Genomic DNA, 56,365 nt, shown 5'->3' on the forward strand with positions numbered 1-56,365 from the left:
CCCGCGGCGGGGCTCGTGCCTTTGGGGGGGGGGGGGGGGGCGGCACCTGGGGGGGGGGGGGCGGCTTAGGCTCCCCCCCCCACCACCCCCACCCCCCACCACCTTGACCCGACCACTCACTTCGCGCCACGGTCAACCCGGCGTTTCGTCCTCCGAACGCGGTCGGTGCCCACGCGAGGATCGCGTTTAGCGGGCTAAACGCGACGCGGTGGGACGGGACCAAGGTCCTGACCGGGTGCGACGTAGGTCCCGTTGGGGACGCCCCGGCGCTTTCACCTCGACCACACTGCCTACGCTCCTTTGCGTGAACGGTGTGACCGAGCTGGCCCTCTCCGGGCCGCTGCTGCTCGCGGCGGGTGTCGCGCTGCTGGCCGGGGCGATCTCCTTCGCGTCACCGTGCGTCGTCCCGCTGGTGCCGGGGTATCTCGCGTACCTGGCGGCGCTGGTCGGTGCGGACGCCCCCGCGGTCAGCGCTGACGAAGAGCGCAAGAAGGGCCGCTACGCCGTCGTCGGCGCGGCGGCGCTGTTCGTGCTCGGGTTCACCGTCGTCTTCGTGGTGACACTGGGGACGCTGGTGTGGATCGCCGCCGTCGTCCAGATCAACATGGATCTCCTCCAGCGTCTCGGCGGCGTACTGACGATCGCGATGGCGCTGGTCTTCCTCGGCTGGATCCCCGGGCTGCGCCGCGAGTTCCGTTCGCACCACGTGCCGCGCGGCGGTCTGTGGGGCGCGCCGGTGCTCGGCGCGGTGTTCGGGCTCGGCTGGACGCCGTGCATCGGGCCGACGCTGTCCGCGGTCATCTCCATGGCCAGCGCCACCGGCGGGGCGGCGGCGCGCGGGTACGTGCTGATCCTGGTCTACTGCCTCGGCCTCGGCCTGCCGTTCCTCCTCATCGCGTTCGGTGCCCGCTGGGCCGTCCGCGCCACCGACTGGCTGCGCCGCCACGGTCGCCAGGTGCAGGTCTTCGGCGGCGCAGTGCTGCTGATCGTCGGCGTCCTGCTGGTGACCGGACTGTGGGGCGACATGACCGGCTGGATGCGGAACACCCTCGTCACCGACCTCAGGCTGCCCTTGTGACCACCACCGAAGCACCGCCCAAGAAGGAATACCGTCAGACGCCGCTGAAGCGCGCCCTCGCCTTCCTCCGCAACACGTGGCGTGGTCTGACGTCGATGCGCACCGCGTTGGTGCTGCTGTTCCTGCTCGCGCTCGCCGCGATGCCCGGCGCGCTCCTGCCGCAGCGGAACCTCAACGTCGCCAAGACCGACGAGTACATCGCCGCGCACGGCTGGTGGGGCGAACTGCTCGACAAGACGCAGTTCTTCGAGGTCTACGGCAGCGTCTGGTTTTCGGCGATCTACATCCTGCTGATGGTCTCGCTCATCGGCTGTCTCGCGCCGCGCAGCCTCGAATACGCGAAGGCGATGCGCGCGAAGCCGGTGCTCACGCCGCGCAAACTCTCGCGGATGCCGCATCACCTGTCCACCACGACCGACCGGACCCCCGAGACGGTCATGAAGGACACTCACGCACTGCTCAAGGGCTGGCGCCGCGTAGAGCGCGAAGAGGCCGACGGCGGCCGAAGCATCTCCGCCGAGCGCGGATATCTCCGCGAGACCGGCAACCTCGTCTTCCACTTCGGCATGCTCGGCCTGATCATCTTCTTCGCGCTCGGCAAGCTCTTCGGCTACGAAGGCCAGGTCATCGTCCAGGCCGACAACAGCCCGTGGTGCAACTCCGGCATCCTCGGCTACGACACCTTCAACGCCGGCTTGCGCGTCGACGGCACCGACCTCAACGCCTTCTGCATCCGGCTGAAGGACTTCGAAGCGCGCTACACCGAGGCCGGGCAGGCGAACTACTACCACTCCAACATGGAGTACCAGTCCGGCGAAGACCTGAAGACCGGCGCTTGGAAGCCGTACGGACTCGAGGTCAACTCGCCGCTGCGCACCGCCGGCGACCGCGTCTACCTGCTGAACTTCGGCTACTCCCCGAAGTTCACGGTCACCTTCCCGGACGGCACGGTGCGCTCCAACATCACGCCGTGGCGTCCCGCCGACGAGCCGACGAAGCTCTCCGAAGGCGCCACGAAGATCGACCAGCCCGGCATCACCGACCCGGTCGAACGCCGCACCCGGCAGCTCGCGATCACCGGCCTGCTCGCCCCGACCGCGTTCATGCACGGCAACGTGCTGACGTCGTCGCGGCCCGAGGCGAACAAACCGGCCGTCGCCGTCGACATCTATCGCGGCGACCTCGGCCTCGACGCAGGCCGCGGGCAGTCGATCTTCCAGATCGACCAGTCGCTCGTCGAGGACGGCAGGCTCAAGAAACTCACCCGGCAGAATTTGAACCAGGGCCAGGAAACCGTGCTGGACGACGGCACGAAGGTCCGCTTCGACGGAGTACAGGAATGGGTGGCGATCCAGGTCTCGCACGATCCCGTGCAGGGCTGGGTGCTGGTCTGCGCGATCGCGATGCTGATCGGGCTGGCGGGATCCTTGCTGGTCAAACGGCGCCGCGTATGGGTCCGGGTGACACCGGCGCGCGAAGGTGAGACGGGTACCGTGATCGAGGTCGCCGGGCTGGCGCGCACCGATCAGGCGGGCTACGGCGAAGAGTTCCAGCGGATCAGCGCCAAGCTGGTCCAGGGGCAGAGAGGCAACTAGAGGTCATGCCGATCAACGAGACGCTGTCCCAGTACAGCGACTACTCCTACACCACCGCGGCGGCGATCTACGTCCTCGCGTTGATGTTCGCCCTCGTCGAGCAGGGGTTCGGGGCGAAGGGCCGCCTGGCGGCGGAACGCAGCATCCAGCGTTCCCGCGAACTGGTCGGCGCGGGCGGTCCGCCGTCGACGCCGCCGGCTTACGGGACACCCGTCGAGCCCCCTCGTGAGATCGGCCGCCCCGAGCGCATCGGCCGCATGGGTGCCGCGCTGCTGGTGCTGGCCGCACTGCTCCACCTGTCCGCGATCGTGTTGCGCGGGCTCGCCGTGCACCGCGCGCCGTGGGGCAACCTCTACGAATACGGCATGGCCACGACCTTCATCGCCGTCGTGACCTGGCTCGTCATCATCCGGAAGTTCCCGGTCCGCCACCTCACCGGCTTCCTGCTGCTGCCGGTCGTGATCCTGATGTTCGTCAACGGCACCATGCTGTACACGACGGCCGCGCCGGTGCAGCCCGCGCTTCAGTCGTACTGGCTGGTCATCCACGTTTCCGCGGCGATCATCGGCTCGGGGGTGTTCCTGGTGCCGGGTGTCGCCAGCGTCCTCTACCTCTTCCGCGCCGCGCACGACGACAACCCGGCCAAGTTCGCCAAGTTCGGCTCGAAGCTGCCCGCCGCAGACGTACTCGACCGCATCGCCTACCGCACCACCATCTTCGCCTTCCCGATCTTCACCTTCGGCGTGCTCTGCGGCGCGGTGTGGGCCGAGGCGGCGTGGGGCCGGTTCTGGGGCTGGGACCCCAAGGAGACCGTCGCTTTCGTGGCGTGGGTCGTCTACGCGGCGTACCTCCACTCCCGTGCCACCGCGGGCTGGCGCGGGAAGCGGGCCGCGATCATCAACATCGTCGGATTCTCCGCGACGATCTTCAACATGTTCTTCGTGAACTTGGTGACGTCGGGCCTGCACTCCTACGCCGGGGGCTGACCGACACCGCTGCACGCGAGCCGACTACCGTCGATACTTGAGGTAGTGGGGGAAGACGTGCGCGGAGGAGGAATTCAGCGGTGACCGGACCCAGCGAAGAATCGGCTCCTGGCCACCCCGAACCCACCGAGAGCGTCCAGCCCTCGGAGTTGTTCTCCGAGGACAGGACGGACTCGGCGCCGCATCCGAACGCGGGCGGCTTCGAAGCCGAGCCGACGCAGGTCGTCCAGCCGCAGTACCCGCAGCAGGCGCCACAGGCTCAGTACGCGCAGCCCGCCCAGCAACCGCTGCCGCAGCCTTCGCACGGGCAGTACCAGCAGCCGTACGACCAGAACCTGCCCCCGTTGCAGCCGCAGCAAGCCCAGCAGCCTCAACCAGCCCAGTACCCGCCGCAGCAGCAGTACGCGCCCCAGCAGCCTGTCCAGCAGCCCGCCGTCCCGGGGCTGCCGCAGCCGCAGGGCAGGCACGCGCTCCCGGACGAACTCGCCACCGCGAGCCTGGTCAAGCCGCAGAAGCGCAAGCCGCAATCGGGCTGGCGCAAAGCGGTCTACGTCGGCACCGGCAAGCTCATCAACCCGGGGGAGAGTCCGGCCGACACGCGCAAGCGCGAGCTGATCGCGCAGATCAACCAGCCGCTGCGCGGGTGCTACAAGATCGCGATGCTGAGCCTCAAGGGCGGCGTCGGCAAGACCACCACGACGACCACGCTGGGCTCGACGTTCGCGTCGCTGCGCGGTGACCGCGTCGTCGCCGTCGACGCCAACCCGGACCGCGGGACGCTGTCGCAGAAGATCCCGATCGAGACCACCGCGACCGTACGGCATCTGCTGCGGGACGCGGACAAGATCACCAGGTACAGCGACGTCCGCTCGTACACCTCGCAGGGCGGAAGCCGGCTGGAGATCCTCGCCAGCGAGCAGGACCCGGCGGTTTCGGAAGCGTTCTCCGAGGACGACTACCGGCGCACGGTCAACCTGCTGGAGCACTTCTACAACATCGTGCTCACCGACTGCGGGACCGGGTTGATGCACTCGGCGATGAAGGGCGTCCTGGACGTCGCGGACGCGCTGGTGGTGGTCTCGTCAGGCTCCGTGGACGGCGCGCGCAGTGCTTCGGCGACGCTCGACTGGCTTGAGGCGCACGGCTACGGCGACCTGGTCAAACGGTCTGTCGCGGTGATCAACTCGGTGCGCCCGAAGGGTGGCTCCGTCGATCTCGACAAGCTCTCCGCGCACTTCGGCGCACGCGTCCGGTCGGTCTGCCGGATCCCGTTCGACCCGCATCTGGAAGAGGGCGCCGAGATCGAACTGGACCGGCTCCACGCCGACACCCGGCTGGCGCTGCTGGAACTGGCCGCCACCGTCGCCGACGGTTTCGGAGGCCAGCAGTACCGCCAGGTCCAGCCCTGAGTCTTACTCTTTGTCCTCGTCTTTACTCTTGCGCTGTTGCTCACCGAGCTTGCGCAGGAAGTCCGGGTCGTCGTCCGGGGCCAGCGTCGGCCGCGACGAGGGCACCCCGACGCGCTCGATCCCGAACGCGCGCCATAAGACAACGGCGACGGTGAGCGCTCCGATGGCCGCGAGCAGATAGATCATGCTCGGTCCCTTTCCGCGTGGAGGACGTTGCTCAGTCCCACGAGGCTAGCCTCTTTACCGCGTACGGGGGGACCTACGGATACCCCAATGTGACGAAGGGCCATTCGAGCCCTTCGTCACCGGAGTCCTTTATGCGAAAAACGCGAGGTCAGACCTTGCGGGCGGGTTCGCTGGCGTCGGTGGTCAGCTCGGCGAGGAGCTCGTTCACTTCGGCCTCACGGAACCGGCGGTGCCCGCCGGGAGTGCGGATCGAGCCGATCCGGCCCGCGGTCGCCCAGCGGGTCACGGTCTTGGGGTCGACCCGGAACAGGGCCGCCACTTCGCCGGGGGTGAGCAACCTTCCGCCCATCGTCGCGGTCATTTTCCGCCTCCTTCACGGTTCCAGTGCTAAACCGGAGGCGGGCCCAATGCCCGTCGTGCCGGGGTAGCCAACACGGCAATCGTTGCATCTCACCCGTCAGGTACTCGAACGGTTGTCCAATAGTAAAGAGCCCTTAAAGGGCAAAACCGACAAGCGAGACATGCGCTCCGCGACCCGCCGGTCTTGTCACAGAGGTACGAAAAACCCGCCCTTGTCATGCGAATCGGCGCATGGCCCCTAAGGTGTAGCGGTGGACCAGGTGGATCGGAAGATCATCGCGGCATTGCGGGAGAACGGGCGGGCTACCTACGCCGACCTCGGCCGATCGGTCGGCCTCTCGGCCTCATCGGTGCACGAGCGGGTCGGCAAACTCGAAGCCGCCGGGGTGATCACCGGCTACCACGCCATGGTCGATCCCAGCACCGTCGGACTCGGGGTGACGGCGCTCGTCGGCATCCACCCCACCGACACCGCGACCGAAGACGACGTCGCGGCCGCGCTCGGGGCTTTGGACGAGGTCGAAAGCTGCTACGCCGTCGCAGGTGACGAGGCGTTCGTCGTCAAGGTGCGGGTGGCGACCGTCGACGACCTGGAGCGGACGCTGGGCAGGCTGCGGCGGATCCCCGGCGTCGGCCGGACGAACACCACCGTCGTGCTTTCCACCCGCTTCGAGGGACGGCCCAACAACGCGGGTCTGGAGGACGGCCGCAACGGCGACGCGTAGCCTGCGTTGATGTGAGCGACACTCCAGAAACCGCCGATCACCTCGCCCGTGACCTGACGCTGTACGTGCTGGCCAGGTTCCTCCTGGTCGGGGTCATCGGTGGCGGGTTGCTGCTGGTCAACGTCCCGCTGCTGGTCGCGTTGCTGATCGGCCTGGTCGTGGGGCTGCCACTGGGGCTGCTGCTGTTCCGCCCGCTGAACGCGCGCGTGACCGCCGGGCTCGCGCGCCGCAACGAAAAGCGCGCTCGCGCCCGTGCCGAACTGCGCTCCCAGTTGCGTGGCGACCGGGTGGACGGGACAGCGTGAGCCGGCTCCACAGCCGCAGCTGGGTCCGCGAGGCCGTCCGCATCATCGAGGCCGACGCGAACCGCAGCGCGGATACGCACCTGCACGTCTTCCCGCTGCCCGCGGAGTGGGGGATCGACCTCTACCTGAAGGACGAGTCCGTCCACCCGACCGGCTCGCTCAAACACCGGCTGGCGCGCTCGCTGTTCCTGTACGGCCTGGTGAACGGCCAGATCGGGCAGGACACCGTGCTCGTCGAGGCCTCCAGTGGCTCGACGGCGGTTTCGGAGGCGTACTTCGCGCGGATGCTCGGGCTGCGGTTCATCACCGTCGTGCCGCGCAGCACCTCGCCGGAGAAGATCGCGCTCATCGAGTTCTACGGCGGCGAGTGCCACTACGTCGACAAGGCGCCCGCGATGTACCCGGAGGCCGAGCGCCTCGCCGCCGAGTGCAACGGCCACTACCTCGACCAGTTCACCTACGCCGAGCGTGCGACGGATTGGCGCGGGAACAACAACATCGCCGAGTCGGTCTACGCGCAGATGCAGTCCGAGCGGCACCCCGTACCGACGTGGATCGTGGTCGGCGCCGGAACCGGCGGCACGAGCGCGACCTTCGGCCGCTACGTGCGCTACAAGCGGCACACCACGAAGATCGCCGTCGTCGACCCGGAGAACTCGTCGTTCTACGGGGCTTGGGAGACCGGCGCGCTCGACTACGGCACTGGCATGCCGTCGCGGATCGAGGGTATCGGGCGGCCGCGGTGCGAGCCGTCCTTCGTGCCCGGCGTGATCGACGAGATGTTCCAGGTGCCGGACGCCGGTTCGCTGGCGGCCATCCGGTTGCTGCGGGAGCACACCGGGCACTGGGCGGGCGGCTCGACCGGGACGAACCTCTACGGTGCGTTCACCCTCATCTCGCGGATGCTCGCCGAGGGTCAGGCGGGCAGCGTCGTCACGCTGCTGTGCGATGGCGGCGAGCGGTACGCCAACACGTACTACAACGACGAGTGGCTGGCCCAGAAGAACCTCGACATCGCGCCTTATCTGGAGAAGTGCCGGGAGTTCCTGGTGAGCGGGAAGTTCGCTCCGGAGAGCTGAGGGGCTTTACCTCAGGTTGGCCGGATCACCAAAAGAGCGAGGGACCTTTGCTATCGCCTGGGCCACATTTAGCGGCCACTTGGGTGCTGAATCACTACGGGTAGTGGCTCCAGGCGCGAAACTCAAGGGATGAACGGTCCGTTCATCGCGCTCATGCCGCCTGGCCCACGTGAGCGTATGACCGGCCAATCGCGGCCGCACTGTGTGGATTCAGGGTCATCCAACGTCCCGAAATCCACGCAGTCCCGCATCAAAGGTCCGGTGGCGGCTCAGAGCGACAGCGCGATGGCCGTCAGGATCGCCCAGCCCAGCATGGCGAACCCGGTGTCCCGCAGCGCCGGGATCAGTGCGCGACCCTGTTCGCCACCGCCGACGGCCTTGACCGACTTCAGCAGCAAGGGCGCGGTCGCCCACCCCAGCAGCGCCCACGGCGTCACGAAGGCGAGCAGCACGCTGACGACGTACGGCACCGCGACCAGCACCAGGTAGAGCCGCCGCGTGCCCTTGTCGCCGAGCCGGGTGGCGAGCGTGCGCTTGCCGGACTCGATGTCGGTCGGGATGTCGCGGAGGTTGTTGGCGGTCAGCACGCCGGTCGAGAACGAACCGACGGCGACCGCGCAGCCGAACGCCGTCCAGCTGATCTGTCCGGCTTGGACGTACACCGTGCCCAGCACGCCGGCCAGCCCGAAGAAGACGAAGACGGCGATCTCGCCGAAACCGTAGTAGCCGTAAGGCTTCTTGCCGCCGGTGTAGAACCAGGCGCCGAGGATGCAGACAGCGCCCATCGCCAGCAGCCACCACAGCCCGCTGATCGCGACGAGCACGAGGCCGAGAACCCCGGCGAGCCCGAGGGCCACGAGAGCGGCGGCGAGGACCGCCTTCGGCTTCGCGGCGCCGGAGCCGACCAGCCGCAGCGGGCCGACGCGGTTCTCGTCGGTGCCGCGGATGCCGTCGGAGTAGTCGTTCGCGTAGTTGACGCCGACGATCAGGGCCAGCGAGACCAGGAGCGCGAGAACCGAGCGGGGCCAGGAGAAGCCGTCGAGCGCGACGGCCGCGCCGACTCCGGCGACCACCGGCGCCACCGCGTTGGGCAGCGTCCGGGGGCGCGCCCCTTCGATCCATTCACCAGCAGTCGCCATGCCGCCATTCTGGCCCTGGCCACTACCGGTCGGTACGTGGGGCTACTCGCATTTCGTCCTCTGCCTGCGGCATCGAGTCACCGCGAGCAGAGGACGAAACGCGCTACTTCACGTCGAGGACGTCTTCGAGCGTCCAGGTGAGCGTGCCGCTGTTCGGAACGGCGATTTCCGGTTCGTCCGCCAGCGCGGGTCCGGCCAAAGCGACCAGACCCATCGTGACGGCGGTGCAGGCCAATACTGTGCGTGTCCAGCGCGTCATGCTTAGACGTAAACCCGCGGGTAATGACTCTGTCAACAAAGTCCCAGTAATCGGTGGGAAATTCACGACCTTAGTAGGAGATCCCGTACCGCCGCCCTATCGACCTTTCCGGGGCCCCGCAACGGTAGTTCTTCGGTGAACTCGACCCGCTTCGGCGCGGCCGCCGCACCGGCTTCTTCGCGGCACGCCGCGCGCAAGGAATCGACGTCGCAACCAGCGCCGACGACGAGCGCGACGACCGCTTCACCCCACTCGGGATCGGGTACGCCGACCACGCACGCGTCGCGGACTCCGGGCTGTGCGGTCAAAACCCGTTCCACGGCCGCGGCGGCCACCTTCACCCCGCCGGTGTTGATCATGTCGTCGATCCGGCCCAGGATTTCCCACCGGCCATCGGGCCCGAGCCGTCCGCGGTCGGAGGTGCGGAACCGGCCCCCGTCGAACGCTTCGGCGGTCAGTTCCGGTCGAAGGCGGTAACCGTGCGCGAGGACGTCCCCGGCGACGCAGACCCGCTCGTCGTCGAGTTCGATCCGCACGCCGTCGAGCGGCACGCCGTCGTACACGCAGCCGCTCGCCGTCTCGCTCATGCCGTACGCGGGCACGATCTTCACGCCCGCTTCGGCCGCGCGCTCCCGCAGGTCCGCGGTGGTCGCCGCGGCGCCGATCACGATCGCGTCGAACGCGCGGGCCGCGGCCAGCCCAGGCCCGCCGTCGTCGAGCAGCCGCCCGAGCTGGGTCGGGACGAGCGCGGTGTAGCGCGGCCCGTCCAGCGCGAGGAGCGGCGCGGCGGCCTCGGCGAAGTCGTCGGGCCGGAAACCGGAGGCGTGCAGCACGGCGGGCGTCGTCCCGGCCAGCAGCGAGCGGACCAGCACCTGCAGCCCGCCGATGTACTGCGCCGGAGTGGCGAGCAGCCAGTGCCCCGGCCCGCCGAGCCGCGTGTGGGTCGCGTTGGCCGACGCGACCAGCGCGGCGGCCGAGAGCAGGACGCCCTTGGGCTCGCCGGTGGACCCCGAGGTGGCGATGATCACCGCTGTCCCGGGCTCGGCCGGGCGCGTCGGTTCCATCGCGTCCCGCAGGGTCTCCGAGGCGTACGGGAGGACGGCGGGGCCGCCGCCGAGCGCCTCGGCCAGTGCCGTGGTCAGCTCGGCGATCGACTCCGGACTCCCGTCCACCCCTACCGCACGCATCCCGCCAGCCTACGTCCGCCGCCGGAGCGCAGTTAGCGGGCTAAACGCGATCTGCCTGGTCAGTAGTAGTACGGGAAGGCCGACCAGTCGGGAGAGCGCTTCTCCAGGAACGCGTCGCGGCCTTCGACGGCTTCGTCCTGCATGTAGGCCAGCCGGGTGGTCTCGCCGGCGAAGAGCTGCTGGCCGACCAGGCCGTCGTCGGTGAGGTTGAACGCGTACTTCAGCATCCGCTGCGCCGTCGGCGACTTGCCGTTGATCGTCCACGCCCAGTCCAGCGCCTCGGTTTCGAGGTCGGCGTGCGGGACGGCGGCGTTGACCGCGCCCATCGCCTGCATCTGCTCGGCCGTGTACTCCCGGCCGAGGAAGAAGATCTCCCGCGCGAACTTCTGCCCGACCTGTTTGGCGAGGTACGCCGAGCCGTAGCCGCCGTCGAACGAGCCGACGTCGGCGTCGGTCTGCTTGAACCGCGCGTGCTCGGCCGAGGCGAGCGTGAGGTCGCACACCACGTGCAGCGAGTGCCCGCCACCGGCGGCCCAGCCAGGGACCACCGCGATGACCACCTTCGGCATGAACCTGATCAGCCGCTGGACCTCGAGAATGTGCAGCCGTCCGGCCCGCGCCGGATCGATCGTGTCAGAGGTCTCCCCATCCGCGTACTGATACCCGGAGCGTCCGCGAATACGCTGGTCACCACCGGAGCAGAACGCCCAGCCACCGTCTTTCGGCGACGGGCCGTTGCCGGTGAGCAGGACGCACCCGACGTCCGAGCTCATCCGCGCGTGGTCGAGCGCGCGGTACAGCTCGTCGACGGTGTGCGGGCGGAAGGCGTTGCGGACCTCGGGACGGTCGAACGCGACACGCACGACGCGTTTGCCCGATCGGCTCTCAGCGGAGCGGTGATAGGTGATGTCGGTGAAGTCGAAACCTTCGACCTCGGTCCACAAGGCGGGGTCGAACAGCTCGGAAACCTGGGCGTCATCCACGTTTGGGAGAATAGGACGTGTGGCCGTGAGTCGTAGTGTCAAACCCGAGGTCTGCCGGTGAATCCATCCACCGCGCAGGCCAGGGTCATCGTCGACGAGCTCGTCCGCAACACCGTCTCGCACGTCGTCCTCTGTCCTGGCTCACGCAACGCCCCGCTGTCGATCGCGCTTTACGACGCGGCGGCGGCCGGGCGCCTCCAGCTGCACGTCCGCATCGACGAACGCGGCGCCGCCTTCCTCGCCCTCGGTATCGCCGCGCGCACCGGCCGCCCCGTCGCCGTGCTGTGCACCTCGGGCACCGCGGCCGCGAACTTCCACCCCGCCGTGCTGGAGGCCGATCGCGCCGGTGTCCCGCTGATCGTGCTGACCGCCGACCGCCCGCCCGAGCTGCGGGCCGCCGGCGCGAGCCAGGTCATCGACCAGCACCAGCTCTACGGCAACGCCATCCGCTACTTCGACGAGCTGGCCGTCGCCGAACGCCGCGCCGGGCAGAACTCGTACTGGCGCAGCCAGATCTGCCGCGCCTGGAACGCCGCGTACGGCGAATGGCGCTGCGGGCCGGTACACCTGAACATCCCGTTCCGTGAGCCGCTCGTGCCGGACATCGACGATGACGGTGAGTGGTTCGAGTCACTCGAAGGGCGTCCCGACGGCGCCCGTTGGACCGAACTTCCCGACTTCGGCGCGCTTCCCTCCTTCGTGGTCCCCTCGGCCCGTACCGGTCTGGTCATCGCTTGCGACACCGGCGTGCAGGCCGCCAGCGAGTGGGCCGAACTGCACGGTTGGCCGGTCGTCTCCGAAACCGGCGGGATCGGGCTGGCGGGCGCGACGGCGATCTCGTCCGGCGCCTGGCTGCTCGGCGTCGAGGAGTTCATCTCGCGGCACAAGCCGGAGCAGGTGCTGTGCATCGGCCGTCCGACGGTGTTCCGGCAGGTCCAGCGGGTCCTGTCCGATCCCGACGTCGAGGTGTTGCTGGTCCGGCCCGATTCGGACTGGCCCGCGCCCGCGCACAACGTCCGGCAGGTCGGCCAGTGGTTCGACGAGCCGACCAAACCCGCCGACCCGGAGTGGCTCGCCAGCTGGCAGCGCGCGGACAAGGCGGCGTCGGCGGCGGTGGCCGAAGCGCTGGCCGCCGAACCGTGGCCGAGCGGGCTGCGCCTGGCCACCGAACTGGTCGACGCGGTCCCGGAGGGGTCGCTGCTGGTCGTCGGCTCGTCCAACCCGACCCGCGACGTCGCGCTCGCCGGACGCCTGCGGCCCGACGTCCTCGTGCACCGCAACCGCGGTGTCGCCGGGATCGACGGCATGGTGTCGACCGCCATCGGCGCCGCCACCGTCCACAGGGGACATTCGTACGCCCTGCTCGGGGACCTGACCTTCCTGCACGACGCGAGCGGCCTGCTGACCGGGCCCGCCGAGCAACGCCCCGACCTGACGATCGTGGTGCTCAACGACGACGGCGGCGGCATCTTCTCGCTGCTGGAGCAGGGCGCGCCGGAGCACAACGCGAGCTTCGAACGTGTCTTCGGCACGCCGCACGGCGCCGATCTGGGCGCGCTGTGCGCGGGCTACCGCGTCCCGCACGTCGTCGCGGAGACGCTCACCGAGTTCCGCGCCGCGCTGAAGCCCGCGCCCGGTCTGCGAGTGGTGGAGGTCCGGGTGGACCGAACGCGCCATCGCGAGCTGCACGCGCGCCTCCGTACGGCGGTGTCCTCCGCCGTGCGTGCTGTCTAGCCGTTTCCAGAGGCTGGGAACCCCTCCTTCGGACGTGTCTGGCCGCTGATCGTCTGGCTACGTTCGAGCGCGCTGACAAATCCTGGGAGGGATCCTCAATGCGCTTGAAGACTCGCGCCGGCTTCGCCGGATTGACCGCGGGCGTCGTCACGGTGCTGCTCGTGGGCACCGCGGCCGCCGCGCCCGCCCCCGGCTCGATCGGCGTCGGTGACCCGTACTACCCGCACGCCGGAAACGGCGGCTACGACGTCGGGCACTACGACCTCCGGCTGAGCTACCAGCCGTCGACCGACCTGCTGTCCGGGGCCACGACGATCCTGCTCACCGCGACACAGGACCTCTCGCGGTTCAACCTTGACTTCGGCCTGAAGGTGTCGAGCGTCCGGGTCGACAACAGGCCCGCGAAGTTCGCGACATCGACCGACGGCACCGGTGAGCTCACCGTCACCCCGGCCACCCCGCTGAAGAAGGGCCAGGCGGCGACCGTCGTCGTGGCCTACGCGGATACGCCGTCGAAGGTGAAGATCGACGGTTTCACCGCATGGAAGAAGACCCCGGACGGCGCGCTGGCCGTCGACGAACCGCAGAGCGCGGCCTGGTGGTTCCCGTCCAACGACCATCCGACGGACCTGGCCACCTACGACGTCTCGGTCGAGGTCCCGAACGACGTCGCGGCGCTGTCCAACGGCACGCTCGTGCGCAAGACCGCGCAGCGGCCGGGCTGGACCCGCTGGAACTGGCGCAGCACCAAACCGCAGGCGACGTATCTCACGTCGCTGGAGGTCGGCAAGTTCGAGGTGAACGAGCAGACCACGCCGAACGGCCAGCCCTTCGTCACCGCTTACGGCGCCGACCTCGGCGAATCGCTCGGCGCGGCCAAGGCGAGCATCGAGCGGACACCGGAGATCACCGAGTTCCTCGCCTCGAAGTTCGGGCCTTACCCGTTCGAGGCACAGGGCGGCGTCGCCACCACCGGCATCACCTTCGCGCTGGAGAACCAGACGCGGCCGGTGTACGGCGCGCGGGCGTTCCGGTCCGGCTCGAACACCTCGGTCGTCGCGCACGAGCAGGCGCACCAGTGGTTCGGCGACAGCGTCACGCTCGGCAAGTGGAGCGACATCTGGCTCAACGAGGGCTTCGCCTCCTACGCGGAGTTCCTGTGGTCGGAGGAGACCGGCGAGGGAACGGCCGACGAACTCGCCCAGTACATCTACGACTCGGCACCCGCCGACGACCCCTTCTGGCAGGTCCTGCCCGCCGATCCGGGCGTGGAGAACCAGTTCGACGCGGCCGTCTACGACCGCGGCGCGCTCGCGGTGCACGCGTTGCGCAAGGCTGTGGGCGACGACACGTTCTTCCGCATCCTGCAGACCTGGCAGCAGGTGAAGAAGCACAAGTCCGCGGTGATCCCGGAGTTCATCGCGCTGGCGGAGAAGATCTCGGGCAAGCCGCTGTACGACCTGTTCCAGACCTGGCTCTACACCAAGGGCAAGCCCGCGGCGGGGCCGAACGGCGCGCCCGCCCTCCGGGCCGCTGTGGCGCCGGTCGCACCGAAGTCCTACCCGCGGATCAGGGCGACGCACGAATTCCTCGCCGAGCGACACGCCCACTGACGGGTAGCGCTACGCTCGCGGCGTGACGGCCAAAACGGAGCGGGTGAGGCGCATCGGGTGGTACGCCGCCCTCGGTGTCGCCTCACTCGTCACCGTGCTCTGCTGCTCGCTGCTGTTCGCCGCCATCCGCAACGACAACGCGATCGAAGCGCAACTCGGCCAGGCGACCGCGCAGGTCGAGAAGGTGACGTTCGACCGCACGATCATCAACTACGCCACCCCGGACGGCATCGTGCACAGCCCGGCCAACGGCGTCCTCTACCCGGCAGGGCTCGCCGCCGAGCAGCTCGTGAACATCGAGTACGACGTCGGTGACCCGGAACTCGCGCGGGTGGCAGGCCGGTCGGCGGTCAACACACTGCTGCCGCTGGGCAGCATGGTCTTCTTCACCTGGCTGATCGCGGGGCCGCTGCTGTGGTGGATCCGGCGGCAGAACACCCGGTCACGCGCCGAGTCCTCCGTCTGATCACGCGAGATCTCCGTCCAGTCACGCGTGATCGCCGTTTCCGCACGGGTGGTTCGTGTGACCGAGCGGGTGACTCGCGTGACCAGGCGGCGAACACACGTGATCAGGCGGCGAACACGCGTGATCGAACGGCGAACTCAGCCCACGGACTCCCGCCACCACCCCAAGACCTCGTCCGCCACTCCCGGCGCCGCGACCAGCAGCCCGTCGGCGGGCAGCGGTACCCCTTCCCCGTGCCGGTCCAGCACCACGGCCCCCGACTCGATGGCCAGCGCGACCGAACCGGCGACGTCCCATTCGCGGTAGCTGTGCAGCACCGCGGCGGCCGCGTGTCCCAGCGCGACCTGCGCGATGGCCAGCGCCGCCGAACCCAGCACCCGGACGCCGGCGTGCGCGGTGGCGGCGCGTTCGATGAACCGGCCCATGCCCGGCCAGAGGCCCTTGCGGGTCAGTTCCGTGCAGACGATCGCTCCGGCGGTCCCGTAGCGGTCGGTCAGCCGGATCGGCTTGCCGTTCGCGCGGGCGCCGCGGCCTCGGGCGGCGGCGTAGATCTGGGCGCGGTACGGGTCGGCGACCACGCCGACCACCGGCCCCGAAGCGTCGATCAGGGCGAGGCTGTAGGCGCACCAGGGGACACCGGCGACGTAGTTCGCGGTGCCGTCGACCGGGTCGACCACCCAGCGGTATTCGGCGACGTCGGCACCGTGGTCGGCGCCGAATTCACCGCCGACGACGGGGATGCCGGGGAATTCCGCGGTCAGCACGCGGCGGGTGTGGCGTTCGAGGATGCGGTCGGTGTCGGTGACCCAGTCGAAGGGCGAGTCCTTCAGATCGGGCTGGGTGCCGCGGCCGGCGGTCGCGGTGATCACGTCGGTCGCGTCGTTGGCCAGCCGCCCGGCCACTTCGAGGGCCCTCGACAGCAACCCGGGCTCGACGGGCTGCGGCGGCCTTGACGACAGGAGGGTCATGCCTGACTAGTGTGGCCGAGCCTGGTTTCCGGAACACGACCACGAGATGACATGTCGTCTGTTCCGTTTTTGTTGGCATGGGCGTCACAACCGGATGCGACAGTGTGCCTCGTGCGAGTCGCGATAGTCACCGAAAGTTTCCTGCCCCAGGTGAACGGCGTGACCAACTCCGTGCTCCGCGTCGTGGAACACCTCCGCGACCGCGCGCACGACGTGCTGATCATCGCCCCCGGGCCGGGTCCCGTGGAGTATCTCGGCGCCCCGGTCGTGCGCATTCCCGCCCTCGACTTCCCCGGCGTGAACTCCCTCCCGGTCGGCGTGCCGACCCGGACGGTGCTCACCGCCCTCGCCGATTTCCGGCCGGACGTGGTGCACCTCGCCTCGCCGTTCGTGGTCGGCGCCCGCGGTCTCGCCGCGGCCAGACGGCTGCGGGTGCCGTGCGTCGCGGTGTATCAGACCGACATCGCCGGTTTCGCCGCCGCGTACGGCTTCGGCATCGCCGCCCGCGCGGCCTGGCGCTGGGTGCGCCGTCTGCACTCGCGGGCCGACCGCACGCTCGCGCCGTCGTCGGATTCGGTGGAGCAGCTGAGACTGCACGGGATCCCACGGGTGCACCACTGGGCGCGGGGCGTCGACATCGAGCGGTTCTCGCCGGCGCACGCCGATCCGGCGTTGCGCGCCGAGCTGGCGCCGAACGGGGAACTGCTGGTCGGTTTCGTCGGCAGGCTCGCGCCCGAGAAGGAGGTCGAGCGGCTGACCGCGCTCGCCGGTGTCGACGGGATCCGGGTGGTCGTCGTCGGGGACGGGCCGGAACTGCCGATGCTGCGCGAGCGGATTCCGGGCGCCGCTTTCCTCGGCGCCCGATACGGCGAAGAGCTTTCCGCCGCGTACGCGAGCCTTGACGTCTTTGTCCACACAGGACCGCACGAGACGTTCTGCCAGGCCGTCCAGGAGGCGATGGCGTCCGGGCTGCCGGTGCTCGCGCCGGACGCGGGCGGGCCGAAGGATCTGGTCCTGCCGGGCCGCACCGGCTATCTGCTGCCCGCCGACCGGGCCGGATTCGCGACGGCGCTGGTGGACAAGGTGAACGACCTGCGTGACGACGCACTGCGCGCCAGGTTGGGGGAGAAGGCGCGCAAGGTGGTGCTGGGCCGGACCTGGCCCGCCGTCTGCCGGGAACTGGTCGGCCACTACGAGGCCGTCCAGGGCAAGATCGCCCGCGCGGCCTGACATGCACATCATCCAGCTGGCCAACTTCTACGGGCCACGCTCGGGTGGGCTGCGGACGGCGTTGCATCACCTCGGCGCGGGCTACGTGGCCAGCGGGCATCAGGTGACCCTCGTGGTGCCCGGACGGCGCTACGCGGACGAAATGCTGCCCTCGGGAGTACGCCGGTTTTCCCTGCCCGCGCCCCGGATCCCCGGCACGGGCGGGTATCGCGCGGTCGATCCGCACCGGGTGCGCGCGGTGCTGAACCGGCTGGAGCCGGACAGGCTGGAGGTGTCCGACAGGCTCACGTTGCGCGGTATGGGGGTCTGGGCGCGGCGCAACGGTGTGCCCAGCATGGTGATCTCGCACGAGCGGCTCGACAGGCTGCTGGAGCAGTTCCTGATGCCGGAACCCGTCGCGCGGCGCGTCGCGGACGTCGCGAACCGGCGGATGGCGCGGCGGTACGACACGGTCGTCTGCACGACGGCGTTCGCCCGCGCGGAATTCGATCGGATCGCCGCGCCGAACGTCCGCCGTGTCCCGCTCGGCGTCGACCTCGCGACGTTCACCCCGGCCAGGCGGGACGACGGCTGGCGGTACGCGCTGTCCGGCACCGCGGACACCCTGTTGGTCCACTGTGGACGCTTGTCGCCGGAGAAGCACGTCGAGCGCAGTGTGGACACCGTCGCCGAGCTGACCGAGTCGGGACATCGTGTGCGGCTCGTGATCGCGGGCGACGGGCCACGGCGGCGGGCACTGGAACGGCGGGCTCGCGGGCTTCCGGTGACGTTCCTCGGCTTCCTGACCGGACGCGGTGCGGTCGCGCGCCTGCTGGCCAGCGCCGACGTCTCACTCGCCCCGGGGCCGCACGAGACCTTCGGGCTGGCCGCGCTGGAGGCGCTCGCTTCGGGAACGCCCGTGGTGGTCTCGGCTTCGTCGGCGCTACGGGAGATCGTGGGGCCCGGTTGCGGCGAAGCCGTCGACGATCACGCCGCCGCGTTCGCGGGCGCCGTCACCGAGCTTTTGACGTGGCCGGAGCCCACCCGGCGCGCCGCGGCGCGGGCACGGGCGGAGGAATTCGCCTGGCCGCGCTCGGTACAGGGAATGCTCTCCGCGCTCACCTGATCACCGGTCCTGGAATTTGTATCTCTTTTGTACAACCGGCATTCATCGTCCCCACACGCCATCGAGCGAGAGGACGGCACGTTGAGGTTCGAAGTACTGGGGACGTTCACCCTCTCTTCCGGTTCGCGGTCGGTTCCGCTGGGCGGCCGGATGAGAAGAACGCTGCTGGGCGTGCTGCTGGTCCGGGCGAACACCTTCGTGCCGGTCGACGTGCTCACCGAGGCCCTGTGGGAGAGCCGGTGGGAGCCGAGGGCGGTGCCGAAGCTGCACTGGCACGTCCACAAGCTCCGGCAGGCCCTCCCCGAAGACGACCGGATCTGCTTCGACAACGGTGGCTACCGGCTGGAGGTCCATCCCGGCGAACTCGACGTCGAGACCTTCGAGACGCTGGGCGGCCAGGCGCTGAAGGCCACGGATCCCGCGCAGCGCGCCTCGGTGATCCGGCAGGCGCTCACCCACTGGCACGGCGCGCCCTACGACGGCCTCGACGTCCCGCTGCTTTCGGACGAGACCATGCGTCTCTCGGAGTACCGTCTGGTCCTGCTCGAAGAGCTCTACCAGGCGGAACTCGACCTCGGGCGGCACGCGAGCGCGGCCGTCGAGCTGGCCGGGCTGGTGCGGCGGCATCCGCTGCGTCAGCGTGCCCAATACCTCCTGATGGACGCTCTCTGGCGAGCCGGGCGCACGTCCGACGCGCTGGCTGCGTACCGGCGGGCGCGCCGGGTCTCGATCGATCAGCTCGGCCTCGAACCGGGGCCGGAACTGCGGTTGCTGGAGCGGAGGATCCTCGCCGGTGAAGCCGCGGGGGCCGGTGCGCACCGTGCCCCGGCGTTGCTGGACCGGGCGAGGTGAACCTACGGGGCGCCGCTTTGCTCCTGCTTGGCCGACGGCGCCCCTCAGGGTTCGCGAAGTAGTGTTCGGGTATGTCCCGAGCGAGTCTTGACAAGGATCCGCACGAAGTCGCCGCCATGTTCGACGACGTCGCGGACGGCTACGACCGCGCGAATTCGTTCATGACCTTCGGCTTCGACCGCCGCTGGCGCACCACCACCGCACGGGTGCTGGACGCCGAACGCGGCGAGAAGGTGCTGGACCTCGCGGCGGGCACCGGCGTGTCCACCGTCGAGTACGCGCGCAACGGGGCCTGGTGCCTGGCCGCGGACTTCTCGGTCGGCATGCTCAAGGCTGGCAAGCACCGCGGCGTCCCGATGGTGGCCGCCGACGCGTTGAAGCTGCCGTTCGCGGACGAGAGCTTCGACGCGGTGACCATCTCGCTCGCGCTGCGGAACTTCGTCGACACCAAGGCCGCGCTCACCGAGATCGCGCGGGTGGTGAAACCAGGCGGCCGACTGGTGATCTGCGAGGTGTCGACGCCCACATTCCCGCCGATCCGGTTCCTGCACCGCAAGTTCATCCTGCGGCTGCTCACCTGGGTCGGCAGCCGGACCTCGACGAACCCCGAGGCCTACTCCTACCTGGCCGAATCCATGCTGGCGTGGCCGGATCAGCGGACGCTGGGCGAGATCATCGCGAGCGCCGGGTGGACCGAGGTGGAGTGGCTGAACCTCACGTTCGGCGTCGTCGCCATCCACCGTGCGAAGAAGCCCGCCTAAACTCGCGGACATGACCCGTCGCAACGCAGACCACGACGCCGAAGTCATCGTCGTCGGTGCCGGACCGGCCGGCTCCACCGCCGCCACGTACCTCGCCCGCGCGGGCGTCGACGTGCTGCTGCTGGAGAAGACCGAGTTCCCGCGCGAGAAGGTGTGCGGCGACGGGCTGACCCCTCGCGGCGTCAAGCAGCTCATCGACCTCGGGATCGACACCAGCGAGGACGCGGGCTGGGTGCACAGCCGCGGTCTGCGGATCCTCACCGGCGAGCTGACGCTGGAACTCGACTGGCCCGATCTGACGAGCTACCCGCCCTACGGCGTTTCGCGGACCCGTCAGGACTTCGACGACCTGCTCGCGAAGACCGCGGTCAAGGCGGGCGCGCGGCTGTACGAGCGCACGACCGTCACCGGCGCCATCACCAGCCCGACCGGTCGCGTGATCGGCGTCGAAGCGAAGGTCGGCCCCGAGAAGACCCCGGTGAGCTACCGCGCTCCGCTGGTTCTGGCCTGCGACGGTGTCTCGGCGCGGCTGGCGCTGAGCGTCGGCATCCAGAAGAACGAGAAGCGCCCGATGGGCGTCGCGGTGCGCCAGTACTACAAGAGCCCGCGCCACGACGACCCGTTCATCGAGGGGCACCTGGAGCTTTGGGACCGCAGCGACCCGCGCGACCCGAAGCTGCTCCCCGGTTACGGCTGGGCGTTCCCGCTCGGCGACGGCACGGTGAACGTCGGCCTCGGCATGCTGTCGACGTCGGCCGCGTTCCGCAGCACCGACTACCGCGCGCTGCTGCGCCAGTGGCTCGACGGGACGCCCGAGGAATGGGGCTACCGCGAGGAAAACGCCATCGGCAAGGTCGGCGGCGCCGGTCTCCCGATGGGCTTCAACCGCACCCCGCACTACCGCGACGGCCTGCTGCTGCTCGGCGACGCGGGCGGCATGGTCAGCCCGTTCAACGGCGAGGGCATCTCGGCCGCGATGGAGTCCGCGCAGCTGGCGTCGGAGTTCGTCGTGCAGGCCTTGGCGCGGCGTGAGGGACCGTCGCGTGAGCGGGCCCTGGAGGGCTACCCGCGCGCCGTCGGTGAGCTGATGGGCGGCTACTACCGGCTCGGCAACGTGTTCGCGAAGCTGATCGGGAAGCCGAAGGTCATGCACGCCGCGACGAAGTACGGGCTGCGGATCAACTCGATCCTTCCGCTGGTCTACAAGGGACTTTCGGGCTGCTACGACGCCAAGGGCGGGGACGGCGTCGACCGCCTCATCGCCGCGCTGGCCCGCGCCACGCCCTCCCCGCGCTGACCCTTTCGTACCTCGCGTGAAGGCCCCCTTCCCTCGGCTCAGCCGAGGGAAGGGGGCCTTCACGCGCAGGTGGCACCACACGTCTGGACCAGTCACGGGTACGCCGGGAAGTGGTATCGGTCACAGGACAAATGTGGTCAAACGGACTCCCGGACTCGATCTTGGGAACGACGTCGCAGGTCACCGGTACCGCACGCCGGAAGTAACCGTACTGGCCGTGCGGTCAAGTTAGGGCAGCCTTATAGCACGGGGCCTAGGGACAAGAATGTGAGTCGCGTCCTACACTCGCCCCATGCTTTGTGAATCGCTTCACATCCTCGACGGGAGGCTTGTGAACTATTTCACAAGCAAAGGGGTCGTCATGCACGGCCCGTAAGGGTTGCCTAACCCTCGGCGGTGTGACCCAGGTCCCTTAGGGTGCCGACGAGGGAAGCGGTGAACCCCGACTCGAAAACCGCAGCGGCGCGGAAAGGATGGCGAAAACCCCGTGCTGATGTTGCCCGTGCTGGCCCAGGCCGGTACCCCGACGGTCCCCAATCTCGACATGTACCTCCCCCTGGTGCTCCTGTTCGTCCTCGCTCTCGGCTTCGCGGTGCTCTCGGTGCTGCTCGGCCCGCTCGTCGGTCCGAGCCGCGCCAACAAGGCGAAGCTCGCGGCCTACGAATGCGGTATCGAACCGTCGCCGCAGCCGGTCGTCGGCGGCGGCCGGATGCCGGTCGCGTACTACATCACCGCGATGCTGTTCATCCTGTTCGACATCGAGATGGTCTTCCTCTACCCGTTCGCGGTCTCCGCGGACGCGCTGGGCATGTTCGGCCTGGTGGAGATCGTGCTGTTCATCGCGACGGTCGGTTTCGCGTACGCCTACGTATGGCGTCGCGGCGGCCTGGATTGGAACTAGAGAAGCATGGGCCTCGAAGAAAAACTCCCCAACGGCATCCTGCTCGCCAGCCTTGAAGGCCTGGTCAACTGGGCGCGCAAGAACTCGATGTGGCCCGCCACCTTCGGTCTCGCCTGCTGCGCGATCGAGATGATGACCGTCGGCGGTTCCCGCTACGACATCGCCCGGTTCGGCATGGAGCGCTTCAGCGCGACGCCGCGTCAGGCCGATCTGATGATCGTCGCCGGCCGCGTCACGCAGAAGATGGCGCCGGTGCTGCGCCAGATCTACGACCAGATGGCGGAGCCCAAGTGGGTCCTGGCGATGGGTGTCTGCGCCTCGTCCGGCGGGATGTTCAACAACTACGCCGTGGTGCAGGGCGTCGACCACATCGTCCCGGTCGACATGTACCTCCCCGGCTGCCCGCCGCGGCCCGAGATGCTGCTCGACGCGATCCTGAAGCTGCACGCCAAGATCCAGGACGAGCCGATCAACGCGCGCCGGGCCGCGATCCGCGCCGCCAGTGGTGAGCGCACCGAGCTGATCGCCTCCTCGATCAAGTACGCGAAGAAGTGAGCGACGTGCCCGAAGAAAACTCCCCTGAAACCCCGGAAACCGGCGGCGAGCAGTCCAGCGCCGAACGGCCCGAAGGCGGCCTCGAACCGCAGGGCGCCCGCCCGGCCGAACCGGTCGTCACCGGTAAAGAGCGCCAGGGCATGTTCGGCGTGCACGGCACCGGTGACACCTCCGGCTACGGCGGCGTCCGCCTCCCCGCGTACAGCCCGCCCCCGGCCGAGCGCCCGTACGGCGGCTGGTTCGACGAATTCGCCGACGAGTTCTACGCGGCCTTGGCGGACAACAAGATTCCGGCGAACGCGGTCCTTCAGACCACGGTCGACCGCGGCGAGATCACCTTCTACGTCGCCCGCGAGCACCTCGTCGAGATCGCCAAGGTCCTCCGTGACGACACCGGTCTCCGCTTCGAACTGCTCAGCTCCGTTTCCGGCGTGGACTACGGCGTCGACGTTCCGCAGCGGCTGCACTCGGTCTACCACTTCACGTCGATGACCTACCGCCGCCGCATCCGGCTCGAGGTCACCCTCGACATCGAGGACCCGCACGTCCCGTCGCTGGTCGGGGTCTACCCGACGGCTGACTGGCAGGAGCGGGAGGCCTACGACATGTTCGGCATCGTCTACGACGGCCACCCCGCGCTGACCCGCATCCTCATGCCGGACGACTGGGACGGCCACCCCCAGCGCAAGGACTACCCGCTCGGCGGGATCCCCGTCGAATACAAGGGCGCGGAGATCCCGCCGCCGGACCAGCGGAGGTCGTACTCGTGAGCACCGAACACCTCTCCGACGTCACCACTGGCACGGACACTTCGCCCGAAGGCAGCAACAGCGTCCCCGAAGCCGACTCCCGCGAGACCACCGAAGGCCGCGTCTACACCGTCTCCGGCGGTGACTGGGAAGACCTCATCGAGGACTCCCGCCACGACGAGCGCATGGTCATCAACATGGGCCCGCAGCACCCGTCGACGCACGGCGTGCTCCGGCTCGTGCTGGAGATGGAGGGCGAGACCGTCACCCAGCTCCGTTCGGTCATCGGCTACCTGCACACCGGGATCGAGAAGAACTGCGAGTACCGCACGTGGACCCAGGGCGTCACCTTCGTGACGCGCATGGACTACCTCGCGCCGCTCTCCACCGAACTCGCGTACTGCCTCGGCGTCGAAAAGCTGCTCGGCATCCAGGCCCCGCGCCGCGCCGAACTGCTGCGCGTGATGCTGCTGGAGATCAACCGCATCGGTTCGCACCTGGTCTACATCGCCACCGGCGGGATGGAACTCGGTGCTACCACGGCGATGACGCTCGGTTTCCGTGAGCGCGAAGAGGTGCTGCACCTGCTGGAGCACCTCACCGGCCTGCGGATGAACCACGCGTTCATCCGGCCCGGCGGGCTCGCGCAGGACATGCCGGACGACTACCAAGAGGTGGTCAGCGCGTTCGTCAAGACGATGGACGAGCGGCTTCCCTTGTACGACAAGCTCTTCACCGGTCAGCCGATCTGGCGCAACCGGCTCAAGGGCGTCGGCTACCTGCCGGTGGACGCCTGCCTCGCGCTCGGGGTCACCGGCCCGGTGCTGCGCAGCGCCGGTCTTCCCTGGGACCTGCGCAAGACCGAGCCGTACTCCCGCTACGACGAGTTCGAGTTCGACATCCCGACCTCGACCGACGCGGACTGCTGGGCGCGCTACCTGATCCGCGTCGAGGAGATGCACCAGAGCCTGCGGATCATCAAGCAGTGCCTGAAGAAGCTCGAGCCGGGCCCGGTCATGGTCGAGGACAAGAAGGTCGCCTGGCCGGCGCAGCTCTCGATCGGCAGCGACGGCATGGGCAACTCGCTCGAACACGTCCGCAAGATCATGGGCCAGTCGATGGAATCGCTGATCCACCACTTCAAGCTGGTCACCGAGGGCTTCAAGGTCCCGCCGGGCCAGGTGTACACGACGGTGGAATCGCCGCGTGGCGAACTCGGCGCGCATCTCGTGTCCGACGGCGGCACCAGGCCGCTGCGGGTCCACGTGCGCGAACCGAGTTTCGTGAACCTGCAGTCGATGCCCGCGATGGCCGAAGGCGGCCTGGTGGCGGACGTCATCGCCGCCATCGCCTCGATCGACCCCGTCATGGGGGGAGTGGACCGCTGATGACCCAGCCCGGAACGACACCGACGCCCGAGCCCGGCACCAGCCTGGCCGAGCAGACCCATATCGCCGCCGGCGGTGACGTCGACGTGATCGCGATCGCGCCGGATCCCGCCGAGGCGGAAGGGATCCTGGAGAACACGAAGCTCGAAGACATCTTCGACGCCGACACCTACGCCAAGGCACAGAACCTGATCGCGCGGTACCCGCAGTCGCGGTCGGCGCTGCTGCCGATGCTGCACCTGGTGCAGTCGGTGCAGGGGTACGTGAGCCAGGAGGGCATCGCCTTCTGCGCTTCGCAGCTGGACCTGTCCGACGCCGAGGTCAGCGCGGTCGCGACGTTCTACACCATGTACAAACGCCGTCCGTGCGGCGAGCATTTGGTCAGTGTGTGTACGAATACGCTCTGCGCGGCCATGGGCGGCGACGCGATCTACAAGAAGCTCCAGACGCACCTCGGTTCCGAGGAAATGCCGTTGGGGCACAACGAGACCGCGGGCACGCCGAACGAGCCCGGCTCGATCACGCTGGAGCACGCCGAATGTCTCGCGGCCTGTGACCTCGCCCCGGTCATCCAGGTCAACTACGAGTACTTCGACAACCAGACCGAGGACAAGGCCGTCGCGCTGGTCGACGCGTTGCAGGCGGGCAAGAAGCCGGCCCCGACGCGCGGCGCGCCGCTGACGAACTTCAAGGGCGCCGAACTGCAGCTCGCCGGGTTCTTCCCGGAGGACGCGCAGCAGTACCGCACGGACGTCGACGGTCCTTCGCAGGCCGTCGAGACCCTGCGTGGCGCTCAGGTCGCGCAGGACCGCGGCTGGACCGCGCCCGCGATGAAGGACGTTCCGCTCCCTGAAGTGGAGAAGAAGTAATGGCTGACCCGATCACCCCGGTCCTCACGAAGCGCTGGCTTTCGCCCAACTCCTGGACGATCCAGTCCTACGAAGCCCTTGAGGGCTACACCGCGATCCGCAAGGCGCTCAAGGCCACTCCCGAGCAGATCGTCCAGCTGGTCAAGGACTCCGGTCTGCGCGGCCGGGGCGGCGCGGGCTTCCCGGCCGGCATCAAGTGGTCCTTCATGCCGCCGAACGAGGACAAGCCGCACTACCTCGTCATCAACGCCGACGAGGGCGAGCCGGGTACCTGCAAGGACATCCCGCTGATGATGGCGGACCCGCACTCGCTGATCGAGGGCTGCATCATCGCCTCGTACGCGATGCGTTCGCACCACTGCTTCATCTACGTCCGCGGCGAGGCGCTGCACTGCATCCGCCGTCTCAACGCGGCCGTGCGCGAGGCGTACGACGCGGGCTACCTCGGCAAGAACATCCTCGACTCCGGATTCGACCTCGACATCACCGTGCACGCGGGCGCCGGGGCGTACATCTGCGGTGAGGAGACGGCGCTGCTGGACTCGCTGGAAGGCCGTCGCGGCCAGCCGCGGCTCAAGCCGCCGTTCCCGGCGGCCGCGGGTCTCTACGCCGCGCCGACCACGGTGAACAACGTCGAGACCATCGCCAGCGCGCCGTACATCATCAACGGCGGCTCGGACTGGTTCCGCCAGATGGGCCGCGAGAAGTCGCCCGGCCCGAAGATCTACTCGATCTCCGGCCACGTCGAGAAGCCCGGCCAGTACGAATGCCCGCTCGGCACCACGCTGCGCGAGCTGCTGGACATGGCGGGCGGCATGAAGGACGGCATCCCGCTGAAGTTCTGGACCCCGGGTGGGTCCTCCACGCCGATGTTCACCGCGGAGCACCTCGATGTTCCGCTGGACTTCGAGGGCGCGGCGGAAGCCGGGTCGATGCTGGGCACGACGGCCGTGCAGGTCTTCAACGAGACCGTTTCCGTGCCGTGGGCCGTGATGAAGTGGACGCAGTTCTACGAGCACGAGTCCTGCGGCAAGTGCACGCCGTGCCGTGAGGGCACCTACTGGCTGGCGCAGATCCTGGAGCGCATGGTCGAGGGCAAGGGCACCGAGGAGGACATCGACACCCTGCTCGACGTCTGCGACAACATCCTCGGCCGCTCGTTCTGCGCGCTCGGCGACGGCGCCGTTTCGCCGATCCAGAGCGGGATCAAGTACTTCCGCGAGGAATTCCTCGCGTTGTGTGAAAAGAACAAGGCTCCAAAGGACGAGCGTGAGCTGGCGGGAGTGAGCGCGTGACGGCTTCAAAGCGGCTGAAGGGGACTTTCCCCGCATCTCATGCGGCGAAAGCGTCCTTCACCTCATCTCACGCGGGGAAAGTCCCCTTCAGCTCTCCCGGAGGGCAGGCATGACGATCGCACCCGACAAGCCCGGGACCGAGGTCGAAGAGACCCCGGTCCCCGAGGGCCATGTCAAGCTGGTCATCGACGGTGAAACGGTCATCGCGCCCAAGGGCGAGCTGCTGATCCGCACCGCCGAACGTCTCGGCACGGTCATCCCGCGCTTCTGCGACCACCCGCTGCTCGACCCGGCGGGCGCCTGCCGCCAGTGCCTGGTCGAGGTCGAAATGGGCGGCCGTCCGATGCCGAAGCCGCAGGCCTCGTGCACGATGACGGTCGCCGACGGCATGGTCGTGAAGACCCAGCTGACCTCGGCCGTCGCGGACAAGGCCCAGCAGGGTGTGATGGAGCTGCTGCTCATCAACCACCCGCTGGACTGCCCGATCTGCGACAAGGGCGGCGAATGCCCGCTGCAGAACCAGGCGCTCGCGCACGGCCGCGCGGACTCCCGCTTCGTCGACACGAAGCGGACGTTCCCGAAGCCGCTGCCGATCTCTTCGCAGGTGCTGCTGGACCGCGAGCGCTGCGTGCTCTGCCAGCGCTGCACCCGGTTCTCCCGCGAGATCGCCGGTGACCCGTTCATCGAGCTGCTCGAACGCGGCGCCCACCAGCAGATCGGCACCGCCGAGACCGCGGACGTCCTGGACCTGGCTTCCCGGACCACCTCCGGCCAGCCGTTCCAGTCGTACTTCTCCGGCAACGTCATCCAGATCTGCCCGGTCGGCGCGCTGACGTCGGCCGCGTACCGGTTCCGTTCGCGGCCGTTCGACCTGGTGTCCGCGCCGAGTGTGTGCGAGCACTGCTCGTCCGGCTGCGCCGAGCGGACCGACTTCCGCCGCGGCAAGGTCATGCGGAAGCTCGCGGGCGACGACCCCGAGGTCAACGAAGAGTGGATCTGCGACAAGGGCCGCTTCGCGTTCCGTTACGCCACGGCCGAGGACCGCATCCGCCGTCCGCTGGTCCGCAACGCCGACGGCGTACTGGAAGAGGCCTCCTGGACCGACGCGCTGCGCGCGGCCGCGGCCGGGCTGGCCAAGGCGCGTGACGGCAAGGGCGCCGCGGTACTGACCGGTGGCCGTCTGACCGTCGAGGACGCCTACGCGTACTCGAAGTTCGCGCGGATCGCCTTGGGCACCAACGACATCGACTTCCGCGCCCGCCCGCACTCTGCGGAGGAACTGAGCTTCCTCGCGTCACACGTGGTCGGGACGACGCCGGAAAGCGGCGTCACGTTCGGCGAGATCGAGCGGGCGCGCACGGTGTTGTGCGTCGCTTTCGAGCCCGAGGACGAGGCGCCGATCGTGTTCCTGCGGCTGCGCAAGGCGGCCCGCAAGAACCGCACGCGCGTCGTCCACTTGGGACAGTGGACCACCTCGTCGGTCCGCAAGACCTTCGGGGAACTGCTGGCCTGTGCGCCGGGTGCCGAGGCCGCCGCGATCGACGGCATCGCGCAGCACGCGCAGGACGTCGACCAGGCGCTTTCGGCCGAGGGATCCGTGATCCTCGTCGGCGAGCGCGCCGCCGAGGTCCCGGGTCTGTTCTCGGCCCTGCACCGGCTGGTGGAGCGCACCGGCGCCCGGCTCGCGTGGATCCCGCGTCGTGCGGGTGAGCGCGGTGCCCTGGCGGCGGGCGCGGCGCCGACGCTGCTGCCCGGTGGCCGCCCGGTCACCGACGCCGCTGCTCGCGCCGAAATCGAAAAGGCTTGGGGCGTCACGCTTCCCGCCGGTGAAGGACGCGACACCACCGCGATCCTCAAGGCCGCTTCCGGTCAGGACCTCGACGGTCTGCTGGTCGGCGGGGTCGACCCGGACGACCTGCCGGACCCGGATCTGGCCCGCCGCGCGCTGGAGAACGCGAAGTTCGTGGTGAGCCTGGAACTGCGGCACAGCTCGGTCACCGAGCACGCGGACGTCGTCCTCCCGATCGCCCCGGCGGTCGAGAAGGCGGGCAGCTACCTGAACTGGGAAGGCCGCCGTCGCGAGTTCGCCGTCACCCTCGAAGGCACCGGCGCCCTGCCGGACTGCCGGGTGCTCGACACCCTCGCCGTCGAGATGGACGCGGACATCTTCACCCAGACCCCGGCCGCCGCTGCCGCCGATCTGGCGAAGCTGCCTGCTAGGAAAGGCTCTTTCCTTGCAGAATTTGCAAGTAAAGGACCTTTCATTGCACGCGCCGAGCCCAAGGACGGCCAAGCCCTCCTCTCCACCTGGCGTCAGCTGATCGACAACGGATCGCTGCAGGACGACGAGCCGCACCTCAAGGGCACGCAGCGCGAGGTCGTCGCCAAGCTCTCGGCGAAGACCGCCGAAGGCCTGGGCAAGACCGTGAAGGTCTCCACCGAACGCGGTTCCATCACGCTGCCGGTCGAGATCGCGGACCTGCCGGACGGCGTCGTATGGCTCCCGGGCAACTCCGACGGCTCGGCCGTCCGCGCCTCTCTCGGCGCTGGACATGGCTCGGCCGTCACCCTCACCAGGGTGGAGGCGTGAGTTCGATGTTGCTCTGCCCAGGCGACCGAGCACGACGCCGCGTGCTGGCCGAAGGCCCCGCTATCGCGGCGGCAGGGCGCCCCGACTCGTCAGCTGTGCCGGGATCGCCAGAGTGCGCCCTGGCGACGCGATCGCGGTCGCGCGGCTTTGAAGAATGCCGAGGTGAGAAGTGACTCCGTTGCTCAGCCAGATGCCGGACGCCGCCGAGCGGGCGGCGCTGCTGGCCGACGACCCGTTGTGGCTGGTCCTGCTCAAGACGGTCGTCATCCTGCTGATCGGCCCGATCCTGACGATCTTCCTGATCGTCTGGGAGCGCAAGGCCGTCGGCCGGATGCAGAACCGTCCCGGCCCCAACCGGGTCGGCCCCGGCGGCTACCTGCAGTCCCTCGCGGACGCGATCAAGCTGCCGTTCAAGGAACAGATCATCCCGGACACCGCCGACCGCAAGGTGTACTTCCTCGCGCCGGTGATCTCTGCGGTGCCGGCGCTGATCGCGCTGGCCGCGATCCCGTTCGGCCCGGTGGTCTCGATCTTCGGCGAGCGGACCGTGCTCCAGTTGGTCGACCTGCCGGTCGGCGTGCTGGTGATCCTGGCCTGCTCCTCGATCGGCGTGTACGGCCTGGTGCTGGCGGGCTGGTCCTCCGGTTCCCCGTATCCGCTGCTCGGTGGCCTGCGAAGCGCGGCTCAGGTGATCTCCTACGAGATCGCGATGGGTCTGTCCATTGTGGGCGTCATCCTCTACGCGGGCTCGATGTCGACGTCGGCGATCGTCGAGTCGCAGCAGAGCGGCTGGTACTTCTACCTGCTGCTGCCGAGTTTCGTGATCTACCTGATCTCCATGGTCGGTGAGACCAACCGCGCGCCGTTCGACCTCCCCGAGGCCGAATCCGAGCTGGTCGGCGGTTTCCACACCGAGTACAGCTCGATGAAGTTCGCGATGTTCTTCCTCGCCGAGTACGTCAACATGGTGATCGTCTCGGCGTTCGCGACGACGTTGTTCCTCGGTGGCTGGAAGTTCCCGTTCGTCGGCGCCGACCACGCGCTGAACCAGGGCTGGCTCCCGCTGATCTGGTTCTCCGCCAAGCTGTTCATCCTGCTGTTCGGCTTCATCTGGCTGCGCGGCACGCTGCCCCGGCTGCGGTACGACCAGTTCATGCGGCTGGGCTGGAAGGTACTGGTCCCGGTCAACCTGGTCTGGATCGTCGTGATCGTCACGGTCCGCGCGATCAAGAACTCGGGTGGGCTCTCCACACCGCAGATCCTCATCGGCGGCGGCGCGCTCATTCTCGTCGTCGTCATCCTGAGCCTGCTGCTGCCGGACAAGAAGGTCCCGGACGACGACTACGTCCCGGTGACCGGTGGCGGGTTCCCGGTACCGCCGCTCGACCTGCAGGTTCCGGAGAAGACTCCGCGTCAGAAGGCCATCGCGAAGGCCGAAGCCCGGGCTGCCAAGCGCAAGCCCGCGGCGGTTTCCAGTGGAAGGGAGGCCGGCGATGGGGATGTTTGATCCCATCAAGGGTTTCGGTGTCACCTTCGGGATGATGTTCAAGAAGGTCGCCACCGAGGAGTACCCGGAGGCGGGCGCCCCCGCCGCGCCGCGCTATCACGGCAGGCACCAGCTCAACCGGCATCCGGACGGGCTGGAGAAATGCGTCGGCTGCGAGCTGTGCGCGTGGGCCTGCCCGGCGGACGCGATCTTCGTCGAAGGCGGCGACAACACCGAAGAGGCGCGTTACTCGCCCGGTGAGCGGTACGGCGCCGACTACCAGATCAACTACCTGCGCTGCATCGGCTGCGGGTTGTGCGTCGAGGCCTGCCCGACCCGGTCACTGACGATGATCAACTTCTACGAGCTGGCCGACGACGACCGGCAGCGGCTGATCTACACCAAGGAAGACCTCCTCGCGCCGCTGCTGCCCGGCATGGAGCAGCCGCCGCACCCGATGCGGCTGGGCGACAACGAGCAGGACTACTACGTCAACGGTCCCGAGCTGGCGCGCAAGCAGCCCACCGGGGCCACCGAAGCGGAGGCCGTCCAGTGATCACGGCTTTCCTCGCCCAGACGGACGTTTCGGCCGGGATCACCACGGGCGAGACCATCGCCTTCTGGGTGCTCGGTCCGCTCGCGCTGCTCGGCGGGCTCGGCATGATCTTCTCCCGCAACGCCGTGCACTCGGCGCTGTGGCTGGTCCTCACGATGCTGTGCCTCGGCGCGCTGTACATGATCCAGCAGGCGCCGTTCCTCGGCTTCACGCAGATCATCGTCTACACCGGCGCGATCATGATGCTGTTCCTGTTCGTGCTGATGCTGGTCGGCAGGGAGAGTTCGGACTCGGTCGTCGAAGTACTGCGCGGGCAGCGGGTCATGGCGACCCTGCTCGGCATCGGTGTCGGCGGGCTGCTCGCGGCGGGTCTCGCCCGTTCGCTGGTCAACGTCACCCCGGCGATGCCGCTGGACCCGGCGAGCCTCGACGGCGGCGGCCCCGGCGGACTGGGACGGCTCATCTTCACCAAGTACCTCTTCCCGTTCGAGCTCACGTCGGCGCTGCTGATCACCGCCGCGCTCGGCGCGATGGTGCTCGCCTTCACCGACCGGCACGCCAAGGGCGGCAAGAAGTCGCAGAAGGAACTCGTCGTCGACCGGTTCACCGGCAAGCACGACCGGCCTTCGCCGCTGCCCGGTCCGGGTGTCTTCGCCACCGCCAACTCGATCGCCACCCCGGCGCTGCTGCCGGACGGTTCGATCGCGCCGGAGTCGCTCTCGGACATCATCGAGTCGACTTCGGCCTCGCGGCTGGAAGACGAACGCAAGCAGGTCGCCGGAACCGAGGACGGCCCGGACGCCCACGCGCTCGTAGGGAAATCTGAAGGGGAGAAGGAATGACCCCGACGTACTACCTGCTCCTGTCCGCGCTGCTGTTCACCATCGGCGCGGTCGGGGTGCTGGTGCGCCGCAACGCGATCGTCGTGTTCATGTGCATCGAGCTGATGCTGAACGCGGCGAACCTTTCCCTGGTCACGTTCGCCCGGATCAACGGGTCGCTCGACGGCCAGGTGATGGCGTTCTTCGTGATGGTCGTCGCCGCCGCCGAGGTCGTGGTGGGACTGGCGATCATCATGGCGATCTTCCGCACCCGGCGCTCGGCCTCGGTCGACGACACCAACCTGCTGAAGTACTAAGGGAGCACGGAGTTGACCGCATCATCGTGGCTGCTGGTGGCCTTCCCTGCCCTCGGCGCCCTTATTCTCCTGCTGGCCGGTAAACGGGCCAGGGGCTGGGGACACCTCCTCGGCAGTGCGACCGTCTCACTGTCCTTTGTGTACGGCCTGATCCTGTTCTTCACGGCCGACACGAAGAACGTCGCGGACGTCAAGCTGTTCTCGTGGATCCCGGTTTCGGCGCTGCAGGTCGACTTCGGGCTCCGGATCGACGCGCTTTCGCTGACGTTCGTGCTGCTGATCACCGGCGTCGGCATGCTGATCCACTTCTACTCGATCGGCTACATGGCCGAGGACCGCGACCGGTCGAGGTTCTTCGCCTACCTCAACCTCTTCGTCGCCTCGATGCTGATCCTGGTGCTGGGCAACAGCTTCGTGACGCTGTACCTCGGCTGGGAAGGCGTCGGTCTCGCGTCGTACCTGCTCATCGGCTGGTACCAGGACCGCCCGTCCGCGGCCACCGCGGCGAAGAAGGCGTTCCTGATGAACCGCGTCGGTGACGTCGGGCTCGCGCTGGCGATCTTCCTGATGTTCAAGTACGTCGGGAGCACCGGTTACGCCGAGGTCTTCGGCGCGATCGACAAGATCCCGGCCGGCGCGATCACCGCCATCGCGATCCTCCTGCTGCTGGGCGCCTGCGGTAAATCCGGTCAGTTCCCGCTGCAGGCCTGGCTTCCGGACGCGATGGAGGGCCCGACCCCGGTCTCGGCCCTGATCCACGCGGCGACGATGGTCACCGCCGGTGTCTACCTGGTGGCCCGCGCGCACGAGATCTTCAACGCCACCGCGGACGGCAGGCTGATCGTCACCCTCGTCGGTACGGTCACGCTCTTGATCGGGTGCATCATCGGTTGCGCCTACGACGACATCAAGAAGGTCCTGGCGTACTCCACGGTCAGCCAGATCGGGTACATGATGCTCGCCGTCGGCCTCGGGCCGATCGCCTACGCGCTCGGCATCATGCACCTGGTCGCGCACGGTTTCTTCAAGGCAGGGCTGTTCCTCGGGGCCGGTTCGGTCATGCACGCCATGAACGACGAGGTCGACATGCGGAAGTACGGCGGGCTGCGCAAGCACCTGCCGGTCACCTTCTGGACCTTCGCACTCGGCTACCTGGCGCTGATCGGCATCCCGCCGCTCTCGGGCTTCTTCACCAAGGACGCGATCATCGAGGCGGCGCTGAGCCAGGGCGGCTGGCGTGGCTGGGTGATGGGCGGCGCGGCACTGCTCGGCGCCGGGCTCACCGCGTTCTACATGACGCGCCTGATGGTGATGACCTTCTTCGGCAAGGAACGCTGGAAGGAGATCAAGAGCAGCGACGGCCGCGACTTCCACCCGCACGAGTCTCCCGCGGTGATGAAGTGGCCGATGATCATCCTGGCCGTCGGCTCGGTCGGCGCCGGTGCGTTCTTCGCCCTCGGCGACCGGTTCGCCGAATGGCTGGCCCCGGTGGTCGGCCCGCTCGAAGAGGGTGGCCACAGCGTCATCCCGCACGCGCTGGTCCCGATCCTCACCGTGGCGCTCTCCGTTCTCGGTGCGGTGGCCGCGTGGCTCTTCGTCGGTCGTAAGGACGTTCCGGTGGAACGGCCCGAGCGGGTCTCCGCCGTGGTCAAGGCCGCGCGCAACGACCTCTACGGCAACACCCTGAACGAGACGCTGGTCGCCCGTCCGGGCACCTGGCTCGCCCGCGCGCTGGTCTACGTGGACAACCGCGGCGTCGACGGCGCGGTCAACGGCCTCGCCGCCGCGCTCGGCGGCGGATCCGGGCGCCTGCGCCGCCTGCAGACCGGCTTCGTCCGCTCGTACGCACTGTCCATGCTGGGCGGCACATTCCTGCTTCTGGCGGCACTCCTGCTGGTGAGGTTCTCCTGATGACCTGGCTACTCGCAACCATCCTGCTGCCGCTGGCCGGCGCCGCGGTCGTCGCGGGGATGAAGAAGAACGACAGGTTGGCGACGCTCACGGCGCTCGCGGTGTCCATCCTGACGTTCCTGCTGGTGATCCCCCTGTGGGCGAGCTATTCGCCGACCGGGGACCGGATCCAGCAGAAGTCCTCGATGGACTGGATCCCCAACTTCGGCATCCACATCTCGTTCGGCATCGACGGCATCGCGCTGGTGATGATCGCGGTCATCGGGCTGCTGGTGCCGATCGTGGTCGGCGCGCTCGGCCTGACCGACAAGCTCCCGGCCGGGCGCTCGGCGGGCGGGTTCCTCTCGCTGATCCTGGTGCAGGAAGCGCTCACCATCGGCGTCTTCGCCGCGACCGACGTCTTCCTGTTCTACGTGCTGTTCGAGATCATGCTGATCCCGATGTACTTCCTCATCGGCGGCTACGGCGGCGCGAACCGGCAGTACGCGGCGGTGAAGTTCTTCCTCTACTCGTTCCTCGGCGGCCTGATCATGCTGGCCTCGGCGATCGGGGCGTACTCGATGGCGTCGGACGAACTCGGCAAGGGCACCTTCGACTGGGAAACCCTCGTCACCGTCGTCCGAGACGCCCCGACGAGCACCCAGATCTGGCTGTTCCTCGGGTTCTTCCTCGCCTTCGCGATCAAGGCCCCTTTGGTGCCGTTCCACACCTGGCTGCCGGACGCCGCTGGCCAAGCGCCCATCGGCGTCGCGGTGCTGCTGGTCGGTGTGCTGGACAAGGTCGGCACGTTCGGGTTCCTGCGCTACTGCCTCCCGATGTTCCCGGAGGCCAGCAAGGAACTCGCGCCGTGGGTGCTGGTGCTCGCCGTCGCGGGTGTCCTTTATGGATCCATCCTCGCCGCGGGGCAGCGCGACATGAAGCGCTTCATCGCTTATGTGTCGATCGCCCACTTCGGCTTCATCGCGCTGGGCATCTTCACCTTCAACGAGCAGGCGATGGTCGGCTCGGTGTCGTACATGCTCAACCACAGCCTCGCCACCGGCATGCTGATCGTGGTGGTCGGCCTCATCGTGATGCGTGGCGGATCCACCAGGATCTCCGACTACGGCGGCATGGCGAAGGTGACCCCGCTGCTCGGCGGGATGCTGCTCATCGCCGGTCTGTCCACTTTGTCCCTGCCCGGCACGAACTCGTTCATCAGTGAGTTCCTGGTGCTGCTGGGGTCCTTTGTGGACTACCCGGTGTACACGATCATCGCGACGGTCGGCATGGTGCTGGCCGCGGCGTACGTGCTCTGGCTCTACCAGCGCGTCATGCAGGGCCCCGTCCGCGGTGACGCCCTGATCGGCGCGGGTGGCGGCCCTGGCACCGCGATCGCGCCCGAACTCGGGGCGACCAAGGCCATCAAGGACCTCGGCGGCAAGGAGATCGCGATCCTGGCGCCGATGGTCGTGCTGATCATCGCGCTCGGCTTCTACCCCAAGCCGGTGCTCGACACGATCACCCCGTCGGTGCAGGCGACGATGTCGTCCGTACAGGGAGGCAAGTAACAGTGCTCTTCTTGACTCAGGCGCCACCGGTGCAGGTGCCGTCGATCGACTACTTCGCCGTCACGCCGATCCTGATCATCCTCGGGGCCGCGTGTGTCAGCGTGCTGTTCGAGGCCTTCCTGCCCAAGCACATGCGGTGGCCGTCGCAGGTCTTCCTGTCCCTGCTCGGGATCGGGGCGGCCGGTGTCTTCCTCGCCTGGTACGCCAGTTCGTCCGCCCCGAAGAACGGCATCACCACCTTCAGCGGCGCGATCGCCGTCGACCGGCCGTCGCTGTTCCTGTGGGGCACGCTGCTGGCGCTGGCGCTGGGCGCGGTACTGCTGATCGCCGACCGCTCGGTCGAACCGGGCGGCGCGTTCGTCGCGCAGGCGGGTATCCGCCCCGGCACCCTGCAGGACCGCGCGCAGGTCGGCACCACCGGGATGCAGACCGAGGTCTTCCCGCTGACGCTGTTCGCGCTCGGCGGCATGATGTCGTTCGTCGCGGCCAACGATCTGCTGACCATGTTCATCGCGCTCGAAGTGCTGAGCCTGCCGCTGTACCTGATGTGCGGTCTCGCGCGGCGGCGTCGCCTGCTCTCGCAGGAATCCGCGGTCAAGTACTTCCTGCTCGGCGCGTTCTCGTCGGCGTTCTTCCTCTACGGCCTCGCGCTGCTCTACGGCTACGCGAACTCCGTGAAGCTGTCGGACATCGCCAACGCCGCCGCCGGTTCGGACCGCTCGGACACGCTGCTGTTCGCCGGGCTCGGGCTGCTCGCGGTCGGTCTGCTGTTCAAGGGTTCGGTCGGTCCGTTCCACACCTGGACCCCGGACGTCTACCAGGGCGCGCCGACCCCGGTCACCGCGTTCATGGGTGCCTGCACCAAGGTCGCCGCGTTCGGCGGCATCCTGCGGGTGTTCTCGGTGGCGTTCGAATCGACCAGCTGGGAATGGCGCGGTGTGCTCTGGGGCGTCGCGATCATCTCGATGCTGATCGGCGCGGTGCTGGGTCTCACGCAGACCGACGTCAAGCGCATGATCGCCTACTCGTCCATCGCGCACGCCGGGTTCCTGCTCGTTGGCGCGATCGCGATGACCGAGGAAGGCCTGTCGAGCACGCTGTTCTACCTGCTGGCCTACGGTTTCACCACGCTCGCCGCGTTCGGTGTCGTCTCGCTGGTGCGGGACTCGAACGGCGAGGCGACGCACCTGTCCGCGTGGGCGGGCCTGGCGAAGCGGTCACCGGTGCTGGCGGGGGTGTTCACCTTCCTGCTGCTCGCACTGGCCGGTATCCCGCTGACCAGTGGGTTCGTCGGCAAGTTCGTGGTGTTCTCGGCGGCCCTGTCCGACGGGATGGCGCCGCTGGTCGTCGTCGCCCTGGTCTTCAGCGCCGTCGCCGCGTTCTTCTACCTGCGGGTGATCGTGCTGATGTACTTCTCCGAACCGGCACCCGACGGCCCGACCGTCACCGTGCCCGGCGCGTTCACCACCACCGCGATCACCATCGGCGTCATCGTCACGCTGGTGCTCGGCCTGATCCCGGCGTTCGCCCTCGACTGGGCGGGCTCCGGCGGTTTCGCCCTGAAGTAGTTTTTCTTTGCGCGTGAAGGCCCCCTTCCCTCGGCTCAGCCGAGGGAAGGGGGCCTTCACGCGCATCGGGTACTGAATTGCCGGGCCGCACCTGGCAAATTTTCGCCATGCCGAAGCCGAAACCCAGCCCCCAGGCACGGGCACTCGCCGAAGGACTTCGAGTCGCGCGGAAGATCAGCAGACTGGCCATGACCGAAGTGGCCGACAAACTGGACTGGTCGCAGTCGACGCTCAGCCGTCTCGAAACCGGAGTACGCGCGGCGTCCACCGAAGAGGTGTCGGCACTGCTCGCGGTCTATCAGATCACTGGCGAGCAAAGGGAAGTATTGATCGAGCTGGCTCGCGACGCCGATCGTCCCAGCTGGCTGGAAACTCGCGACGCCGAGGTGCCGTGTCAGGTGAAAACCCTTGCGCAGTACGAACTCGAAGCCACCAAGATCGTCGAATCCAGTACCGCGTTGCTTCCCGTGCTGCTGCAGACACCTTCGTATGCGAGGGCCGCGCTGTCCGCGGCCGACTTCTCCGCCGCGGCGCTCGAAGCACGAATGGACTTACGCCAGGACCGGCAGAAGGTGCTGGACCGGAAGAATCCGCCGAGGCTGGTCGCGTTCCTCGACGAGGGAACCCTGCGACGGCACGTCGGTGGCGAACGGATCATGGCCAACCAGCTTCGGTATCTCCTCGCGCTGGCGCAGCGGCCGACGGTCGAACTGCGCGTCTTCCCGTTCGACGTCGGCGGCCATCCCGGGATGTGCGGCGGTTACGCCCTGCTCGAGTTCGCGGACGGCCGTCCGCTGGTGCGGCTGGAACACCGGGGCGCCGGGGTGTTCCTGCACCAGCCCGAGGACGTCGAGCCTTACGAGCGGGCGACAGTGCGGTCGACCGCGGTGGCGCTGGATCCGGGGCGGTCGGTGAGTTTGATCGAGAGCCTGGTGCCGCTGGTCTAGTGGTCGAGGCTCGCCCGCAACGCGGCGACCTTCTGGGCCAGCAACGTGGGTTCACCGGGAAGGACGGTGATGTACCGGTTCGTGGACGAGCCGGTCACGTGCATGGCCACCCGCCCGGCGTCGATGTCCAGATACGTCAGCCCGTCGGTGGCTTCGACGCGTTTGCCGCCATCGGGCCGCTTGGCCGCGGCGAAAAAGCCGACACCGAAGTACGGCTGATCGAAGACCTCGTCCAGCTGCCGGGCATCACGGCTCCGTGACTCGGCTTCGTCGTCGTAGAGGCCGCTTCCCGCACCGGGCTTGAAATCGTCCTGGGGCAAGGAGAACGGCGCGAATCGCGCGGGTGGATACTCGGGCAGGTTCAGCACGAGCGCCGCCGCGCGGTCGTCGGTCCGCACACCCTTCAGCCAGACCCGGTTGCCCTGGCAGATCGCGGTCACCGCGGCACGCCCGCGCACGGCGACCAGGACGCTGTACTGCTCCGCTTCCGTCCGCACGGTCGCGTAGTACTCGGTGTTCGGCCGGTCGAGGATGTGCAGGACGTCCTCGAAGTCGCTCGTCAACCGCTTGCCTTCGGTGAAGCCCAGGCCACCGAGCTCCTCGAACGCCGCCCTGTCTTCGCCGTTTCGCGACGACGGCGGGATGTAGCGCAGGCCGCCCGCGAAGATCAGATGCGGATCTCCGCAGCCGGCGTGACGGAACGCGGTCAGCAAGGTGTCGAGTGTGATCTCGACCGGGCGCGCGAGCACCACGTTTCTCCCTCCCCTGAGACTGTGGCGCTACTGCTTCTTCTCGCCGATCACCGGCGGCATCGGCTTCTCGATGTAACCGCCGAAGGTCTCGTCCGGATCCGGGTTCTGGAGGTACGCCGGAGCCTTCTTCTCCTTGTCCTCCTCGCCCTTGCCGCGGGCCCCGCCGGGCGCCATCGGCATCCCGTTCGCCCCGCCACGACCGCCGGCTCCCGGCGCTCCCGCCGTGCTTCGGCCGCCCACGGGCTGACCAGGCGTCCCAGCGCCGCTACGACCGCCCGCACCGGGCTGCCCGGTGCCGCCCGGCGCGCCGGGGACACTGCCGCCCCGGTACCCGCCCGGCGATCCGGGCCCGCCGGCGGTCCGCCCGCCGGGTCCATAGGTGGACCCCGGCCCTCCGCCGGTACCCGGACCGAACGAGGGGTACCCGGGTGGGAAGGTGCCTGGCTGGTTGAAGGTGTTGATGGGCTTGCCGGTCGGCCCGAAGTCGACGTTCGCCGCGGGCGGTAGGACCGGGTTGACCTGAGGCGGCGTGTACGAGTTCGCGCGGGTTCCGTCGTCAGGTGCCGGAAGGTGCGTCACGGGCTGGACCGGCTGCGAACCACCCTGTCCGGGCTGCGGACCACTCACGGGACCGCCTGTTCCTGGACCGCCCGTGCCTGGCCCACCTGTGCCGGGACCGCCCGGACCCGGCGTGCCGGTGCCTGGTCCACCGGTCCCGCGGTACGGCTCGCCGGTCCCGGGGTCCCGCCCGTCGGAGCCGTCGCCGAAGCCCTTGACCGGCGGCCTGCCGGAGCTGCCGTCGTCCATCGTGATGGTGCCGCCGGGATCGGTGAGCTGCGCGTACTGGGCGGGCAGCACGTCACCGTTGGAGGTGCTGGCCGAGTGATAGGTCGCGAAGGTGTCGATGTTGTGCTGGCTGTCGGCCTGGTAACCCTTGACCTTGTCCCAGTAGCCACGGCCGCCGTCGCCACCCTGGCCGACAAGCATTCCCAGGACGTCCTCGGCCGTGGGCGCCGGCTGCTCCGGCGGGACCGGCTTGACCGAGTTCTTCGCCGAGCCGAAGGCCTCCATCTGCGCTGAGATGGCGCTCTGGGCGACCGCCAGATGCATCGCGTCGTCCATGGCCGCCTCGACGACGGGCCGCGTCGCGTCAGCGGCAGCGGTGCCCGACGCGCCTTGCCAGCCGGCCACGGACTTCTGGGCGAGCGCCGTGAGCTTTTGGGCGCGTTCGTGGTGCCGCTGAGTCAGGTTGTAGGCCGCAATCTGCGCCTCGGAGAGCGAACCGGTGCCCTCGCCCTTTGTGATCTGCTCGTAGATCTGGGAGGCGGTAAGTGGTCCTTCGGCGACCATCAGTTGCCACCCCCTCTGACCGTGGCGAGGACTCGGATCGCCGCCTCACGCGCGGCGTCGCAGGGGTCCTTGTGACCGATGTTGGCTTCGGACTGCTCAAGCACGATGTCGACGGTCTCGTTATCGCTGGTTCCCAGCGCAACGGAGCATTTACCTCGGCTGGCCCGCTCATCTTCCGTGCCGTAAGCGGTTACCGGATAACCATCGATCGCTTCAAGGGGTTCGAACAGCTTGTAAGTTGTGCCCTTGGCTTCATAGACACTCGTCATTCCGCGATCGGGAGTCTTGCTGAAGAGCACGGTGACCGTTGGACGAGTGGACGAGGGCGGTGCCCACAAGCACGAAGGCCCAGTTGACCCGTCCAGGCGTTCTCGTGTTTCCCCCTCTGACCCGAGGAGTTCCTTCACCTGAGTTCCGCTGAGGGCTTTGCAGGGTGTCGTCTTAATCTGGGCCAGGTTGATCGGATCGTCGACCTTGGGAACCCCAGGACCGGGAAGCTGCACGGTAGTGCTTGAAGGGCTGGGCCGGGCGTCGCCGCTGGTGGGGGTAGGGGTACCGTTCTCAGTCGGAGGCGAACAGGCGGAGAGAGCCAGCGTGATGACGCTGGCTAGAAGGATGGTGCGGCGCATCAGGCGATGCCCTTCGGCTGTTGGTTGATGACTGTAGTGGCGTGATCTTCTGCTCTGGCGTACTTACCGAGAGCGGTCACGTACTTACTGGCCATATTCTCGCAATAGCTGATTCGCTGCCGGAGGGCCTCTTCAAGTGCAGCCCCGGACTGCTGAGTCGTGCCTGCGTTGTTAGCGCTGGCGTACTCCAACCCCGGAGGCAGGGCCCTGGCGACCTTTCCTGCTTCAGCGAGGTCGACCTTGTACTCGAGCGCCAGCGCGCGCCACTCTTTCACCAGTTCGTGGAGAGTCGCCTCGTCGTACTTGAACCCCGCGCCTTCTGCGACCGGCGTCCCGTAGGAGCCGCCGACCGGTGGCGCTTTGCAGACCGAGCCCTGGTCGAAGCCGGGTTGGTAGACGGGTGTCCCCTCAGGCATGGCCATGCACCCCTGCCACCCCGAAACGATCCCCGTTGACTGGGCGAACCCGCCCCGAAGTCACCGTCGTCATATGCCCCTCCCGTGGCTACAAGGCGCTCCACCCCGATGCACCCTGCGTAATCCGACGCCGGGAAGATTACCAGGGTTCCCCGTCAGTCGAGCACGTCTGCATAAAGTTCCGTTCCCCACTGAATAGCGCTCGCGTCCCTGGTGACTATCAGTAAAAACCATTCGGGTGGTTGAGCGTCGATAGAAGGGCTTTCTGCTGGTGGATGCCACCGCGAGTTCGCATACTCCGCGTAATGAAGTTTCGAAGAGTGATTCTTGTTGCACTGCTCGCCGGGCTTTTGGCGGCTTGTACGGATTCCGTCGTAACGGCCCCGCCTCAGCAGCACTTTCCGAAATGGCAGCCGAAACAACCTCGACCCGCCGATCGTGACGAACGAGCCGTGGACGCCGCGCTGGCCGCACTCGATTTCTGCGAGCTGATCGACCTCGCCGCCTACGACCGCAGGAAGGCAGGCAACACCCGGCCCGTCGAGCGGAAGGCGGAGGTGAAGAACGGCAGGAAACAGTGCACGCTGTTCCGTGGGGGCTACGACATCATCGAGGTCCGTGATGTGGACCCGGGTCACACGGCGCTCCGAAACGACGGAGCCGTCGTCGACCTCGGCGGGGTGAAGGCGTACCAGATCGAAACCCATCGTGAAGGCGGGATCAGCGGTTGCGCGATCACGGTTCCGGCCAGCTTCCTGCGGGCCGTCAAGTTCGAGATCGGCAGCGCCAGTCGTGGCAAGGACTGCGAACTCCTCCGTGACTTCGCCGCCGCCGGTGCCGCCAAACTCCCCCGCGACCTCGTCTACCCACCGGACGGCCAGGACAGCGCCCGGATCGGGGCCTGCGCGAACTGGGTTTCGAACAGCACGGGCGAGAACTGCGATCCGGCCGTCGACGCGCAGGTGCCCACGGGTGCCGAACTGATCCTGGCCGCCGGTGCGGCCGATCCGAACGTCGAATGCGCGGTGTTCCGCGACGCGGTCAAGAAGGTCTTCGGGCCGGAGTTCGAGCCGATCGCGACGCCGGGATCCTGCTACTTCGTCGAGCCGCGGCATCGGATCCAGATCGAGGCCGGGGCCACCGCGAACGGCGGTGCGCCGGGGGAGTGGCTCGCGGATCCGCACAGGACCTTCAAGGACCACCATCAGGTCTCGTTCAGCGGAAATCCAGGAGTCACCCTTCGTAACAAGGACGAGAGCGAACTGCTCATCTATGTCTCGCCTTTCGGCGATCTCGACTCCCGTGGGCATGTCCGGCTGCTGATCGCGTCCGAGCGGGAGCGAGGGATTGACGAGTGGCCGCGGTCAAGGGCGATCCCGGTGGTGGAAGTCGCACGGGCACGCGCCGTGATGGAACTGGCGATGGCCACCCACTTTCGGGCGACCAGGTGAGGTCCGTGCCGTCGTAAGCTTCCTCCATGTACATCGAGCGGGTCCGGCTGGAGAACATCCGCGGGTTCAGCGGTGCCCGCGCCGTGGACCTGCGCCTTCCCGGCCCTGGCTGGGTGGTGCTCGCCGGCCGGAACGGTTCGGGCAAGACGTCGCTGCTGCGCGCCATCGCGGTCGCGGCGGCGCCGGACGTGGCGTGGGGGCTGCTGTCGGACGCCGCGAGCTGGATCTCGACGGGGTCGACGAACGGGTCCATCGAGCTGTCGGTGATGCGCGAGGAAGGGCCGGCGCCGGTCGAGGTCCGCTGGCTCGATTCCGGACTGCTGCCGATCTCCGGTCTCCCGCCTGGTCAGCCGTTCTGCGCGGCCTACGGCCCCTTCCGGCGGCTCGCGGGCGGCAGCGGCGAGGCCGAGTCGTGGATGCGTGGCGCCGGATCACTGGCGCGGATGGCGAGCCTGTTCCACGAAGACGCCTCGCTCGCCGAGGGGGTCACCTGGCTGATCAATCAACATCTCCGTGCCCTGGAAGGAAAAGCAGGCGCCCGCGAGCTGAAGGACGCGGCGCTGGAGATCCTCGGGGACGGTCTCCTGCCCGGCGGCTACCGGATCCGGGACGTCGATTCGGACGGGCTCTGGGTCGAATACCGGGGCGACCGGTTCCCGCTGCGCGAGATGAGCGACGGCTACCGCACGGTGACGGCGCTCGTGGTCGACCTGCTCAAGCAACTCGACAGCGCGGGCCTCGACCACGAGAGTCCCGGGGTCGTGATCATCGACGAGGTGGACGCGCATCTCCACGTGTCGTGGCAGAAACGCATGGGGCCGTGGTTCAAGGCGCACTTTCCGCGCATTCAGTTCATCGTGACCACGCACAGCCCCTATGTCTGCCAGGCCGCCGATCCCGGCGGGCTCATCCGGCTTTCCGGGCCCGACGAAGAAGTCCCGCCGCGGGTGGTCTCCGAGGAGCTGTACGAACGGGTCGTGTTCGGCACCGGCGACGACGCCGTGCTTTCCGACCTCTTCGGCCTGGACACGCCCTATTCGCCGCAGGCCGTCGAGCTTCGGGAACACCTCGCCGAGCTCGAGTTCCAGGTGGCTTCCGGGCGGGCGGACGCGAACGGCGTCCGGGAATGGGAACGTCTGCGGGGCATGCTGAGCAGCTCGCCACCGAGCCGGGTGGACGAGGTGTCCAGGCGGTTCGAGGCCGACGATCGGTGATCGGGATCCGCCGGATCGCGCTGCCGGGCAGGGTGGTGGCCGATCTCGAAGACCTGACAGCGCGGATTCCGCCGGGCGACAGCAAAGAAGCACGACGGTTGTGGCGGGTTTCCCGTGCCGTACGGCGTTCTTTGCGGGCCGGCTTGGACGTCATGGCCGCAGGCCGCGGCTACTGCATGTACTGCGGTGACGGTCTCGGGTCCACTGTGGACCATTTCGAGCCGATCGCGCGGAATCCGGGACGCGCGTTCGACTGGCTCAACCACCTGCTCGCTTGCGAGTACTGCAACAGCCACCACAAACGCGACCTGTTCCCGGTCGACGACGACGGCAACAGCCTGCTGATCGACCCGACCGCCGAAGACCCGCTGGAGCACCTGTTCCTGGTGCTGTCGATCGGGACTTACCGCGCACTGAGCGAAAAAGGCGAACAGACGATCAAGGTATGCGGGCTGAACCGGGCGCAATTGGCGCGCGGGCGGGAAACGGCGGTCAATCAGGTGGGCGCGCTCGTCATGGGCTGGTGGACCGCGCGTGCACTGGGCGACGAGGAAAAACGGCGCGCGATGGTCTGGACCCTGCTCGACCAGCCGCACGCCGACGTCCTCCACGCGATGCTCCGGCAGGCGGGGATGCCGGGGGCGCGCGCCGTTTTCCGGGCGGACGACGAACTCGTCGACCTGCTTCGCGCCCCCGAGCTCGCCGAGGATCTTCAGCTCTCCGGCGGCGCGGTGTAGGCGGCCAGGGTGGCGTCGGCCCGGGTGCGGGCGCTGTCCGCGTCGGTGCCGCCGGCGACATCCGCCTCGTACCAGGCCTCGCTGCTCAGGGTCATGAACAGCTTGCCCTCTTCGCTCACCATCCAGGCCATGGCCGCCTCGGGATCGTTGGCCTCACCGGATTCGAGGTGCAGCGCGAGCCCGTTCAGCATCATGTCCCAGCCGATGCCGACCGCGCCCGGGCCGAACTGGTTCCAGTGCTCGTTGGGGACCGCGGTGTGGTCGAGTTCGAACCGCGTGCGCCCGTCGGGTTCGGAGCTCAGCCGGACCTCGATCCAGCTGACGTCACCGCCGTACTCCCAGGTCGCGGCGAAACTCTTCGGGGGATCGCAGCGTTCGACGGTCCCGCCCGCGTTGCCTTCGAGCTGGTACTTGCCGCCGACCCGCAGCTCGCCGGTGACCGGCAGGAACCAGCGCGGGATGCGTTCGGGGTTGGTGCAGGCGTCCCAGAGGTCGTCCAGATCGGTGTCGTAGACCTGGCTGACGGTGACCGTGGACGCCTCACCCGCTTCGATCACCCGTTTGCCCACCTTGCGCTGGACGGAGTTGAGCTGGCTGGTCACGTCGACCATGGGAGTCCTCCTCGGCTCGGTTAGGGACAAAGTATCAGCCCACACTTATATAAGCCACTACAGAAAAGGGCGTCCGGGTCGACCCCGGACGCCCCTCTCCCGGCGTGATGGTTATGGCGTGGGGGAGCAGGCCGCGCGGCCGACGATCACTTCGCCGGTGATGTTCGAGGCCGGGGCGAATTTGATCCGCAGCATGGTCAGCCCGATGCTGCCGTCGCCGGGCAGGGCCTGCTCGTTGAAGATCGCCTCGGCGAGCAGGGTCCCGTTGGACTTGGTGATCGGCTTGACGTAGCCGACCGGCACCGGCGACGGCAGCGTGCCGAGACCGGTCGCGCCGCTGTAGGACCAGGTGGCGTTCGTGTTGTTCTGGGTCGCCGTGCAGCTGACCGAGTAGGACCGGATCTTGATCCGCGGCCCGCTCGACGAGACCAGCGCCGACAGTTCGAAGTTCTGTCCCGTGGCCTCCGACTTCGTCGTGGTCACGTCGTTCGCCGGGTCGACGACCGTGGTCGTGCAGGTCGTCGTGCCGCCACCGAAGGTGATCCCGGTCTTGGACACGACCCCGGACGAGTTGGCCGTCGGTCCCTCGACGGCGCAGTCGGCCAGCGACGAGATCGCGATCGGCGTCTGCCCGGCCTTGGTGAAGGCGGCGGAGCCGAGCGACGCGACGCCCGCGGGGTTGGACGCGGCGGCAGGGGTCACTCCGACACCGATACCCGCCAGCAGCAGTGCGCCGACGAGACCGGCCCGACTTGCGATGGTGATGCGCATCGCTTCCTCCTCACGTGTTGGAGAGCGAGCCCGGAGCGGCCGTTCTTCCCTTTTGTCATCACTATCTGCGTGTCGGATTCGCCCGTTGCGGGCGTGACGGTCGTTTCACTCGTCCGTGGATCATGGGCACCCATTGGATATTCAGGTGCGTATTCAGATACAGATCCGTATATTCGGCCGCATGCCGACCTACCGCGTCCTCGTCAACGGCAAGTTCGACCACCCCGACGCCGAGACCCGCGCCCGGCTCCTCGCCGAGTTGGACCGGCACCAGGCGATCGGGTTCACCGAGGACGGCCTGTTCACCTACAGCGCGCACCTCGGCGCCTTCACCTTCCGCATCACCTTGCGCGGCGAGGAGGAACGCGAGGTACTCGACGAAGCCGAGCTGAAGGTCATGGAGCTGCTGGACGCGAAGGGCTACCCGTATCGCGACGTCGCGGGCAAGGCGACCTGCATGGACGACATCAAGATCCGCCGCCGCTGACCTCGGGCGGTCAGGAGACCTCGGCGGGCGGGGCCGCGAAGGTGTTGCAGGCCGAAGTGTCCTTGGCTTTCAGGCCGCGCTTCTGCCACAACGCGGCGTTCTTCGCCGAGCCGTGGGTTTCGCTGTCCGCGCCTTCGTATCCGGCTTGTCCGAGCGGGGCGACCAGCCCGGCGGTGATCGAGCCGCGGCCGGCGGCGTTGGCGAGGAACAGTGCGCTGAAGCAGTCGGCCTGCAGTTCGAGCCGCCTGCTCAGGTCGAGGACCTTCGGCCGGTCGCCGTCCGCCTCGCGATAGAGCGTGTCGTGCTTCCGGAGGATGCCGGACTGCTCCTGGACGTGATGTCCGTACTCATGGGCGAGCAGGAAGAGCTGGCTCAGCAGTTCGGGACCGCCGTCTTCGAGCTGTCTCGGCAACGGGACGAAGATCGTCTTGTCGTCCGAGCAGTAGAAGCCCATGGCCTCCGAGGCGGGTGGCGGTGGGCCGCAGGCGGTGTTCGAGACGTCGTGAAGGTTCACCGCGACCGGGATCCGCGGCTCGCCGACCTGGGTCAGGACGGGATGCCACGCCCGCTCCAGACAAGGGATCAGAGCCAGGTAGAACGCCTCCAGCTGCTCCTTCGTGCCGCGGAGCTTGGGCAGTTCGCAGGTCACCTTCGGCATCACCACACCGGGAGCGACGAGCGGATTGGCCGCCGTCTCGAGTTTGCGGATCGGCACCTCCTGCCGTGAAGTGGACGGTGCGGACGGCGTCGGCGTGGACGATGCCGCGACCGTCGGCTGCCGGGTCTGGACCGCGCCGGCCTTCGAATCCTTCACGCCGCCGACCACCAGCACGGCCACGAGCAGCATCACCGCCATGAACGCGACGAACAGGATCACCGTGATCCAGACCGTCGAACGCTGCTCCTGGTGGTCTTCGGCGGGCGGTGCCCACGCCGGTCTTTCGCCGGAATCGTCCGGTGTCGTCATGTCTTATCCCCAGTTCGTGCCAAGAGCGGCAGGATACTCGGCGGGGGTGTCATCTTCGTCACCGTTTCCCCTGGACAGCACGTCAACAGGCCCGACGGGGTAGCCACTACGCTGGAAGCAATCCCGAACCGGTGTCAAAGAGAGCGGAGCCGACGTGTCTGTGTCTTCACCTGCCCCAGGTGGTGCCATCGAGGACCTGCGCGCGTCCGTGGGGCTCCAGATCGCCGACGAGCAGCTCCTGCGCACCCTCGCGACCGGTCTCGCCGAGGTCGAGACCCTGCTCCGCGAGGTCGTCCGCAGTGACGTCAAGGCTGTCGAGGACGCCGCTTCGCACCTGGTCGAAGCGGGGGGCAAACGTTTCCGTCCGCTGTTCACGCTGCTGGCCTCGCAGTTCGGGCCGAAGCAGGGCGACCAGGTGGTCATCGCCGCCGCGGCGGTCGAACTGGTGCACCTCGCGACGCTGTACCACGACGACGTGATGGACGAGGCGACGATGCGCCGCGGCGCGGAGAGCGTCAACGCCCGCTGGGACAACACCATCGCGATCCTGACCGGCGACTTCCTGTTCGCGCACGCCTCGCGGCTGGTCGCGGACCTCGGCACGGACGCCGCCCGGATCATCGCCGAGACCTTCGGCGAGCTGGTCACCGGTCAGATGCGCGAGACGGTCGGCCCGGCCGACGGCGACGACGCTGTCGAGCACTACCTCACGGTCATCGCGCAGAAGACCGGTTCGCTGATCGCCACCTCCGGCCGCTTCGGCGGGATGATGTCCGGCGCGGCCGACGAGCACATCGACGCGCTTCGCCGCTTCGGCGACATCATCGGGACGGCGTTCCAGATCTCCGACGACGTCATCGACATCGCGTCGCCTTCGGCCGAGCTCGGCAAGGCGCAGGGCACGGACCTGCGCGAAGGCGTCAGGACCCTTCCGATGCTGTACGCGCTGGCCGATCCGGCCACCGACCCGCGCCTGGTCGAGCTGCTGTCCGGCCCGATCTCCGACGACAAGCTCGTCGCCGAGGCCCTGGAACTGCTGCGGGCCTCGTCCGGACTCGAACGCGCACGCGAAACCCTTTCCGACTACGCTCGGCGGGCGCGTGCCGAGCTCGCTGCGCTGCCCGCGTCGCCCGCCCGGGACGCCTGCGAATCGGTCGCCGACTACCTCGTCGCGCGAACGCATTAACAAGGGGCAAGATAGATGTCCATTTTCGGACAGGTTTGGCTGTGGAGTCTGCTGGCGTTCGTCGTCGGGGCGCTGCTCACCTGGCTGGTACTGGTGCTTCCGGCACGCAAGCGCATCCGCGAGCTGGAAAGCTCGCTGGCCACCGCGCACGCCGAGACGTCACGGGTCCCGGCCGGGGTGAGCCTCGGCGCGGGGGCCGCCGCGGCCGCCGGCGGGACCGCGTACTTCACGAAGCCGTCGCACGACGAGCTGGACGAGGAGTTCGCGGCCGCCGAGGAGCCGAAGCCCGCTTATCCCGAGACTCTCACCGAACGCGAGCCCGCGCGGCCGTGGTCCGAACCGGTCGAGGAGAAGGCGCCGGAGCCTGTCGAGGACGTCCAGGAGGACCTCGTCGAGGAGAGGCAGCTCGTCGACGAGAGTCAGCTCGTCGAGGAGAGGCAGCCGGAGCCGACGCGGACTTTCGAGCCCGAAGACGAGTACGAGGCCGAGTACCGCACCGCGCCCGAAGCGGAGCCGGAGCCCGCCGAGCGGACACAGTTCATTCCGGCGACCCCGGCCGAGCCCGAACCCGAGCCGGAGAACCCGTACGCCGCCGCGGCGACCGAGTACCTCCAGCCCGCGTCGAAGCTGGACGTCGAGCCCCAGTTCGAACCGCAGCCCGAGCCGCAGCCGTCGCCGGGTGACGGGCCGTACCGGTCCCGCCTGGAGATGCAGCTGGACCCCGAGGGCACGGAGACGCAGCCCGAACCGGTCTCGCTGTTCAGCCCCGCGTCGCGCGTGGAAACGGAGCAGCCGCCGGTCGAGACCAACTGGTTCGAGCGGGAAGAAGAGCTGCAGGATCCGCCCGCGTACGCCTTCGGTTCCGACGAAGAAGCGAAGGCCGGTCTCCTCGACTCGGAGCCCGAGACGCCCGCCGAAGCCACTCAGGTGCTGCCCAAACGCACGCCGCGGGGCACGGTCCGCGGCGGTTTCGAGCCGCCGCAGCCGATCCAGCCGTCGATGCGGGCGATCGAACGCCGTGAGCCGGACCTGTCCGGCGGGCAGAGCGGCTCGCTCTTCGAGCCCGCCGTCCAGCCCGGCGACGCGATGCCCGCCCCGGAACCCCCGCCCGCGCGGCAGGTCGCGCCCGCGGTGGAGTCCGTTCCGCCGGGTCCGTTCGGTCCCGGTTCGGCGATGCCGCGGCCGGGCGGTGGCCGTCCGGCCGACGACTTCGGGGTCAAGGCCAGCGTGACGGCACTGCGGTACTGCACCGAGGACTCGCCTCAGTTCCCGAAGATGGTGGCCGAGGTCTGGTTCCGCACCGCCGCCGACGCCGAGCGGGTCGGCTTCCGTCCCCTCGCCTGAGCCCCTCACCTGACAAACGCCATGAAAGGTCCTTTCCTTGCAAAATTTGCAAGGAAAGGACCTTTCATGGCGTTCGGGACCGGAACCGGCGGCTAGCTGACCACGGTCCAGGTGTCCTTGCCGCGCAGCAGCCCCTGCAGATCCGGCTTCCGGGCCGCCTGGGCCTCCGCGACCTGCGCACGCGCCTGGTCGTCGTAGGTGGGCCGCTCGACCTGCCGCAGGATGCCGGTCGGCACGTGGTTCAGGTTCTGGTCGCCGATCCGCGACAGCGCGAACGCGTACGCGGTGTCCTCGATCGTCGGATCGTGCACGACGAGGTTCTCCTCGCCGATGTTCGCGACCTTCCCGACCTCGAGGCCGCCCCAGCCGCTGCGCGTGACGCCGAATTCGCTCTGCGGACCGAACCTGATCGGTTCGCCGGTCCGCAGCGGGATGAGCCGGGAGGCGGCTTCGTCCTTGTCCTTGAGGACCTCGAAAGCGCCGTCGTTGAAGATCGGGCAGTTCTGGTAGATCTCCACCAGCGCCGATCCCCGGTGCTTCGCGGCGGCCTCCAGCACCTCGGTGAGGCCCTTGCGGTCCGAGTCGAGCGCCCGGCCCACGAACGACGCCTCGGCGCCGATCGCCAGCGAGAGCGGGTTGAACGGGGTGTCGACCGAGCCCATCGGGGTGGACTTGGTGACCATGCCCGGCCCGGACGTCGGCGAGTACTGGCCCTTGGTGAGGCCGTAGATCCGGTTGTTGAACAGCAGGATCTTGATGTTCACGTTGCGCCGCAACGCGTGGATCAGGTGGTTGCCGCCGATGGACAGCGCGTCGCCGTCGCCGGTGACGACCCACACCGACAGATCCGGCCGGGCGGTCGCGAGCCCGGTCGCGATCGACGGCGCGCGGCCGTGGATCGAGTGCATGCCGTAGGTGTTCAGGTAGTACGGGAACCGGGACGAGCAGCCGATCCCCGAGATGAACACGATGTTCTCGCGTTTGAGGCCGAGTGTCGGCAGGAACGACTGCACGGCGTTGAGCACGACGTAGTCGCCGCAGCCGGGACACCAGCGGACCTCCTGGTCCGACTTGTAGTCCTTCGCCTTCTGCGGCTCGGTTTCGGTCGGCACGAGGTCCAGGCCGCCGAGGGTGGGAATCCCCAGATCAATCGCGGTCACTTCGCCGCCTCCATACTGGTGATGATCTCCGTGAACACGCCTTGCAGCTCCTCGGCCTTGAACGCCATCCCGGCGACCTTCGTGTACGACTTCACGTCCACGAGGTACTTCGCCCTCAAGAGCATCGACAGCTGGCCGAGATTCATTTCAGGGACGACCACGGTGTCGTACGAACGGAGCACGTCCCCGAGATTGCCCGGGAACGGGTTGAGGTGCCGCAGATGCGCCTGCGCGATCGGCATGCCCTCCTTGCGGACCCGGCGGCACGCGGCGCCGATCGGCCCGTAGGAAGAGCCCCAGCCGAGCGCGAGGACCCTGGCCTTACCGCCGCTCGGATCGTCGACGACGAGGTCCGGGACGTCGATGCCGTCGATCTTGGCCTGCCGCAGCCGGACCATCTTGTCGTGGTTGTCGGGGTCGTAGGAGATGTGCCCGGTCTTGTCGGCCTTCTCCAGCCCGCCGATGCGGTGCTGCAGCCCGGCGGCGCCCGGCACGGCCCAGGCGCGGGCGAGGGTCTCGGGATCGCGGACATACGGCCAGAATTCCCCGGAGCCGTCTTCGGCATTCGGCTCGGTGGCGAATTCCACCCGCAGATCCGGCAGGTTCTCGACGTCCGGGATCAGCCACGGCTCCGAGCCGTTCGCGATCGCGCCGTCCGACAGCAGGAAGACCGGGGTGCGGTACTTCAGTGCGATCCGGGTGGCCTCCAGCGCCGCGTCGAAGCAGTCCGCGGGGGACAGCGGCGCGACGATCGGGACCGGGGATTCGCCGTTGCGGCCGAACATCGCCTGCAGCAGGTCGGCCTGCTCGGTCTTGGTCGGCAGCCCGGTGGACGGGCCGCCGCGCTGGACGTCGATCACGACCAGCGGAAGTTCCGTCATCACCGCGAGCCCGATGGCTTCGGACTTCAGCGCGACACCGGGACCGGAGGTCGAGGTGACGCCCAGCGCTCCGCCGTAGGAGGCGCCGAGCGCGGCGCCGATGCCGGCGATCTCGTCCTCGGCCTGGAAGGTGAGGATGCCGTAGTTCTTGTGCTTGGACAGCTCGTGGAGGATGTCCGACGCCGGGGTGATCGGGTACGTGCCGAGCAGGATCTGCAGCCCGGACTGCTGCCCGGCGGCGACCAGCCCGTACGCCAGCGCGGTGTTGCCGGTGATCTGGCGGTACGTGCCCTGGTTCAGCTTCGCGGGCGCGACCTCGTATGTGGTCGCGAAGGATTCCGTGGTCTCGCCGTAGTTCCAGCCCGCCCGGAAGGCGAGGATGTTGGCTTCGGCGATGTCGGACTTCTTCGCGAACTTCTCGCGCAGGAACCGTTCGGTGCCCTCGGTCGGCCGGTGGTACATCCAGGAGAGCAGCCCGAGCGCGAACATGTTCTTCGCGCGTTCGGCGTCCTTTTTGGACAGTCCGGTTTCTTCGAGCGCGCCTCTGGTCAACGTCGACATCGCGACCCGGTGGACTTGATAGGCCGAAAGGGTGTCGTCGTCGAGAGGATCGTTCTCGAAGCCGACCTTGACCAGATTCCGCTTCGTGAACTCGTCGGTGTTGAGGATGATGGTCCCACCGTGCGGGACGTCGGCGAGGTTCGCCTTGAGCGCGGCGGGGTTCATCGCGACCAGGACGTCCGGCCGGTCGCCCGGGGTCAGGATGTCGTAGTCGGCGAAGTGCACCTGAAAGCTCGAGACGCCGGGAATGGTGCCCTGTGGCGCGCGGATCTCCGCGGGGAAGTTCGGCATGGTCGACAGGTCGTTGCCGAAGGCGGCCGCCTCCGAGGTGAACCTGTCGCCTGTCAGCTGCATGCCGTCACCGGAGTCACCCGCGAACCGGATGACCACCCGATCCAGCTTGGCGACCTCGGTCGGCCGTACGGCCGACAAGGAGCCGTTGCCGTTCGCACTCGTGCTCATAGGTCAGGGATTCCCTCTCTCCCGACGTGCGTCGTCCCCGGCCAAGCCGGAGATCGGCGTGCCTCGCCCGGCGATGTCGGCCAGGTCACAGCTGCCATGTCCCGAGGTTAGTCCTCGGCACACTTCCCAGGTTGCCCTAAAAATGGCCTGGACCTACTTCTCGAGTGACCTGAGCTCGTCGCTGAGCGGGGATTATGCGGTTTATCTGTTACTGATGGTAACGGTCAGCGATGCGACCCGATTGTGAGCCGTATCTCCTTCAAGCCTAGTGAAGTCCGGTCGAGGGGCTATCGGCAGTTGGACGTTGGTTGGACAACGAAGCCCGCAACCTGGCCAGTCGTTCGGCGAACGCGGGTGCGGTGAGTGACGCCACCTGGGGCTCGATCTCGGCGTCGACGGCTGCCGAATGGTCGGTCAGCGCCGCGGTGTGCCGAAGCGTGCGCTTCGTCGCCAGAAGGACGTCTCGCGGAGCGTCGACGGCGGGTTTCGCCAGTTCACGAGCGGCCTTGACCAGATCGCCGTCGGCGAGCCGGAGCGCGAGCCCGCATTCGACAGCGGCTTCGGCACCGACGACCTCACCGAAGAGGGTCATCGCCGCGGCCTTCTGCGGTCCGACGAGCCGCTGGATCATCCACGTCATCCCGCCGCCGGGATGGATGCCGAGATCGAGAAATCTGGCCACGAACTTCGCCCTCGGTCCCACGATGCGGACGTCCGCGGCGAGCGCGAGGTTCAATCCGGCGCCCACCGCGGCGCCGCCGACCGCCGCGATCGTCGGCAGGGAACACCTCGCCACCGAAAGGAAACCGTCGTAGATCGCGCGGAGCCCGTCCTCCCGGGCTGCGGCGAGCGTGTCCAGGTCGGCGCCCGCGCAGAACGCCGGCGGCGCGCCGGTGACGACCAAGGCGTGGACGCTCTCGTCGGCTTCGGCCCGTGAGACGGCCTCGGCCAGCTGCGCGGACAGGTCGAGAGTCAGTGCGTTGCGGGTCGCGGGCGCGTCGATGGTGAGCACGGCGACGCCGCCGTCATGGCTGGAGCGGATCTGATCGGTCACGCGTCGAGGGTGTCACGCTTCTGGCGTCGGCGGGCGTTCCAGTAACCGGGACAGGACGACGGTGGAGACCGTGCGGTCGACGATCTCCAGCCCGCGCAACCGTTCCAGCGCGGTCTCCAGGTGATGGATGTCCGAAGCGCGCAGATGGACGATCGCGTCGGCGGCGCCGGAGACCGTGTAGGCCGCGACGACCTCGGGCAACGGCTCCAGGCGGGCCCGGATCCGGGCCGGGGTGATGTTGCCGTTGCACGTGACCTCGACGAACGCCTCCGTCCCCCAGCCGAGCGCCTCGGGGTCGACGACCGCGGTGAAACCGCGCAGGACGCCGGTTTCGAGCAGTCTGTCCACCCGCCGCTTCACGGCGGGCGCGGAAAGACCGACGACTTTCCCGATGTCGGCGTAGCTGGACCTCGCGTTGGCCATCAGACATGAAACGATTCGCTGGTCGATGGTGTTCACACGCAATGTTTAGCAGGTATACGCGCAGCGAACAGCGATTGATTGCGGAATTAGGTGAGCCTTACCCTTCGTGTATGCCGGTACTAGAGCAGCCCCGTGTGCCCACGACGCGCCGCTACCTCATGTGCCCGCCGCGGTACTTCGCGGTGGATTACGTCATCAACCCCTGGATGGATCCGACCGTCCCGGTCAGCGTCGACACCGCGATGGCGCAATGGACCGAACTCCGTGACACCTACCGACGCCTCGGCCACACCGTCGAGGAGATCGACGCCCAGCCCGGCCTGCCCGACATGGTGTTCGCCGCGAACTCCGGCACCGTCGTCGACGGCCGCGTCCTCGGCTCCCGTTTCCGCGCTCCGCAGCGCACCGCCGAGGCCGAGCACTTCCGCCGCTGGTTCGTCGAGCACGGCTACCGCGACATCACCATGCCCGAGAAGATCAACGAGGCCGAAGGCGACTTCGCCTGGACCGGCAAGGTCCTGCTCGCCGGCACCGGCTTCCGGACCGACCCCGCCGCGCACGCCGAAGCGCAGGAGGTCCTCGGTGTCCCCGTCGTCTCACTGCGGCTGATCGACCCGAGCTACTACCACCTCGACACCGCGCTGTTCGTCCTCGCCGAGGCCACCGACACCGCGCCCGCGCGGATCGCCTACTACCCGGAGGCGTTCTCGGCCGGGTCGCGGAAGGTGCTGGAGCGGATGTTCCCGGACGCGGTAATCGCGGATCGGGCCGACGCCGAATGCTTTGGGCTGAACGGGGTTTCCGACGGCCGCAACGTCGTCCTGCCGGTCGAAGCGACCGGATTGGCCGCGCGGCTCACCGAACGCGGCTACGAGCCGGTCTTCGTGGACATTTCCGAGCTCAGGAAGGCGGGCGGCGGCCCGAAGTGCTGCACCCTGGAGATCCGCAAGTAACCCGTTCGTGGACACCTTGCCGGATCATGTAACTACTCCATTCGCCAACGCGATTAATCGGGAAACTGACGGACTCGGTCCCGAATGAGGCGCGATGGTGATCCTGGCGATTGGCGGCGTGGGCAGGCCCGTGCGC

56 protein-coding genes (1 of these 56 only partly in view) are annotated in these 56,365 nt (G+C 68.4%); 38 read left to right on the plus strand and 18 right to left on the minus strand.

Annotated elements, in window-relative coordinates; genetic code table 11:
* The first annotated feature begins 304 nt into the window (after positions 1–304).
* The 4 genes from ACZ5ZX_RS04810 (at position 305) to ACZ5ZX_RS04825 (ending at position 5,068) form a co-directional block, all read left to right on the plus strand.
* Positions 305–1,078: a cytochrome c biogenesis CcdA family protein gene (locus tag ACZ5ZX_RS04810; RefSeq protein WP_465500679.1), complete on the plus strand. Its 774-nt coding sequence runs from the start codon at positions 305–307 to the stop codon at positions 1,076–1,078.
* Positions 1,075–2,673 (plus strand): cytochrome c biogenesis protein ResB, encoded by a 1,599-nt coding sequence (gene resB, locus ACZ5ZX_RS04815; protein ID WP_465500680.1) that lies wholly within the window; start codon positions 1,075–1,077, stop codon positions 2,671–2,673. The genes ACZ5ZX_RS04810 and resB overlap by 4 nt, the downstream gene beginning before the upstream one ends.
* A gap of 5 nt (positions 2,674–2,678) precedes the next feature.
* Positions 2,679–3,659 (plus strand): c-type cytochrome biogenesis protein CcsB, encoded by a 981-nt coding sequence (gene ccsB, locus ACZ5ZX_RS04820; protein WP_465500681.1) that lies wholly within the window; start codon positions 2,679–2,681, stop codon positions 3,657–3,659.
* Positions 3,660–3,739: 80 nt separating this feature from the next.
* A complete protein-coding gene (locus tag ACZ5ZX_RS04825; protein WP_465500682.1) occupies positions 3,740–5,068 on the plus strand; it encodes a MinD/ParA family ATP-binding protein in 1,329 nt (442 codons plus the stop codon).
* 3 nt (positions 5,069–5,071) lie between these two features.
* Here the strand turns inward: ACZ5ZX_RS04825 and ACZ5ZX_RS04830 are convergent, their stop codons facing one another.
* The gene (locus tag ACZ5ZX_RS04830; protein WP_465500683.1) at positions 5,072–5,254 is read right to left on the minus strand and encodes a hypothetical protein; all 183 of its coding nucleotides are present in this window, start codon (positions 5,252–5,254) and stop codon (positions 5,072–5,074) included.
* A 148-nt stretch (positions 5,255–5,402) separates the two neighbouring features.
* Positions 5,403–5,615, minus strand: a complete 213-nt coding sequence (locus ACZ5ZX_RS04835; RefSeq protein WP_005151795.1) for a BldC family transcriptional regulator — start codon at positions 5,613–5,615, stop codon at positions 5,403–5,405.
* A 250-nt stretch (positions 5,616–5,865) separates the two neighbouring features.
* On the opposite strand from ACZ5ZX_RS04835, the gene ACZ5ZX_RS04840 reads away from it, so the two are divergent.
* From ACZ5ZX_RS04840 to cds1, 3 genes are read left to right on the plus strand one after another with little or no spacing between them, the layout of a single operon-like run.
* Positions 5,866–6,339, plus strand: coding sequence for an Lrp/AsnC family transcriptional regulator (locus ACZ5ZX_RS04840; protein ID WP_465500684.1), 474 nt, complete (start codon positions 5,866–5,868; stop codon positions 6,337–6,339).
* Between the two features lie 11 nt (positions 6,340–6,350).
* Positions 6,351–6,644: a DUF4229 domain-containing protein gene (locus ACZ5ZX_RS04845; RefSeq protein WP_465460407.1), complete on the plus strand. Its 294-nt coding sequence runs from the start codon at positions 6,351–6,353 to the stop codon at positions 6,642–6,644.
* Positions 6,641–7,723, plus strand: a complete 1,083-nt coding sequence (cds1, locus tag ACZ5ZX_RS04850; protein WP_465500685.1) for an L-cysteine desulfhydrase Cds1 — start codon at positions 6,641–6,643, stop codon at positions 7,721–7,723. The genes ACZ5ZX_RS04845 and cds1 overlap by 4 nt, the downstream gene beginning before the upstream one ends.
* A gap of 269 nt (positions 7,724–7,992) precedes the next feature.
* On the opposite strand, the gene ACZ5ZX_RS04855 is transcribed toward cds1, so the two are convergent.
* From ACZ5ZX_RS04855 to ACZ5ZX_RS04870, 4 genes are all read right to left on the minus strand, one after another.
* Positions 7,993–8,862, minus strand: coding sequence for a 1,4-dihydroxy-2-naphthoate polyprenyltransferase (locus ACZ5ZX_RS04855; protein ID WP_465500686.1), 870 nt, complete (start codon positions 8,860–8,862; stop codon positions 7,993–7,995).
* A 103-nt stretch (positions 8,863–8,965) separates the two neighbouring features.
* A complete protein-coding gene (locus ACZ5ZX_RS04860; RefSeq protein WP_465460410.1) occupies positions 8,966–9,121 on the minus strand; it encodes a hypothetical protein in 156 nt (51 codons plus the stop codon).
* 62 nt (positions 9,122–9,183) lie between these two features.
* Positions 9,184–10,308, minus strand: a complete 1,125-nt coding sequence (menE, locus tag ACZ5ZX_RS04865; RefSeq protein ID WP_465500687.1) for an o-succinylbenzoate--CoA ligase — start codon at positions 10,306–10,308, stop codon at positions 9,184–9,186.
* A 59-nt stretch (positions 10,309–10,367) separates the two neighbouring features.
* Entirely contained in the window at positions 10,368–11,291 is a 924-nt protein-coding gene (locus ACZ5ZX_RS04870) for a 1,4-dihydroxy-2-naphthoyl-CoA synthase (RefSeq protein WP_465500688.1), read from the minus strand.
* A 57-nt stretch (positions 11,292–11,348) separates the two neighbouring features.
* Here ACZ5ZX_RS04870 and menD point away from each other — a divergent pair, with 57 nt between their 5' ends.
* From menD to ACZ5ZX_RS04885, 3 genes are all read left to right on the plus strand, one after another.
* Positions 11,349–13,025, plus strand: coding sequence for a 2-succinyl-5-enolpyruvyl-6-hydroxy-3-cyclohexene-1-carboxylic-acid synthase (gene menD / locus ACZ5ZX_RS04875; RefSeq protein WP_465500689.1), 1,677 nt, complete (start codon positions 11,349–11,351; stop codon positions 13,023–13,025).
* A 98-nt stretch (positions 13,026–13,123) separates the two neighbouring features.
* Positions 13,124–14,638, plus strand: coding sequence for a M1 family metallopeptidase (locus ACZ5ZX_RS04880; RefSeq protein WP_465500690.1), 1,515 nt, complete (start codon positions 13,124–13,126; stop codon positions 14,636–14,638).
* 22 nt (positions 14,639–14,660) lie between these two features.
* Entirely contained in the window at positions 14,661–15,104 is a 444-nt protein-coding gene (locus ACZ5ZX_RS04885) for a DUF3592 domain-containing protein (protein ID WP_465500691.1), read from the plus strand.
* Between the two features lie 137 nt (positions 15,105–15,241).
* On the opposite strand, the gene ACZ5ZX_RS04890 is transcribed toward ACZ5ZX_RS04885, so the two are convergent.
* The gene (locus ACZ5ZX_RS04890) at positions 15,242–16,072 is read right to left on the minus strand and encodes an inositol monophosphatase family protein (RefSeq protein WP_465500692.1); all 831 of its coding nucleotides are present in this window, start codon (positions 16,070–16,072) and stop codon (positions 15,242–15,244) included.
* 111 nt (positions 16,073–16,183) lie between these two features.
* Between ACZ5ZX_RS04890 and ACZ5ZX_RS04895 the strand changes: the two genes are divergently transcribed.
* From ACZ5ZX_RS04895 to ACZ5ZX_RS04990, 20 genes are all read left to right on the plus strand, one after another.
* Positions 16,184–17,302 (plus strand): glycosyltransferase family 4 protein, encoded by a 1,119-nt coding sequence (locus ACZ5ZX_RS04895; RefSeq protein ID WP_465500693.1) that lies wholly within the window; start codon positions 16,184–16,186, stop codon positions 17,300–17,302.
* Between the two features lies 1 nt (position 17,303).
* Positions 17,304–18,407, plus strand: coding sequence for a glycosyltransferase (locus ACZ5ZX_RS04900; protein ID WP_465500694.1), 1,104 nt, complete (start codon positions 17,304–17,306; stop codon positions 18,405–18,407).
* Positions 18,408–18,488: 81 nt separating this feature from the next.
* Positions 18,489–19,259 carry an AfsR/SARP family transcriptional regulator gene (locus tag ACZ5ZX_RS04905; protein WP_465500695.1) on the plus strand — a complete coding sequence of 257 codons (771 nt, stop codon included), beginning with the start codon at positions 18,489–18,491 and terminating at the stop codon, positions 19,257–19,259.
* Positions 19,260–19,330: 71 nt separating this feature from the next.
* The gene (locus ACZ5ZX_RS04910) at positions 19,331–20,020 is read left to right on the plus strand and encodes a demethylmenaquinone methyltransferase (protein ID WP_465500696.1); all 690 of its coding nucleotides are present in this window, start codon (positions 19,331–19,333) and stop codon (positions 20,018–20,020) included.
* 10 nt (positions 20,021–20,030) lie between these two features.
* Positions 20,031–21,317 (plus strand): geranylgeranyl reductase family protein, encoded by a 1,287-nt coding sequence (locus ACZ5ZX_RS04915; protein WP_037332937.1) that lies wholly within the window; start codon positions 20,031–20,033, stop codon positions 21,315–21,317.
* A gap of 493 nt (positions 21,318–21,810) precedes the next feature.
* Positions 21,811–22,218: an NADH-quinone oxidoreductase subunit A gene (locus ACZ5ZX_RS04920; RefSeq protein ID WP_037308493.1), complete on the plus strand. Its 408-nt coding sequence runs from the start codon at positions 21,811–21,813 to the stop codon at positions 22,216–22,218.
* A gap of 6 nt (positions 22,219–22,224) precedes the next feature.
* On the plus strand, positions 22,225–22,773 hold the full coding sequence (locus ACZ5ZX_RS04925) for a NuoB/complex I 20 kDa subunit family protein (protein ID WP_005151847.1): 549 nt from the start codon (positions 22,225–22,227) through the stop codon (positions 22,771–22,773).
* A gap of 5 nt (positions 22,774–22,778) precedes the next feature.
* Complete coding sequence (locus tag ACZ5ZX_RS04930) at positions 22,779–23,543, plus strand: NADH-quinone oxidoreductase subunit C (RefSeq protein WP_465500697.1); 765 nt, start codon at positions 22,779–22,781, stop codon at positions 23,541–23,543.
* The gene (locus tag ACZ5ZX_RS04935; protein WP_465500698.1) at positions 23,540–24,910 is read left to right on the plus strand and encodes an NADH-quinone oxidoreductase subunit D; all 1,371 of its coding nucleotides are present in this window, start codon (positions 23,540–23,542) and stop codon (positions 24,908–24,910) included. Before ACZ5ZX_RS04930 ends, ACZ5ZX_RS04935 begins: the two co-directional genes overlap by 4 nt.
* Positions 24,910–25,779, plus strand: coding sequence for an NADH-quinone oxidoreductase subunit NuoE (nuoE, locus tag ACZ5ZX_RS04940; protein WP_465500699.1), 870 nt, complete (start codon positions 24,910–24,912; stop codon positions 25,777–25,779). Before ACZ5ZX_RS04935 ends, nuoE begins: the two co-directional genes overlap by 1 nt.
* Positions 25,779–27,074: an NADH-quinone oxidoreductase subunit NuoF gene (nuoF, locus tag ACZ5ZX_RS04945; RefSeq protein WP_465500700.1), complete on the plus strand. Its 1,296-nt coding sequence runs from the start codon at positions 25,779–25,781 to the stop codon at positions 27,072–27,074. The genes nuoE and nuoF overlap by 1 nt, the downstream gene beginning before the upstream one ends.
* A 109-nt stretch (positions 27,075–27,183) precedes the next feature.
* A complete protein-coding gene (locus tag ACZ5ZX_RS04950) occupies positions 27,184–29,664 on the plus strand; it encodes an NADH-quinone oxidoreductase subunit G (RefSeq protein WP_465500701.1) in 2,481 nt (826 codons plus the stop codon).
* Positions 29,665–29,833: 169 nt separating this feature from the next.
* On the plus strand, positions 29,834–31,171 hold the full coding sequence (gene nuoH, locus ACZ5ZX_RS04955) for an NADH-quinone oxidoreductase subunit NuoH (protein ID WP_465500702.1): 1,338 nt from the start codon (positions 29,834–29,836) through the stop codon (positions 31,169–31,171).
* Positions 31,158–31,706, plus strand: coding sequence for an NADH-quinone oxidoreductase subunit NuoI (gene nuoI / locus ACZ5ZX_RS04960; RefSeq protein ID WP_465460426.1), 549 nt, complete (start codon positions 31,158–31,160; stop codon positions 31,704–31,706). Before nuoH ends, nuoI begins: the two co-directional genes overlap by 14 nt.
* Complete coding sequence (locus ACZ5ZX_RS04965; protein WP_465500703.1) at positions 31,703–32,548, plus strand: NADH-quinone oxidoreductase subunit J; 846 nt, start codon at positions 31,703–31,705, stop codon at positions 32,546–32,548. Before nuoI ends, ACZ5ZX_RS04965 begins: the two co-directional genes overlap by 4 nt.
* Complete coding sequence (nuoK, locus tag ACZ5ZX_RS04970; protein ID WP_061980060.1) at positions 32,545–32,844, plus strand: NADH-quinone oxidoreductase subunit NuoK; 300 nt, start codon at positions 32,545–32,547, stop codon at positions 32,842–32,844. Before ACZ5ZX_RS04965 ends, nuoK begins: the two co-directional genes overlap by 4 nt.
* A 12-nt stretch (positions 32,845–32,856) precedes the next feature.
* The gene (gene nuoL / locus ACZ5ZX_RS04975) at positions 32,857–34,755 is read left to right on the plus strand and encodes an NADH-quinone oxidoreductase subunit L (RefSeq protein WP_465500704.1); all 1,899 of its coding nucleotides are present in this window, start codon (positions 32,857–32,859) and stop codon (positions 34,753–34,755) included.
* On the plus strand, positions 34,755–36,305 hold the full coding sequence (locus tag ACZ5ZX_RS04980) for an NADH-quinone oxidoreductase subunit M (RefSeq protein ID WP_465500705.1): 1,551 nt from the start codon (positions 34,755–34,757) through the stop codon (positions 36,303–36,305). The genes nuoL and ACZ5ZX_RS04980 overlap by 1 nt, the downstream gene beginning before the upstream one ends.
* Before the next feature lie 2 nt (positions 36,306–36,307).
* The gene (gene nuoN / locus ACZ5ZX_RS04985) at positions 36,308–37,873 is read left to right on the plus strand and encodes an NADH-quinone oxidoreductase subunit NuoN (RefSeq protein ID WP_465500706.1); all 1,566 of its coding nucleotides are present in this window, start codon (positions 36,308–36,310) and stop codon (positions 37,871–37,873) included.
* 188 nt (positions 37,874–38,061) lie between these two features.
* On the plus strand, positions 38,062–38,820 hold the full coding sequence (locus ACZ5ZX_RS04990; RefSeq protein WP_465501045.1) for a Scr1 family TA system antitoxin-like transcriptional regulator: 759 nt from the start codon (positions 38,062–38,064) through the stop codon (positions 38,818–38,820).
* On the opposite strand, the gene ACZ5ZX_RS04995 is transcribed toward ACZ5ZX_RS04990, so the two are convergent.
* From ACZ5ZX_RS04995 to ACZ5ZX_RS05010, 4 genes are read right to left on the minus strand one after another with little or no spacing between them, the layout of a single operon-like run.
* Positions 38,817–39,572, minus strand: a complete 756-nt coding sequence (locus tag ACZ5ZX_RS04995; RefSeq protein WP_465500707.1) for an ESX secretion-associated protein EspG — start codon at positions 39,570–39,572, stop codon at positions 38,817–38,819. The genes ACZ5ZX_RS04990 and ACZ5ZX_RS04995 overlap by 4 nt on opposite strands.
* 27 nt (positions 39,573–39,599) lie before the next feature.
* A complete protein-coding gene (locus ACZ5ZX_RS05000) occupies positions 39,600–40,922 on the minus strand; it encodes a PPE domain-containing protein (protein WP_465500708.1) in 1,323 nt (440 codons plus the stop codon).
* Positions 40,922–41,551: a DUF3558 domain-containing protein gene (locus ACZ5ZX_RS05005; RefSeq protein ID WP_465500709.1), complete on the minus strand. Its 630-nt coding sequence runs from the start codon at positions 41,549–41,551 to the stop codon at positions 40,922–40,924. Before ACZ5ZX_RS05005 ends, ACZ5ZX_RS05000 begins: the two co-directional genes overlap by 1 nt.
* On the minus strand, positions 41,551–41,973 hold the full coding sequence (locus ACZ5ZX_RS05010) for a hypothetical protein (protein ID WP_465500710.1): 423 nt from the start codon (positions 41,971–41,973) through the stop codon (positions 41,551–41,553). The genes ACZ5ZX_RS05005 and ACZ5ZX_RS05010 overlap by 1 nt, the downstream gene beginning before the upstream one ends.
* 446 nt (positions 41,974–42,419) lie before the next feature.
* Here ACZ5ZX_RS05010 and ACZ5ZX_RS05015 point away from each other — a divergent pair, with 446 nt between their 5' ends.
* The 3 genes from ACZ5ZX_RS05015 to ACZ5ZX_RS05025 are packed head-to-tail and all read left to right on the plus strand — an operon-like array spanning position 42,420 to position 45,369.
* Positions 42,420–43,418 (plus strand): hypothetical protein, encoded by a 999-nt coding sequence (locus ACZ5ZX_RS05015; RefSeq protein ID WP_465500711.1) that lies wholly within the window; start codon positions 42,420–42,422, stop codon positions 43,416–43,418.
* 26 nt (positions 43,419–43,444) lie between these two features.
* On the plus strand, positions 43,445–44,632 hold the full coding sequence (locus ACZ5ZX_RS05020; protein WP_465500712.1) for an AAA family ATPase: 1,188 nt from the start codon (positions 43,445–43,447) through the stop codon (positions 44,630–44,632).
* The gene (locus ACZ5ZX_RS05025; RefSeq protein ID WP_465500713.1) at positions 44,629–45,369 is read left to right on the plus strand and encodes an HNH endonuclease; all 741 of its coding nucleotides are present in this window, start codon (positions 44,629–44,631) and stop codon (positions 45,367–45,369) included. The genes ACZ5ZX_RS05020 and ACZ5ZX_RS05025 overlap by 4 nt, the downstream gene beginning before the upstream one ends.
* Here the strand turns inward: ACZ5ZX_RS05025 and ACZ5ZX_RS05030 are convergent.
* Together ACZ5ZX_RS05030 and ACZ5ZX_RS05035 are read right to left on the minus strand one after the other, a co-directional pair.
* Positions 45,345–45,980 carry an SRPBCC family protein gene (locus ACZ5ZX_RS05030; RefSeq protein WP_465500714.1) on the minus strand — a complete coding sequence of 212 codons (636 nt, stop codon included), beginning with the start codon at positions 45,978–45,980 and terminating at the stop codon, positions 45,345–45,347. The genes ACZ5ZX_RS05025 and ACZ5ZX_RS05030 overlap by 25 nt on opposite strands.
* Before the next feature lie 111 nt (positions 45,981–46,091).
* Entirely contained in the window at positions 46,092–46,751 is a 660-nt protein-coding gene (locus ACZ5ZX_RS05035) for a hypothetical protein (protein WP_465500715.1), read from the minus strand.
* 181 nt (positions 46,752–46,932) lie between these two features.
* On the opposite strand from ACZ5ZX_RS05035, the gene ACZ5ZX_RS05040 reads away from it, so the two are divergent.
* The gene (locus ACZ5ZX_RS05040; protein WP_465500716.1) at positions 46,933–47,238 is read left to right on the plus strand and encodes a DUF6204 family protein; all 306 of its coding nucleotides are present in this window, start codon (positions 46,933–46,935) and stop codon (positions 47,236–47,238) included.
* A gap of 10 nt (positions 47,239–47,248) precedes the next feature.
* Here the strand turns inward: ACZ5ZX_RS05040 and ACZ5ZX_RS05045 are convergent, their stop codons facing one another.
* On the minus strand, positions 47,249–48,205 hold the full coding sequence (locus ACZ5ZX_RS05045; RefSeq protein WP_465500717.1) for a neutral zinc metallopeptidase: 957 nt from the start codon (positions 48,203–48,205) through the stop codon (positions 47,249–47,251).
* 160 nt (positions 48,206–48,365) lie between these two features.
* Here ACZ5ZX_RS05045 and ACZ5ZX_RS05050 point away from each other — a divergent pair, with 160 nt between their 5' ends.
* Complete coding sequence (locus tag ACZ5ZX_RS05050; protein ID WP_465501046.1) at positions 48,366–49,391, plus strand: polyprenyl synthetase family protein; 1,026 nt, start codon at positions 48,366–48,368, stop codon at positions 49,389–49,391.
* A 15-nt stretch (positions 49,392–49,406) separates the two neighbouring features.
* The gene (locus tag ACZ5ZX_RS05055) at positions 49,407–50,735 is read left to right on the plus strand and encodes a sunset domain-containing protein (protein ID WP_465500718.1); all 1,329 of its coding nucleotides are present in this window, start codon (positions 49,407–49,409) and stop codon (positions 50,733–50,735) included.
* A gap of 92 nt (positions 50,736–50,827) precedes the next feature.
* Here the strand turns inward: ACZ5ZX_RS05055 and ACZ5ZX_RS05060 are convergent, their stop codons facing one another.
* The 4 genes from ACZ5ZX_RS05060 to ACZ5ZX_RS05075 all read right to left on the minus strand — a co-directional run bounded on the left by ACZ5ZX_RS05060 (position 50,828) and on the right by ACZ5ZX_RS05075 (position 55,312).
* On the minus strand, positions 50,828–51,895 hold the full coding sequence (locus tag ACZ5ZX_RS05060) for a 2-oxoacid:ferredoxin oxidoreductase subunit beta (protein ID WP_061980043.1): 1,068 nt from the start codon (positions 51,893–51,895) through the stop codon (positions 50,828–50,830).
* The gene (locus tag ACZ5ZX_RS05065) at positions 51,892–53,799 is read right to left on the minus strand and encodes a 2-oxoacid:acceptor oxidoreductase subunit alpha (RefSeq protein ID WP_465500719.1); all 1,908 of its coding nucleotides are present in this window, start codon (positions 53,797–53,799) and stop codon (positions 51,892–51,894) included. The genes ACZ5ZX_RS05060 and ACZ5ZX_RS05065 overlap by 4 nt, the downstream gene beginning before the upstream one ends.
* A gap of 265 nt (positions 53,800–54,064) precedes the next feature.
* The gene (locus tag ACZ5ZX_RS05070; RefSeq protein ID WP_465500720.1) at positions 54,065–54,853 is read right to left on the minus strand and encodes an enoyl-CoA hydratase; all 789 of its coding nucleotides are present in this window, start codon (positions 54,851–54,853) and stop codon (positions 54,065–54,067) included.
* Positions 54,854–54,865: 12 nt separating this feature from the next.
* Entirely contained in the window at positions 54,866–55,312 is a 447-nt protein-coding gene (locus ACZ5ZX_RS05075) for an Lrp/AsnC family transcriptional regulator (RefSeq protein WP_037308316.1), read from the minus strand.
* 74 nt (positions 55,313–55,386) lie between these two features.
* Here ACZ5ZX_RS05075 and ddaH point away from each other — a divergent pair, with 74 nt between their 5' ends.
* Both ddaH and ACZ5ZX_RS05085 read left to right on the plus strand, forming a co-directional pair.
* Positions 55,387–56,229, plus strand: a complete 843-nt coding sequence (ddaH, locus tag ACZ5ZX_RS05080; RefSeq protein ID WP_465500721.1) for a dimethylargininase — start codon at positions 55,387–55,389, stop codon at positions 56,227–56,229.
* Positions 56,230–56,323: 94 nt separating this feature from the next.
* Positions 56,324–56,365, plus strand: the start of a protein-coding gene (locus ACZ5ZX_RS05085) for a polysaccharide deacetylase family protein (protein WP_465500722.1). The gene runs 615 nt beyond the window's last position; 42 of the gene's 657 nt are visible here — the first part of the coding sequence; the start codon lies at positions 56,324–56,326; the stop codon falls past the right edge of the window.

Source organism: Amycolatopsis sp. NPDC033938 (assembly GCF_055575975.1).

Excerpts from the sequence above, each read along its gene's own strand:
- ccsB (WP_465500681.1), top strand. The coding sequence starts at position 2,679 with ATGCCGATCAACGAGACGCTGTCCCAGTACAGCGACTACTCCTACACC.
- ACZ5ZX_RS04830 (WP_465500683.1), bottom strand. The coding sequence starts at position 5,254 with ATGATCTATCTGCTCGCGGCCATCGGAGCGCTCACCGTCGCCGTTGTC.
- ACZ5ZX_RS04835 (WP_005151795.1), bottom strand. The coding sequence starts at position 5,615 with ATGACCGCGACGATGGGCGGAAGGTTGCTCACCCCCGGCGAAGTGGCG.
- ACZ5ZX_RS04855 (WP_465500686.1), bottom strand. The coding sequence starts at position 8,862 with ATGGCGACTGCTGGTGAATGGATCGAAGGGGCGCGCCCCCGGACGCTG.
- ACZ5ZX_RS04860 (WP_465460410.1), bottom strand. The coding sequence starts at position 9,121 with ATGACGCGCTGGACACGCACAGTATTGGCCTGCACCGCCGTCACGATG.
- menE (WP_465500687.1), bottom strand. The coding sequence starts at position 10,308 with ATGCGTGCGGTAGGGGTGGACGGGAGTCCGGAGTCGATCGCCGAGCTG.
- ACZ5ZX_RS04880 (WP_465500690.1), top strand. The coding sequence starts at position 13,124 with ATGCGCTTGAAGACTCGCGCCGGCTTCGCCGGATTGACCGCGGGCGTC.
- ACZ5ZX_RS04890 (WP_465500692.1), bottom strand. The coding sequence starts at position 16,072 with ATGACCCTCCTGTCGTCAAGGCCGCCGCAGCCCGTCGAGCCCGGGTTG.
- ACZ5ZX_RS04900 (WP_465500694.1), top strand. The coding sequence starts at position 17,304 with ATGCACATCATCCAGCTGGCCAACTTCTACGGGCCACGCTCGGGTGGG.
- ACZ5ZX_RS04910 (WP_465500696.1), top strand. The coding sequence starts at position 19,331 with ATGTCCCGAGCGAGTCTTGACAAGGATCCGCACGAAGTCGCCGCCATG.
- ACZ5ZX_RS04915 (WP_037332937.1), top strand. The coding sequence starts at position 20,031 with ATGACCCGTCGCAACGCAGACCACGACGCCGAAGTCATCGTCGTCGGT.
- ACZ5ZX_RS04920 (WP_037308493.1), top strand. The coding sequence starts at position 21,811 with ATGTTGCCCGTGCTGGCCCAGGCCGGTACCCCGACGGTCCCCAATCTC.
- ACZ5ZX_RS04925 (WP_005151847.1), top strand. The coding sequence starts at position 22,225 with ATGGGCCTCGAAGAAAAACTCCCCAACGGCATCCTGCTCGCCAGCCTT.
- nuoE (WP_465500699.1), top strand. The coding sequence starts at position 24,910 with ATGACCCAGCCCGGAACGACACCGACGCCCGAGCCCGGCACCAGCCTG.
- nuoF (WP_465500700.1), top strand. The coding sequence starts at position 25,779 with ATGGCTGACCCGATCACCCCGGTCCTCACGAAGCGCTGGCTTTCGCCC.
- ACZ5ZX_RS04950 (WP_465500701.1), top strand. The coding sequence starts at position 27,184 with ATGACGATCGCACCCGACAAGCCCGGGACCGAGGTCGAAGAGACCCCG.
- nuoI (WP_465460426.1), top strand. The coding sequence starts at position 31,158 with ATGGGGATGTTTGATCCCATCAAGGGTTTCGGTGTCACCTTCGGGATG.
- nuoK (WP_061980060.1), top strand. The coding sequence starts at position 32,545 with ATGACCCCGACGTACTACCTGCTCCTGTCCGCGCTGCTGTTCACCATC.
- ACZ5ZX_RS04980 (WP_465500705.1), top strand. The coding sequence starts at position 34,755 with ATGACCTGGCTACTCGCAACCATCCTGCTGCCGCTGGCCGGCGCCGCG.
- ACZ5ZX_RS04990 (WP_465501045.1), top strand. The coding sequence starts at position 38,062 with ATGACCGAAGTGGCCGACAAACTGGACTGGTCGCAGTCGACGCTCAGC.
- ACZ5ZX_RS05000 (WP_465500708.1), bottom strand. The coding sequence starts at position 40,922 with ATGGTCGCCGAAGGACCACTTACCGCCTCCCAGATCTACGAGCAGATC.
- ACZ5ZX_RS05005 (WP_465500709.1), bottom strand. The coding sequence starts at position 41,551 with ATGCGCCGCACCATCCTTCTAGCCAGCGTCATCACGCTGGCTCTCTCC.
- ACZ5ZX_RS05010 (WP_465500710.1), bottom strand. The coding sequence starts at position 41,973 with ATGGCCATGCCTGAGGGGACACCCGTCTACCAACCCGGCTTCGACCAG.
- ACZ5ZX_RS05020 (WP_465500712.1), top strand. The coding sequence starts at position 43,445 with ATGTACATCGAGCGGGTCCGGCTGGAGAACATCCGCGGGTTCAGCGGT.
- ACZ5ZX_RS05030 (WP_465500714.1), bottom strand. The coding sequence starts at position 45,980 with ATGGTCGACGTGACCAGCCAGCTCAACTCCGTCCAGCGCAAGGTGGGC.
- ACZ5ZX_RS05035 (WP_465500715.1), bottom strand. The coding sequence starts at position 46,751 with ATGCGCATCACCATCGCAAGTCGGGCCGGTCTCGTCGGCGCACTGCTG.
- ACZ5ZX_RS05040 (WP_465500716.1), top strand. The coding sequence starts at position 46,933 with ATGCCGACCTACCGCGTCCTCGTCAACGGCAAGTTCGACCACCCCGAC.
- ACZ5ZX_RS05045 (WP_465500717.1), bottom strand. The coding sequence starts at position 48,205 with ATGACGACACCGGACGATTCCGGCGAAAGACCGGCGTGGGCACCGCCC.
- ACZ5ZX_RS05055 (WP_465500718.1), top strand. The coding sequence starts at position 49,407 with ATGTCCATTTTCGGACAGGTTTGGCTGTGGAGTCTGCTGGCGTTCGTC.
- ACZ5ZX_RS05065 (WP_465500719.1), bottom strand. The coding sequence starts at position 53,799 with ATGAGCACGAGTGCGAACGGCAACGGCTCCTTGTCGGCCGTACGGCCG.
- ddaH (WP_465500721.1), top strand. The coding sequence starts at position 55,387 with ATGCCGGTACTAGAGCAGCCCCGTGTGCCCACGACGCGCCGCTACCTC.